The 57671-nt window shown below is 40.3% G+C and carries 54 protein-coding genes, 4 pseudogenes and 3 riboswitches (2 of these 61 cut by a window edge); of the genes and pseudogenes, 15 read left to right on the top strand and 43 right to left on the bottom strand.

Features of this window, described 5'->3' with window-relative positions:
• From LZD48_RS11590 to LZD48_RS11605, 4 genes are all read right to left on the bottom strand, one after another.
• Positions 1-261, bottom strand: partial view of an Msr family ABC-F type ribosomal protection protein gene (locus LZD48_RS11590; protein WP_235762914.1) — the 5' end (the start) only. It extends 1203 nt beyond the left edge of the window; the window shows 261 of its 1464 coding nt (coding positions 1-261); its start codon is at positions 259-261; its stop codon lies off the left edge, out of view.
• A gap of 386 nt (positions 262-647) precedes the next feature.
• Positions 648-1751 (bottom strand): 5-methyltetrahydropteroyltriglutamate--homocysteine S-methyltransferase, encoded by a 1104-nt coding sequence (locus LZD48_RS11595; RefSeq protein WP_235762915.1) that lies wholly within the window; start codon positions 1749-1751, stop codon positions 648-650.
• Positions 1752-1840: 89 nt separating this feature from the next.
• A riboswitch (SAM riboswitch) is annotated at positions 1841-1944 on the bottom strand.
• Between the two features lie 58 nt (positions 1945-2002).
• Positions 2003-3472, bottom strand: a complete 1470-nt coding sequence (locus LZD48_RS11600) for an MDR family MFS transporter (RefSeq protein WP_235762916.1) — start codon at positions 3470-3472, stop codon at positions 2003-2005.
• A 447-nt stretch (positions 3473-3919) separates the two neighbouring features.
• Positions 3920-4192, bottom strand: coding sequence for a hypothetical protein (locus tag LZD48_RS11605; RefSeq protein ID WP_235762917.1), 273 nt, complete (start codon positions 4190-4192; stop codon positions 3920-3922).
• 466 nt (positions 4193-4658) lie between these two features.
• On the opposite strand from LZD48_RS11605, the gene LZD48_RS11610 reads away from it, so the two are divergent.
• Positions 4659-4943: a DUF3784 domain-containing protein gene (locus LZD48_RS11610; RefSeq protein WP_235762918.1), complete on the top strand. Its 285-nt coding sequence runs from the start codon at positions 4659-4661 to the stop codon at positions 4941-4943.
• Between the two features lie 86 nt (positions 4944-5029).
• Here the strand turns inward: LZD48_RS11610 and panC are convergent, their stop codons facing one another.
• From panC to LZD48_RS11640, 6 genes are all read right to left on the bottom strand, one after another.
• Positions 5030-5872, bottom strand: a complete 843-nt coding sequence (gene panC, locus LZD48_RS11615; RefSeq protein ID WP_235762919.1) for a pantoate--beta-alanine ligase — start codon at positions 5870-5872, stop codon at positions 5030-5032.
• A 27-nt stretch (positions 5873-5899) separates the two neighbouring features.
• Positions 5900-6727, bottom strand: coding sequence for a 3-methyl-2-oxobutanoate hydroxymethyltransferase (gene panB / locus LZD48_RS11620; RefSeq protein ID WP_235762920.1), 828 nt, complete (start codon positions 6725-6727; stop codon positions 5900-5902).
• On the bottom strand, positions 6724-7566 hold the full coding sequence (locus LZD48_RS11625; protein WP_235762921.1) for a Rossmann-like and DUF2520 domain-containing protein: 843 nt from the start codon (positions 7564-7566) through the stop codon (positions 6724-6726). Before LZD48_RS11625 ends, panB begins: the two co-directional genes overlap by 4 nt.
• Positions 7567-7872: 306 nt before the next feature.
• Complete coding sequence (locus LZD48_RS11630; protein WP_235762922.1) at positions 7873-8385, bottom strand: DUF6141 family protein; 513 nt, start codon at positions 8383-8385, stop codon at positions 7873-7875.
• Between the two features lie 368 nt (positions 8386-8753).
• Entirely contained in the window at positions 8754-8909 is a 156-nt protein-coding gene (locus tag LZD48_RS11635) for a hypothetical protein (RefSeq protein ID WP_235762923.1), read from the bottom strand.
• Positions 8910-9125: 216 nt separating this feature from the next.
• On the bottom strand, positions 9126-9863 hold the full coding sequence (locus LZD48_RS11640; protein WP_235762924.1) for a MurR/RpiR family transcriptional regulator: 738 nt from the start codon (positions 9861-9863) through the stop codon (positions 9126-9128).
• 182 nt (positions 9864-10045) lie between these two features.
• Between LZD48_RS11640 and LZD48_RS11645 the strand changes: the two genes are divergently transcribed.
• Positions 10046-11389 carry a 6-phospho-beta-glucosidase gene (locus LZD48_RS11645; protein WP_235762925.1) on the top strand — a complete coding sequence of 448 codons (1344 nt, stop codon included), beginning with the start codon at positions 10046-10048 and terminating at the stop codon, positions 11387-11389.
• Positions 11390-11460: 71 nt separating this feature from the next.
• Here LZD48_RS11645 and LZD48_RS11650 read toward each other — a convergent pair whose 3' ends face one another.
• Positions 11461-12003 (bottom strand): NADPH-dependent FMN reductase, encoded by a 543-nt coding sequence (locus LZD48_RS11650; protein ID WP_235762926.1) that lies wholly within the window; start codon positions 12001-12003, stop codon positions 11461-11463.
• A 168-nt stretch (positions 12004-12171) separates the two neighbouring features.
• Complete coding sequence (locus LZD48_RS11655) at positions 12172-12915, bottom strand: GTP pyrophosphokinase (RefSeq protein ID WP_235762927.1); 744 nt, start codon at positions 12913-12915, stop codon at positions 12172-12174.
• 540 nt (positions 12916-13455) lie between these two features.
• Here LZD48_RS11655 and LZD48_RS11660 point away from each other — a divergent pair.
• Positions 13456-14391: an AEC family transporter gene (locus LZD48_RS11660; protein WP_235762928.1), complete on the top strand. Its 936-nt coding sequence runs from the start codon at positions 13456-13458 to the stop codon at positions 14389-14391.
• Here the strand turns inward: LZD48_RS11660 and LZD48_RS11665 are convergent.
• From LZD48_RS11665 to LZD48_RS11675, 3 genes and pseudogenes are all read right to left on the bottom strand, one after another.
• Positions 14386-14823 (bottom strand): annotated as a pseudogene (locus LZD48_RS11665) (YitT family protein); the annotation flags it as partial. The gene LZD48_RS11660 and the pseudogene LZD48_RS11665 overlap by 6 nt on opposite strands.
• A gap of 107 nt (positions 14824-14930) precedes the next feature.
• Entirely contained in the window at positions 14931-15356 is a 426-nt protein-coding gene (locus tag LZD48_RS11670; protein ID WP_235762929.1) for a MaoC family dehydratase, read from the bottom strand.
• A gap of 15 nt (positions 15357-15371) precedes the next feature.
• Entirely contained in the window at positions 15372-17645 is a 2274-nt protein-coding gene (locus LZD48_RS11675) for an ATP-binding cassette domain-containing protein (RefSeq protein ID WP_235762930.1), read from the bottom strand.
• A 1068-nt stretch (positions 17646-18713) separates the two neighbouring features.
• A riboswitch (cobalamin riboswitch) is annotated at positions 18714-18898 on the top strand.
• A 147-nt stretch (positions 18899-19045) separates the two neighbouring features.
• On the opposite strand from LZD48_RS11675, the gene LZD48_RS11685 reads away from it, so the two are divergent.
• The 5 genes from LZD48_RS11685 to LZD48_RS11705 all read left to right on the top strand — a co-directional run bounded on the left by LZD48_RS11685 (position 19046) and on the right by LZD48_RS11705 (position 25643).
• Entirely contained in the window at positions 19046-21535 is a 2490-nt protein-coding gene (locus LZD48_RS11685) for a DUF4430 domain-containing protein (protein ID WP_235762931.1), read from the top strand.
• Positions 21536-21602: 67 nt separating this feature from the next.
• Entirely contained in the window at positions 21603-22454 is an 852-nt protein-coding gene (locus LZD48_RS11690) for a DUF4430 domain-containing protein (protein WP_235762932.1), read from the top strand.
• A 14-nt stretch (positions 22455-22468) separates the two neighbouring features.
• On the top strand, positions 22469-23356 hold the full coding sequence (locus tag LZD48_RS11695; RefSeq protein ID WP_235762933.1) for an energy-coupling factor transporter transmembrane component T: 888 nt from the start codon (positions 22469-22471) through the stop codon (positions 23354-23356).
• Complete coding sequence (locus tag LZD48_RS11700; protein WP_235762934.1) at positions 23329-24981, top strand: ABC transporter ATP-binding protein; 1653 nt, start codon at positions 23329-23331, stop codon at positions 24979-24981. Before LZD48_RS11695 ends, LZD48_RS11700 begins: the two co-directional genes overlap by 28 nt.
• Positions 24972-25643, top strand: a complete 672-nt coding sequence (locus tag LZD48_RS11705; protein ID WP_235762971.1) for an ECF transporter S component — start codon at positions 24972-24974, stop codon at positions 25641-25643. Before LZD48_RS11700 ends, LZD48_RS11705 begins: the two co-directional genes overlap by 10 nt.
• A gap of 58 nt (positions 25644-25701) precedes the next feature.
• Here the strand turns inward: LZD48_RS11705 and LZD48_RS11710 are convergent, their stop codons facing one another.
• Together LZD48_RS11710 and LZD48_RS11715 are read right to left on the bottom strand one after the other, a co-directional pair.
• Positions 25702-26115, bottom strand: a complete 414-nt coding sequence (locus LZD48_RS11710; protein WP_235762935.1) for a hypothetical protein — start codon at positions 26113-26115, stop codon at positions 25702-25704.
• A gap of 343 nt (positions 26116-26458) precedes the next feature.
• Entirely contained in the window at positions 26459-26728 is a 270-nt protein-coding gene (locus LZD48_RS11715) for a hotdog domain-containing protein (RefSeq protein WP_310739824.1), read from the bottom strand.
• Positions 26729-26730: 2 nt separating this feature from the next.
• On the opposite strand from LZD48_RS11715, the pseudogene LZD48_RS11720 reads away from it, so the two are divergent.
• Positions 26731-27486, top strand: a pseudogene (locus LZD48_RS11720) (aminotransferase class I/II-fold pyridoxal phosphate-dependent enzyme); the annotation flags it as partial.
• 209 nt (positions 27487-27695) lie between these two features.
• Here the strand turns inward: LZD48_RS11720 and LZD48_RS11725 are convergent.
• The gene (locus LZD48_RS11725) at positions 27696-27944 is read right to left on the bottom strand and encodes a hypothetical protein (protein WP_235762936.1); all 249 of its coding nucleotides are present in this window, start codon (positions 27942-27944) and stop codon (positions 27696-27698) included.
• A 523-nt stretch (positions 27945-28467) separates the two neighbouring features.
• Between LZD48_RS11725 and LZD48_RS11730 the strand changes: the two genes are divergently transcribed.
• Positions 28468-28839, top strand: a complete 372-nt coding sequence (locus LZD48_RS11730; RefSeq protein WP_235762937.1) for a hypothetical protein — start codon at positions 28468-28470, stop codon at positions 28837-28839.
• Positions 28840-29239: 400 nt separating this feature from the next.
• Here LZD48_RS11730 and LZD48_RS19055 read toward each other — a convergent pair.
• The 5 genes and pseudogenes from LZD48_RS19055 to LZD48_RS11750 form a co-directional block, all read right to left on the bottom strand.
• A pseudogene (locus tag LZD48_RS19055) lies at positions 29240-29311 on the bottom strand (group II intron maturase-specific domain-containing protein); the annotation flags it as partial.
• Between the two features lie 189 nt (positions 29312-29500).
• Entirely contained in the window at positions 29501-30010 is a 510-nt protein-coding gene (locus tag LZD48_RS11735) for a reverse transcriptase domain-containing protein (RefSeq protein ID WP_235762938.1), read from the bottom strand.
• A gap of 157 nt (positions 30011-30167) precedes the next feature.
• Positions 30168-30956 (bottom strand): YibE/F family protein, encoded by a 789-nt coding sequence (locus LZD48_RS11740; RefSeq protein WP_235762939.1) that lies wholly within the window; start codon positions 30954-30956, stop codon positions 30168-30170.
• Positions 30953-32077: a YibE/F family protein gene (locus LZD48_RS11745; protein WP_235762940.1), complete on the bottom strand. Its 1125-nt coding sequence runs from the start codon at positions 32075-32077 to the stop codon at positions 30953-30955. Before LZD48_RS11745 ends, LZD48_RS11740 begins: the two co-directional genes overlap by 4 nt.
• Before the next feature lie 549 nt (positions 32078-32626).
• Positions 32627-32962 (bottom strand): type II toxin-antitoxin system RelB/DinJ family antitoxin, encoded by a 336-nt coding sequence (locus LZD48_RS11750; RefSeq protein ID WP_235762941.1) that lies wholly within the window; start codon positions 32960-32962, stop codon positions 32627-32629.
• 186 nt (positions 32963-33148) lie between these two features.
• On the opposite strand from LZD48_RS11750, the pseudogene LZD48_RS11755 reads away from it, so the two are divergent.
• Together LZD48_RS11755 and LZD48_RS11760 are read left to right on the top strand one after the other, a co-directional pair.
• Positions 33149-33349: pseudogene (locus LZD48_RS11755) on the top strand (helix-turn-helix transcriptional regulator).
• Positions 33350-33376: 27 nt separating this feature from the next.
• Positions 33377-33559, top strand: a complete 183-nt coding sequence (locus LZD48_RS11760) for a hypothetical protein (protein WP_235762942.1) — start codon at positions 33377-33379, stop codon at positions 33557-33559.
• Between the two features lie 576 nt (positions 33560-34135).
• On the opposite strand, the gene LZD48_RS11765 is transcribed toward LZD48_RS11760, so the two are convergent.
• The 3 genes from LZD48_RS11765 to LZD48_RS11780 form a co-directional block, all read right to left on the bottom strand.
• Entirely contained in the window at positions 34136-34534 is a 399-nt protein-coding gene (locus LZD48_RS11765; RefSeq protein WP_235762943.1) for a VOC family protein, read from the bottom strand.
• Between the two features lie 40 nt (positions 34535-34574).
• Complete coding sequence (locus LZD48_RS11770; protein ID WP_438822764.1) at positions 34575-34898, bottom strand: GNAT family N-acetyltransferase; 324 nt, start codon at positions 34896-34898, stop codon at positions 34575-34577.
• A 352-nt stretch (positions 34899-35250) separates the two neighbouring features.
• Complete coding sequence (locus tag LZD48_RS11780) at positions 35251-36207, bottom strand: tRNA dihydrouridine synthase (RefSeq protein ID WP_235762944.1); 957 nt, start codon at positions 36205-36207, stop codon at positions 35251-35253.
• Positions 36208-36744: 537 nt separating this feature from the next.
• Between LZD48_RS11780 and LZD48_RS11785 the strand changes: the two genes are divergently transcribed.
• Positions 36745-37164, top strand: coding sequence for a hypothetical protein (locus LZD48_RS11785; RefSeq protein WP_235762945.1), 420 nt, complete (start codon positions 36745-36747; stop codon positions 37162-37164).
• Between the two features lie 137 nt (positions 37165-37301).
• On the opposite strand, the gene LZD48_RS11790 is transcribed toward LZD48_RS11785, so the two are convergent.
• The 4 genes from LZD48_RS11790 to LZD48_RS18920 form a co-directional block, all read right to left on the bottom strand.
• On the bottom strand, positions 37302-38714 hold the full coding sequence (locus LZD48_RS11790) for an MDR family MFS transporter (RefSeq protein ID WP_235762946.1): 1413 nt from the start codon (positions 38712-38714) through the stop codon (positions 37302-37304).
• Positions 38715-38996: 282 nt separating this feature from the next.
• Positions 38997-39776 carry a Cof-type HAD-IIB family hydrolase gene (locus LZD48_RS11795; protein ID WP_235762947.1) on the bottom strand — a complete coding sequence of 260 codons (780 nt, stop codon included), beginning with the start codon at positions 39774-39776 and terminating at the stop codon, positions 38997-38999.
• A 47-nt stretch (positions 39777-39823) separates the two neighbouring features.
• Positions 39824-40231 (bottom strand): substrate-binding domain-containing protein, encoded by a 408-nt coding sequence (locus tag LZD48_RS18915; protein ID WP_310739821.1) that lies wholly within the window; start codon positions 40229-40231, stop codon positions 39824-39826.
• A 28-nt stretch (positions 40232-40259) separates the two neighbouring features.
• Positions 40260-40553 carry a LacI family DNA-binding transcriptional regulator gene (locus LZD48_RS18920; RefSeq protein WP_310739822.1) on the bottom strand — a complete coding sequence of 98 codons (294 nt, stop codon included), beginning with the start codon at positions 40551-40553 and terminating at the stop codon, positions 40260-40262.
• A gap of 446 nt (positions 40554-40999) precedes the next feature.
• On the opposite strand from LZD48_RS18920, the gene LZD48_RS11805 reads away from it, so the two are divergent.
• The gene (locus LZD48_RS11805) at positions 41000-42205 is read left to right on the top strand and encodes an MFS transporter (RefSeq protein WP_235762948.1); all 1206 of its coding nucleotides are present in this window, start codon (positions 41000-41002) and stop codon (positions 42203-42205) included.
• Between the two features lie 44 nt (positions 42206-42249).
• Here LZD48_RS11805 and LZD48_RS11810 read toward each other — a convergent pair whose 3' ends face one another.
• From LZD48_RS11810 to sigW, 11 genes are all read right to left on the bottom strand, one after another.
• The gene (locus LZD48_RS11810) at positions 42250-43899 is read right to left on the bottom strand and encodes an SLC13 family permease (protein ID WP_235762949.1); all 1650 of its coding nucleotides are present in this window, start codon (positions 43897-43899) and stop codon (positions 42250-42252) included.
• Between the two features lie 535 nt (positions 43900-44434).
• The gene (trpB, locus tag LZD48_RS11815) at positions 44435-45598 is read right to left on the bottom strand and encodes a tryptophan synthase subunit beta (protein WP_235762950.1); all 1164 of its coding nucleotides are present in this window, start codon (positions 45596-45598) and stop codon (positions 44435-44437) included.
• 82 nt (positions 45599-45680) lie between these two features.
• The gene (locus tag LZD48_RS11820; RefSeq protein ID WP_156856589.1) at positions 45681-46268 is read right to left on the bottom strand and encodes a cob(I)yrinic acid a,c-diamide adenosyltransferase; all 588 of its coding nucleotides are present in this window, start codon (positions 46266-46268) and stop codon (positions 45681-45683) included.
• Positions 46269-46316: 48 nt separating this feature from the next.
• Positions 46317-47801: an adenosylcobinamide amidohydrolase gene (locus LZD48_RS11825; RefSeq protein WP_235762951.1), complete on the bottom strand. Its 1485-nt coding sequence runs from the start codon at positions 47799-47801 to the stop codon at positions 46317-46319.
• Positions 47802-47811: 10 nt separating this feature from the next.
• A complete protein-coding gene (locus tag LZD48_RS11830) occupies positions 47812-48837 on the bottom strand; it encodes a FecCD family ABC transporter permease (protein WP_235762952.1) in 1026 nt (341 codons plus the stop codon).
• Complete coding sequence (locus LZD48_RS11835; protein WP_235762953.1) at positions 48827-49819, bottom strand: ABC transporter substrate-binding protein; 993 nt, start codon at positions 49817-49819, stop codon at positions 48827-48829. Before LZD48_RS11835 ends, LZD48_RS11830 begins: the two co-directional genes overlap by 11 nt.
• Before the next feature lie 322 nt (positions 49820-50141).
• Positions 50142-50328, bottom strand: a riboswitch (cobalamin riboswitch).
• A gap of 121 nt (positions 50329-50449) precedes the next feature.
• Positions 50450-51793: a phosphoglucosamine mutase gene (gene glmM / locus LZD48_RS11840; protein ID WP_235762954.1), complete on the bottom strand. Its 1344-nt coding sequence runs from the start codon at positions 51791-51793 to the stop codon at positions 50450-50452.
• Between the two features lie 48 nt (positions 51794-51841).
• Positions 51842-53068, bottom strand: coding sequence for a CdaR family protein (locus LZD48_RS11845; protein ID WP_235762955.1), 1227 nt, complete (start codon positions 53066-53068; stop codon positions 51842-51844).
• Positions 53061-53876, bottom strand: coding sequence for a diadenylate cyclase CdaA (gene cdaA, locus LZD48_RS11850; RefSeq protein ID WP_235762956.1), 816 nt, complete (start codon positions 53874-53876; stop codon positions 53061-53063). Before cdaA ends, LZD48_RS11845 begins: the two co-directional genes overlap by 8 nt.
• 306 nt (positions 53877-54182) lie before the next feature.
• A complete protein-coding gene (gene rsiW, locus LZD48_RS11855; RefSeq protein ID WP_235762957.1) occupies positions 54183-54821 on the bottom strand; it encodes an anti-sigma-W factor RsiW in 639 nt (212 codons plus the stop codon).
• 15 nt (positions 54822-54836) lie between these two features.
• A complete protein-coding gene (sigW, locus tag LZD48_RS11860; protein WP_235762958.1) occupies positions 54837-55400 on the bottom strand; it encodes an RNA polymerase sigma factor SigW in 564 nt (187 codons plus the stop codon).
• A gap of 192 nt (positions 55401-55592) precedes the next feature.
• On the opposite strand from sigW, the gene LZD48_RS11865 reads away from it, so the two are divergent.
• Positions 55593-55763: an aspartyl-phosphate phosphatase Spo0E family protein gene (locus tag LZD48_RS11865; protein WP_235762959.1), complete on the top strand. Its 171-nt coding sequence runs from the start codon at positions 55593-55595 to the stop codon at positions 55761-55763.
• 177 nt (positions 55764-55940) lie between these two features.
• Here LZD48_RS11865 and LZD48_RS11870 read toward each other — a convergent pair whose 3' ends face one another.
• Together LZD48_RS11870 and mvaD are read right to left on the bottom strand one after the other, a co-directional pair.
• Complete coding sequence (locus LZD48_RS11870) at positions 55941-57044, bottom strand: phosphomevalonate kinase (RefSeq protein WP_235762960.1); 1104 nt, start codon at positions 57042-57044, stop codon at positions 55941-55943.
• A 12-nt stretch (positions 57045-57056) separates the two neighbouring features.
• Positions 57057-57671, bottom strand: the 3' portion of a protein-coding gene (mvaD, locus tag LZD48_RS11875; RefSeq protein ID WP_235762961.1) for a diphosphomevalonate decarboxylase. It continues 360 nt past the right edge of the window; 615 of the gene's 975 nt are visible here — the last part of the coding sequence; its start codon lies off the right edge, out of view; it ends in the stop codon at positions 57057-57059.

Raw genomic sequence — 57671 nt, forward strand, 5'->3', positions numbered from 1 at the left:
GATCAATTCATAATCAACTTCACTTTGCTCCGGTTCCGACAATTGGTCAAAATAGGCAAAGTCTGCATGACGATGCACCTTGCCACGTGCTGGCTGAATCATTCCAGCAAGCAACTTCAATAACGTACTCTTTCCTGCACCATTTTTCCCGACGATTCCAATCCGATCAAACTGGTGGATTGCTAAACGTTCAATTTCTACTATCGTTTGGTCAAAATAAGTTAACGCTATATTTTCTAATTCAAAACATATTTTTTCCATCTTTGCTACCTCCCGAAATTATTCTATTTCGTATCGATAGCTAGGATCGATACGAGCTCAAGTTTAGTGCGAGCTCGTATTAAAAGAATAATAACATTTGCATATAATTTTCCTCCTGTACTCCATCTTTCAGTAAAAAACGCACAAAAAAAGAAGGCAGAATAAGCCGCCTTCCTCTTGATAACAAATAACATATAAAAATGAAGATTAATGAAAAGGACAGACTAATCCCATTTACTCTGCTTAAATAAGCAAAGTCTTTGAACGTATTTAGTTACCGGTTCAAAGTTTGGAATCGTAGTCTCATTTTCATTCATTCTCCTTGACATTTAAGATTTATAGTTCCTATAATACATATTTCTATTAGAAAAATCAAATTCCCTTTATTAATCTTCCCAGATTTCCTTGGATAACTCAACGATAAAACGTAATTTCTCCCACTGCTGCTCTTCCGTTAATTTATTCCCGTGGTGGGTTGATGAGAACCCGCATTGGGGACTTAAACAAATCTGCTCCTTTGGAATATATTGTGTTGCTTCTTTAATCCGTGCTTTCAGCTCTTCCTTATCTTCAAGTTCACCTGATTTCGAAGTAACCAAGCCAAGCACCACTTGCGGCCCACCTTTAGGGATATGAGCGAGTGCTTTGAAATCCCCGGAACGCTCGTCATCATATTCCAGGAAGAATCCGTCCACTTTTTCTTTTGCGAGCAAGGTTGGTGCGATTAAATCATAACTACCACCGAACATGTATGTAGACTGGTAATTCCCACGGCATAAGTGCGTTGTAACGGTTAAATCCGCCGGTTTTTCATCTAACACTCCATTAATTACGCGGAGAGCTAAGTCAATGTATTGTTCTCTCGAGTAGCCTTCTTCTGGGAATTCCTTTTCCGGAGAAGAAAGCCCTGCAATATATACGTCATCCAATTGCAAGTAGCGGACTCCCGCATCGTAAAACGCTTGAATCGCATCCCGGTACGCTTGAATAACATCTTTTGCATAATCTTCAATATCAGAGTAAACCGTCTCATCGATCATACCAGGGTGGAACAACTGATTCGGGCTCGGAATTGTTTGTTTTGCGACTGCACGCCCATCGACGATTTGATTAAACACTTTAAAGTCCTCGATAAACGGATGGTTCGGGTTGAATGACACTTTTCCATTATTCCGAATCGTGTACTTTTCCGTTTCTACCCCTTTAAATTTATAACCATGCTCAGGAACATAACCTTCCACGCCATTTAAATGCTCAAGGAAATCAGTGTGCCAGAATCTGCGACGGAATTCTCCATCCGTTACAACCTCTAAACCAACTTCAATCTGCTTATCAACAATTCCGGTAATTTCCTCCGTTTCAATCGCATATAATTCCTCTGCTGAAATCTTGTTATTTTGAAAATCTGCCCTTGCTTGTTTAATCCGTTCTGGTCTTAATAAACTTCCAACATGATCTGCTCTGAATGGCGCTTTCGTAAGTGTTGTCATCGTACTGCCCCTTTTCGTTATATTTTTTAACTAAATAAGAAAATCCCCTTCTTTAAAATAAGAAGAGGATTCTAGTATCGTGTCTACTCTTCTTATCTTCAAGCTTATAATGCTACTGGAATTAGCACAGTACATATAAATGTCTGTTGCTGAAGCTTCACAGGGCCAGTCCCTCCACTTCTCTCGATAAGAAAATTTGCTTATTAAGTTATTAGCTATACTCTACATAGCTTTTAGATAATTGTCAACCTTTATTTAATATTCGTTTCCTCAATCGGACGTGCCCGGTAAACAATAAAGGACAAGACGACAGCAACAAGCGTAATGATAAAGATAATAAAGTAGACATGTTCTACCGCAACAACCATCGCTTGACTTAGCGATTGGGCTGACGTTGGGTCCGCAACTCCTGCCAGATAACTTGCCTGTCTGGAGTTCAGAATACTAATAAATACGGAGACTCCAATTGCACCGCTTAATGGCTGCAGCGTAGACATAACAGCCGTACCGTGTGGATATAACCGCTTCGGCAGCTGGTTTAATCCATTCGTTTCAGCAGGCATCATCGTTGCAGATACGCTAAGCATAATGAGCATAAATCCAACGATTATTACCCAAGGCGGCGTATCAGCTGTCATTCGGCTGAACATAAACATCGTCCCGGCAAGCACAATTGTCGCAGGTATCATCATCACCCGAGGACCAACTTTATCGAATAAAGCGCCCATAAATGGGCTCATAATCCCGTTTAAAATACTTCCCGGGAGCAGCAGCATTCCAGCCATTGCTGGTGCAAGAGCCATTGGTCCCTGCATGAACACCGGTAAGATAAGTTCTGAGGCAAACATCGTCATCACAATAATAATGAACATGATTACTGCATGCGTGAACATCGGCAATTTGAACACGCGCAAGTCCATCAACGGTTCTTCCAGCTTAAATTGTCTGATGGCAAAGAGAATGATTCCAATCACCCCAATGATAATTGCAGTTAAAACATCACGTGTTAAAAACCCTGCCTCACTCTCTCCAACCGAGCTGAATCCGTATATTGTTGCACCAAAACCTACCGTTGAAAAGACAATGGAGAGCCAATCGATCTTCGGTTTCGTCACTTCCGATACATTCACCAAATATTTCAAGGCAAAAAGAATCGAAAATACAGCAAATGGGAGGACAGAGATAAATAAAAATCTCCAACCCAAGTAATCAACGATAACTCCTGAAAGTGTTGGTCCGATTGCAGGTGCAAACATAATAACTAACCCAACAATTCCCATGATTTTCCCTCTTTTATGTGGAGGATACACAAGTAAAAAGACGTTGAATATAATCGGCATCAACATTCCAGTACCGACTGCCTGAATCAACCGGCCAGTAAGCAATACGGAAAATGTCGGCGCGATTGCCGCTATCGTTGTACCAATTGTAAAGACCGTCATCGTCCCAATGAAAAGCTGCCTTGTCGTAAACCATTGCATAAATAATGGAGATACTGGTATAACAATCCCCATCATTAACATAAATCCTGTTGCAACCCACTGGACAGTTGGTAGCGTAATATCGAACTCTGCCATTAATGTCGTGAGCGCAATATTCAACAGTGTCTCATTCAATATCGCGAAAAACGCCCCAATAATCAACGCCGCCATAAGCGGCAAAGTTTTGACATTTGGATCTTCTGATAGAAATTCATAATTTTTTTCTTTTGATTTGCTCATTATTTTTACCTCTAATTTTATTTTAATGTATCGTATATCTATGTTTTTCAGTTACTTTTTCACATCAAAAGAATAATAAAATCTGCAAAAAAATTCCTCCTTCAATCGTTTGTTCAAAATAAAAAATCACAAGCAGCTGCCTGTGGTTGAAAGTAAGGGATACATCTTAAATACATGGGGGCCACTAAAACTAAAAAGGAAAGACAGAACAAAGCCGCCTTTCCACCAATGCATCGAATTATCCGTAGGGTTCATTATAAAGTATATAACTATTCCATAACTTGATATAAAATTATGAATAAAGGACAGACGTATCCCAATTACTCCGCAGCACAAACAGAGTCTTTGACCATATTCAATTATTGGTTCAAAGTTAGGAATTGTTGTCTCATTTTTTCAGTAATGCTCCTTCTTCTTGTAAAAATCATTCTTATTATAATCGGTCATTCAGAATGTGTCAAGGTAGAATTCCTGCACTTTCTCAAGATCATCGACAAGCAGGTTTATTTCTTCCCGACTCAATCGGATAGGCAGTTGATCATACAGCGTAATGACGTGGCCTTCTGTATCATCTTGATGTTTTTTCAGATAATGATAAAGACTCTTTAACTGTCTTTCATTTATCGTTGTTTGTGTCCTTAGATGTTTTACCTTCTGGATCGAAAACTCATTCGCATTGCCATCAAATTCTCCAAATATAATCTCTCCTGACAGTAACATATAATCACCTCAGAGTCATTTGATCAAGCTAGTATTAATACTAGCTTAACCAAAGGGTTCGATTGTTATTAACTCAACCCCCAACACCTGATAATAAAAAAGAGAATTAGTAATTGCTTTCATTCAGCGTGAGTGTTTTGTTTTAGGATCCGCAGTCCAGACACCCCTCGCTTTCTAGAGCAGCTGATGAGTTTCCTCGGAAGAAGTTCGTCATTCAGGGATGGTGCGCAATTTTTAGTTAGCGTGCAAGGCTGTCCGGGGGCGGTGCGCAATTTTCGGTTAGCGTGCGAGGCTGTCCGGGGACGGTGCGCAATTTTCGGTTAGCGTGCGAAGCTGTCCAGGGGCGGTGCGCAATTTTCGGTTAGCGTGCGAGGCTGTCCAGGGGCGGTGCGCAATTTTCGGTTGGCGTGCGAAGAGGGATACTATTTGGTATTCTAACTAGTGCACTATTCGAGCAGGCTGAAGGATGAACTACGGATTATTCATGATTCGTATAGCCCTTTTACTTATTTCTTACCTGGTGGCTGTAAAAAAACAAACATGGCTATTAGCTGGATTTAATGAAAAAAACATTAAGAATAAATTTTTATTAGGGAAAATCACAGGCGGACTATTCTTTCTGCTTTTAGGTTTTTCAGTAATGATTCATAGCTTTATTGATTATCCACACGAAGCAACTGTTCTTGTAGTTGCGATGCTGGTTCTATTATCCATTACCTATCTAGTTATTAATAGAAAGTTGCTCGACTAATTAACGACTAGGTTAGTTGAAAGGGAACATAACGATTAATCATCTATAATACGCTATGCCCCTTCTTTTCAATTTAGGTCTTTTACTTACCGAACACTGAAATTATCAATCAGTCTTGTCTTTCCAATATGTACCGCTACAGCAACTAAAGTTTGGGTTTGAATCGTTGAAGTTGGTTGCAAGGTTTCACCATCCACTACTTTCACATATTCAATCTCTGCTTTCGGTTCAGTTTTGAGATGCGCTTTCATTGCAGCAATCAATTTCTCTGCATCTGTTTCTCCCTCTTTTACCAAGTTTGCGCCAAAAGAAATAGTATTACTTACAATCAAAGCCGCCTCCCTATCTTCAGGAGAAAGATATGTATTACGGGAACTCTTTGCCAAGCCATCTTCCTCCCGGACCGTCGGACAACCGATGACCTCCACATTCATGCATAAGTCTTTAACCATTTGCTTGATAATCGCCAGTTGCTGCGCATCTTTCTCACCGAAATACGCACGGTCCGGCTGTGTAATATTAAACAATTTGTTCACGACTGTACAGACCCCACGGAAGTGACCCTCGCGGTTTAATCCGCAGAGTTCTTCCGTCAATACAGACATATCAACATACGTAAAAAAAGCTTCCGGATACATCTCTTCTGGTGTCGGATGGAAAATAAGATCCGCTCCTAGGTTCTCGCAAATCTTACTATCCCTGTCTAAGTCATGGGGATAACTATCAAAATCCTCATTTGGCCCAAACTGCATGGGATTGACAAAAATACTAACAATCACCTTTTCATTCGCTTCCCTTGCAGCAGTAATCAGACTTCCATGTCCCTCGTGCAAAAATCCCATTGTCGGTACGAAGCCAATGGTATAGCCTTCTTCTTTCCACTTTTTCACCACATCTTTAACTTCCTTGATGGTTGATGCAATTTGCATGATACATAGCTCCTTTAATTTTCTTCCTTAATATAATTTATCAATGACCTCATCGGAAACAGTATAAATATGCTCTTCACCGGGAAAAGCTCCTTCTTTGACTTCGGTTATATAATCCTGGAATGCTTGTTGTATGATGTCCCCTACTTGTGCAAACTGTTTGACAAACTTTGGGGTGAAGTCTGAAAATATTGCCAGCATATCTTGATATACGAGCACTTGTCCGTCACAACCCGGGCCTGCACCTATTCCGATCGTCGGAATATTTATTTCCTTGGACACGATTTCCGCCAGTTTTGCAGGCACACCTTCCAATACAATCATAAATGCCCCCGCCGCCTCAACCGCTTTCGCATCCTCGATTAACTGTCTAGCTGCAGCTTCTGTTTTCCCTTGTACCTTAAATCCGCCGAATTCATTAACAGATTGCGGAGTTAAACCGATATGGCCACACACTGGAATAGATGCTTCTACAATGGCTTTAATCTGTGGGCAAACCTTTGTGCCGCCTTCTAATTTCACCCCATGCGCTCTGCCCTCTTTTATTAATCTGCCAGCATTCTGTACGGCATCATGAACGGAAATCTGATACGACATAAATGGTAAATCCGCTAAAACAAAAGCTTTGCTTGCTCCTCTAGCGACAGCTTTTGTATGGTGGATCATATCATCCATCGTAACTGGCAGTGTATCTTCATATCCAAGCATGACTTGTCCAAGGGAATCTCCGACGAGTAACATATTAATTTCAGCTTGATCCATTAACTTTGCCATCGAGTAGTCGTAGCACGTCAGCATCGTAATTTTATCACCTGCATTTTTTTGTTGCTGGAGTGATGTCACCGTATTTTTCATTCTTTGATAACCCCTTTGATTTTTTTATAGTTCCTGTCTTTATGCTTCTCCTCGGCTACTTCTAGCACCAGCCTTGATAGAGCTTTATAAACTTCCTTTTCCTCTGGTTGTAAGACTTCTAAATGATTTAAAATAGTACCAAGATCATTTCTCTCAATTGGTCCGGTCAGTGCATCCGTTGTCCCGCAGGAAAGGATATTTTCCGTATTTCCTTGAATGAGCGGCGCCAGTGCCCGGTGCGCTTTGTCTGGTGTAAAACCACAGTCAACAAGCATTTTCTCACCCAAAGCAACGAGTCCGACATATAGATTACTGACCATTGCTGCAGATGCATGGTAACGCGTTTTGTCTGCAGCCTGAATCACGGTTACCTCATTCCTGAAACGTTCAAATAAACCGGTCAGATCGTTCAGGTATTTCGCATGCCCTTCAATTGTAAAAACAGCTTTCGACAGCCCTTTGTAAGAGTGATACTTATCATGAATCGCAAAAAGCGGATGGATCGAATAACCGAACGCTTCATACCGGCTACTATCCGAAAAAACCTCCGAACTTAAAGAACCACTAAAATGACTAATGATCTTACCTTTGATTGGAAGCACTTTCAAGTTATCCCATACCTTGGTTATAGCTCCATCTGGTACAGTTATAAAAATGGCATCACTATCCTCAACGAGAAATCCAATTTCTTCATACGCTCTTGTATTGGTAAAGTTGGCTGCTTCTATTGATGATTCGAGCGTTCTGCTGTAATATCCTGTCACATTTACTTTGTGCTCGGTTAAATATTTTCCGAGGGACACTCCAACCTTCCCCGCTCCTATAAAGCCAATTTTCATAAGCACCCCCCCCAGCAAAATTTAGTCTTACGTGGTATTTCTTTTATGATAGCGAATAGTAACCTAAATAAGCAACTATCAAGCGGCAGAAATATTGAAATACTTAGATTTTATAACAACCAATAATTAAAGAAGAGAAATTTTCAACGGACATCCTTTCTTTCTAATAGCCTTGAAAAAAAAACGAGGCTCTGTCAAATCCCAATATTTTATTAATCAGAAATATGGTACTTCCAATTTTACAGAACTCTATTTTTATTTTACTCAAGCCAGAGCCCCTTATAGGGATAGTTGTAGACCCTTGTTTTAACCTTTCCTTGTTAACAAATCAATCGCTTTAATAATTTCATTAGGCTTCTGTGTGCCTATCACTACAGTTTCATTCTTTAAAAATAACTTTATCCCTTGTTTTCCGTACATAGTATATGCTTTTTCTCCCTTTAAGTTTATACGAACTCCCCAGCCTCCAAAATTGGATAAATCATAATCAATCGACTCGTAATCTTCTATATCCTTGTATAAAAAATTTCTATAATGAAAATGGAATGGCATAAATAGGACATAAATTCCATCTTTGCGAACTTCAGTTATTAACTTTATAAATCCTATCATTACCGCCGGAAAAATCACCCCGAATAAGGACCAAGCAATAATTAGAATGACATCGGGAGCTGGTTTGCTCCCAATTGGAATTCCAAATAAAATTTGCTGTATAAAGATATACCAGAATAGCAAAGCAATAAGCATGACCAATACCCATGCCCAAATTTGACGAGGTTTTTGAATTTCACGATAGATAACATGGTTTTGTTTCCTCATTCCATCCCCTTCCTTCTACGTTTTTTTGAAAACAATATTATTAAGCAATTCCGTCAAATGAATAGGAAATATTGTCTATATTTTGAATTTAGATAACATTAATGTATCACAGTCTTCGGGGTTTTGTATTAGGCTTGTTCCAAGAATGGTGATTTTTTTTTGAATTTTGATTGCTAACGATTTCTTATATTGCACCGTCTCTTCAAATGTAAAATGTTCACTACGAATATTGCTAAATCCCCCTTAAGCCTGTTTTGTCCATTTTACTTTCACTATAATTCACCTTGCTCAATCATTTCTAAAACTTCGTCTGCAGAGTATACTTCGTTATATAATATATCTTTTCTTGTTTTTCGCAGTTTCAGTTCTCACCCAGAATCTATTTCAATATCTTCTTTAACCGTGGTAGTCGATTCCTCCAAAGAAATAACCTGATATCTTTTACCGTCTAATTCAAAAGCAGAATTTTCTTCTCGGATAATATCTTTTATGACTTCTGCTGCATAACCTTCCAGTCTTTTCAAGTAATGCCACCTCCAATTTTGATTATTGCTTCTATTTAATTATATAGTATTTATCACGCCAAACCAAAGCAATTTCAGCCTTTAAGCAACAGAAGCCATTTTTTTATACAGCCTACAAGTCTTAAAAGAATATTCACTTTCTTGAATCTTTGTATTCCTTTTTTTAAACTATTTCAATACGCACCGTTTTGTTATTTTGATGAGTTGATAAAATCATCATATATGTTCATCTTTATTTCTCATCTCATAAACCTTCCTCGCGATTTCCTCCAAAATATAAATCGCCGGGATTTGTGTCGTGATATTCATATCGCCAACGGTTTCTTCTGTTATATAGTAAGAAATATTCCGATCGGATAATTTCGCAATGGTAGACTGTTCATTGTTCGTTATACTGAATATCTTACTTTTTTTCTCCTTTAATTTTTGAATATGGGAAATGGTGATTGCATTCTCTCCTGAAACAGAAAGAGCAATCGTAATACTCTTATTCAAATCAGCATTTATCGGCATAAACCAGTCTTTTAAATACATCGTGAATGTGCCTAAACTGGAAAAATACCTAGAGCCGTACTCTGCAAGCGTTCCCGAGCTTCCCATTCCAATAAAAATGACAATCTCTTTTTCCGCAATGATTCGTGCTGCGTCTTCCAGTTTAGCAAGGAATTTCTTATTTTGCGTACGCTCGAAGAACTCGGTAAGCACATACTGGCTACTTTTAATCGACTGATTCGGCTCTTCGTCGACCAACAGCTTCAACCTTACTTTAAACTCCGCAAAACCGGAGCAGCCTACTTTTCTACAGAATCGCATAATCGTTGAAGTGGACACATGCGTCTCATCCGCAAGATCCCGTATCCGCATATAAACGACCTTTTCTTTATTCTTCATGACATAGTTGTAGATGGACATTTCCAATTCATTGAACGATGAAATGATTTCATTTGTAAACAATCGGCTTTCTCCCTTCACAATTTGGTCCTCACGTTCATTATACCTTCTTATGAAACACAGTGTTACTTTTATGAAACAATTATCTTTCAGCGGTAAACAAGTCTAAAGCCTTTAACCCTCTATCTTTTTCGCTATTTCCCACCTAAACTAGAGTTGTACGTATTTTACGAGGAGGATAAATAATGAGTAAAGGACTAAAAATCGCTACAATTGGCGGAGGTTCAAGTTATACTCCAGAATTGATTGAAGGTTTTATTAAACGATATGATGAACTTCCTATTGAGGAATTATGGTTAGTAGATATTGAAGCAGGTAAAGAAAAGTTGGAGATTGTAGGAAATTTTGCAAAGCGAATGATTGAAAAAGCCGGTGTTCCGATCAAAGTTCATTTAACTTTTGATAGAAAAGCAGCATTAAAAGATGCTGACTTCGTTACAACCCAATTTCGCGTCGGATTGCTTGATGCACGTGCAAAGGACGAACGAATTCCTTTAAGTCACGGCGTACTTGGACAAGAAACGAATGGTCCTGGTGGGCTTTTCAAAGGACTACGCACCATTCCTATTATTTTAGAAATTGTGGAAGAGATGAAAGAACTCTGCCCAGACGCTTGGTTGATCAACTTTACAAACCCGGCTGGGATGGTGACAGAAGCGGTTCTGCGTTATACTAATCACAAAAAAGTTGTTGGACTATGTAACGTTCCAATCGGAATTGAAATGGGAGTTGCCGAATTACTGGATGTTGACAAGTCCCGAATCCGCATCGACTTTGCGGGATTAAACCATATGGTATATGGGATGGAAGTTTATCTCGATGGTGTCAGTGTGAAGGAGAAAGTATTGGAGTTATTAGCAGATCCAGAAAACAGTGCCTTCGTTAAAAACGTGCAAAATCATGGCTGGGAGCCGGAGTTTTTACGTGCGCTGGGTGCAATCCCATGTCCGTACCACAACTATTATTATAAGACAGATGACATGCTGCAAGCGGAACTTGAAAACTTTAAACAAGGTACAACAAGAGCTGAAGTCGTCATGAAGCTTGAGGAAGAATTGTTTGAACTATACAAAGATCCTGAGCTGGATATTAAACCGCCACAGCTGGAAGAACGTGGTGGGGCATACTATAGTGATGCCGCCGTTCGTCTTATTTCATCGATTTATAATGATAAACATGACATTCAGCCAGTCAACACGGTGAATCATGGTGCAATTGCCGACATTCCATATGACTCTGCAATTGAAGCAAGCTGTGTTATTACAAAAGAAGGACCGAAGCCGATTGTAAACGGGGAATTACCTGTTGCAGTGAAAGGACTTGTTCAACAAATCAAATCCTTTGAACGGGTAGCAGCTGAAGCGGCAGTAACAGGAAACTATGATACTGCTTTACTTGCGATGACGATTAATCCACTCGTTCCTTCTGATTCCGTTGGTAAAGAGATTTTAGATGAGATGCTTGAAGCGCATAAGGAGCATTTGCCGCAGTTTTTTAGTGAGGAGAAGACAGAAACTGTAAAAGCATAGAAAAAATAATAATTAAAAGCTGGTATGAAGATGGTGGTGAACCATTCATATCAGCTTTTTTCATGTGCTTTTTATCTATTCATAATCCCCCGCTGCAAATAAATCACCTCTTCCGCAAGCTGCCCGATTCGTTCGTAAATCCGATCATCAGTTAGTTCATCACTCTCGATATCATAAGCTTCATTATGAATAAACACATTCCCAGTCGGGACGAGTCCTTTGAAATAAGAAAGAATCGAACCTAAATGATATTCCAAAACAAGAAAATGCCGATTCGTCCAACCGGTCGCAACCATGCCGGTCACTTTATTGCGGAATGCATATTCAGGCAAGTGATCGAGCAAATTCTTTAAAGCACCCGAAAGAGATGCTTGATAAATTGGTGTGCCGAATACGAGAAAATCTGCAGCTTGAATCTTTTTCACCACATTCCACGTATCTTCATTGTATGCAGATAACGGAAGGCCAGCGGCGAATTCAATATCATACTCCCGTAAATCAATTAATTCCGTTTTGATCGTCGAATCATGCACCTTGGCAGCAGCTAATACAGCTTCAACCGCAACAGCTGTCTTCCCACCTGCGAGTGCACCGGAAACTCCTACTAGTTTCATTCTGTACACCTCTTTTCTCTATGATTTAGGAATCGTACTTGTGAGACTGTCTATAAATATGTCTCTAATAATTCAAAAAGATGGGGCTGTGTTGAGATTCTCATCCTCCGAACGAACTAAAAACATTCGCACTCAAGCAATTATCTGCCTCACGCAATCCAAGATCACTTATTTCTCCTCTTCATCATTCTTAATAAAATCCTTCAAAAAATTTATCGGTAAATACAAACGATCTTCATTTAAATTTAAAAAATTAAGATCCTGTTCTTCGCTGTGCTGATCTTTAATATGACTGACTTCGTTATGCAGTTGCTCCATCTTTTCATCTAAATCATTAGCTACCACCGCTGCCTCCGTCAATTCTTTCGTTAATCGCTCGGGTATGACACGATCATATTTATAGTATATCTTATGCTCCAGGCTTGCCCAGAAATCCATGGCGACGGTTCGGATTTGAATTTCTACATAAACATCTTCAATTCGATCCGACATGAATACAGGTACAGAGACGATTAAATGCAAACTTTTATAACCGTTTGGTTTCGCATTTTTAATATAATCCTTCTTCTCAATGACTGTAACGTCTTTTTGGTTTTCGATCATTTCACTGATCCGATAAATATCGGAAATAAAAGAGCAGACAACACGGATGCCGGCAATATCCATAATATTATTCTTAATCGATTCCGTTGATATAGGAATATTCTTCCGATACATCTTCTTCATGATGCTCTCTGGAGATTTAATACGTGTTTTAATATGTTCAATCGGATTGTAGTCATGGATATGTTGGAACTCCTCTTGAAGAATAGTCAGTTTTGTATTCATTTCGGACAGACCGAACTGGTACGTCATCATAAAGCGGGTTAATTCATTTCTCACCTTTTTTAAGGATTCCAGATTATTAATCATATAAAAGTTCCTTTCTTTCCTAGGATGCACTCGAAAATAGAGATGAATATATCTATATTATAGCAGGATTATATGATTTGACCCGATTTAAAGATATTAATAGCAGGAGCGCTAACATCACTCCTGCTTCTACACTTCGACTTTCTGTTTGAACCTCTCATGACTGAAATCACGAGTGTTCTTGGTTTATTTATAAAATGACACGGACAGCATAACAAATACTTAGGATAAATGAATTGGTATCCCCTTTAACTTTAGAACTGAATTGATTAGCTCTTGATCAATTTGTTACGTTTACTTGAACTTTTCTTTATCAACCGAATGAATTTCATAATTACCAAAGTCGGCTTTTCCATCACCATATGTAGTTGGGAACGAACCAACTCAACTACACATGGTGATGGTGAAGCACTAAATACGTATTATGAAATTCATTAAACCTAATAATAATTTTCGTTTTTTATTGACCTTGCAACGATATATCCCCTTCATGCACCTACTCAAGACTTTTTTCATATTTTACTTCCAGGGGTGATAGTGTTGGCGTTAACAGTGTTTTTTCAAGAAATGATTATCTTATATATAATCGGACTAATTGGATTTTTAATTAAGAGAAAAAGGATTATTAATGAACACTCAATTGATGTCGTAACGCAGCTTATTTTATCCCTGACGTTGCCTTGTTTGATTCTTTATTCTATGGACCAGCCTTATCAGATGGGAGAGGCGAGGCAATTATTTTGGTTAATTCCAATCTCTGCTTTTATATTAATCCTTTCCGCTGGGCTCGCTTCAGTCTTAAGGAGAGTCTTAGATTTGCCCAAAGATAAGCAAAGTGTGTTTGAAGGTCTTATTATATTCGGTAATCAAGGTTTTATCGGTTTCGCGTTAATATCCAATCTTTTTCCAGACAAAGGTGCATTGTATGTCACCCTCTTTAATTTGCCATATCTGATCTTAATTTGGACATACGGAATTTATCTCTTTGTAGGGAAAGAACAATCGATTCAATGGAAAAAGATTTTTCTCAATCCTGGGATCTTTTCCACGCTCATTGGGCTTTTGATCTTTATGCTCCCTGTACATTGGCCGGTTGTACTATCGAATGTTTTTAAAAGTGTTGGGAGTACGACCATTCCGCTTTCCATGCTTCTGATAGGAGCGTTGATTGCAAATATGAACCTCGATCATTTTTCTTTTTTAAAAGATAAAACGTTGTGGCTCGTTACTGGTGTGAAATTGCTGTTCATCCCATTATTGTTATTTCCCATTACCATCTTTACCCTACCCTTTCCAATGCTGGCAACCGCTGTCCTTGTTTCAGGTATGCCTGCAGCTCCAACGATTGCCTTGTATGCACAAAAATTCGGAGGCGATAGGAATTACGCGGCTATGGGCACGTTGCTGACGACTTTACTGTCCGTTGTGACCATACCAATTTTATACATCCTATTGTATTTTCTATATACCTACTAATGCTAACATATCAATTCCATCTAACGCTCCGCCATTTCGTAATGCCAATCCGATACCGAACCCGATGATAATACCACCGACAACGGTTATTAGTAATGTATCCCCTTGAACAATGATTGGAATATGATGCATAATACTTGTCCCGTAGGCGAGAGAGGCAATACCGATTACCGAATAGATAGCAAAGCTTTTTCCTATCTGCTTATATCCTAAATAAATGAATGGAATATTTAATACGGCGAGCAAAACGCCTAGAGGCAAACCAAATAATTGAGAACCAACGATACTCAAACCTGTCACCCCTCCATCAGACACGTTGTTAGGGATGAGAACCGACTCCAGTCCATATGCCGTGATAAAAGCTCCAATAACAACTGCCACTGCCCGAGATATCTTTTTCACAAGTATTTTGTGTTTTGCTATCGTACTCATTTCTTTTCCCCATTCCGCAGATAGATGTTTAATTCTATTTTGTTCGTTTGTCTATCCTTTATCCAAGGTAAGAAAGAGTAACTGAAATCATAAATAAGAACTGGTATTCATCTCTTTATTAATGCGGTTATGTCACCCTCAAAAACTTTTTCTTCTTTATCATTGAAAGTAGACAGCGATACCGTAAGGAGCCCTGTTTCCTTCTTTATTACTTTTTTATCAAGAACCTCAACAAGAAGATGTAATTCATCATCAGGATACACCGGCTTTAAAAATTTAATATGATTCATTCCTGTTCCGGCAATAACATCTGCACCATACTTCTCTTCTTCCACCCATAATTTAAATGAAATGGCCAATGTATGAATTCCAGAAGCAATGATGCCTTTAAATCTGCTCTGATTTGCCTTTTCCTCATCTAAGTGCATATATTGGGGGTCAAATTCACCTGCAAACCTCAAAATATCCTCTTTTGTTATTTTGTATGATTTCGTTTCGAACACATCTCCAATTGTAAATTCATCTAACTTCACAATAACACCTCTATATTAGTAGTTAACACTAGTTACCTGCAGCCATTTTGCTGTCACCGTCTCGGTCGTCAACATTTCTTCCGGTGTTCCTTCGAAGATAACGTGGCCGCCTTCTTTTCCTCCGCCTGGCCCCAGTTCAATTACCCAATCACTTGCCGCGATAAAGTCTAGATTGTGTTCAATGATAATAACCGAATTTCCACGGTTTACAAGCCTCTGAAATACATCAAGAAGTTTATGGTTATCTCTCGTGTGCAGTCCTAAAGAGGGTTCATCCATTAAATAAATTTGTCCCTCTTTTTGTAAATGACTTGCCAGTTTCAATCGCTGGACTTCCCCTCCACTAAGTGAACTCGTCGTTTGTCCTAAGGTTAGATACCCTAACCCGACATCCTTTAATGTATTCACTCGCTTAATGATCTTTGCCATTCGAAAGTAGTCGAGTGCCTCCTCAATCGTTAACGCTAATATTTCCACAATAGTGGCACCTTGATAGCGGTAAGATAAAGCTTCATCTGAATATCTCGTCCCACCACATGCTTCACAAGTAATAGTTACTGGATCCGCGAATGCCACGTCAGGCATAACAACCCCTTTTCCCTTACAGACTGGGCAGGCACCTAACGAGTTAAAACTAAACAATCCTGCCGGCTGCCCCGTTTCCTTTGCAAATATGGCACGGATATCATCCATGATTCCCATATAAGTTGCTAAGGTTGAACGGCTGGAAATACCAATACTCCCTTGTCCAACCGTAATCGTTTCAGGGTACTGTTCTGTAAATGCTTCCGTCATCAAAGAACTTTTACCAGAGCCAGATACGCCACAAATGGACACTAGCGTATGCTTCGGAAGGCTTACACTTACGTTTTGCAAATTATTGTTCGTCGCTTTGTTTATGACGAAAAAATCATTTCGTTCTCTGGGATTTTGATTGATTTTTATTTTTTCATGGAGACTTGTTGCCGCTTCTGAACTTTCCAGCCCTTCCAGCTTACCTTGATAAACGATTTCTCCACCATGAACTCCAGCTCCCGGGCCCATCTCAATAATTTCATCTGCTGCCTTGATTACCGATAAATCATGTTCGATAACGATAACGGTATTATGCTGGGCTTTAATATGGTGTAGCATGTTAATCAACAGGTCCACTTCTTCCGGGTGAAGTCCTGCACTTGGTTCATCAAAAATATAGGTGATATTGTTGAGACTGCTTCCTAAATGCCTGGCAATTTTTACCCTTTGCGCTTCTCCGCCAGACAAGGTACCCATTTTCCTTGATAGACTCAAATAGCCTAGCCCCATTTCAACGAGCTGGGTTACATGAGGGATGGCCTGCTCGGCGATTGATTCTCCGAGCGGATCATTTATTTTCTGTAATTCTTTTAGAACGTCCGTCAGCTCCAATTGGTCATACTCTGCGATATTCAAACCATTAACCCGGCTTTCCAACACTTTTGGATTCAGTCCTGATCCTTGACAGGTTGGACAGAGGGAACGTGTCGACATCGCGAGAACATCATCTTGGGTGATTCCCTTCAATTTGGAAATATCCCTGTTGATGTAAAGCCGTGTAAACCGGGGCAGGATTCCGTCCCAGTCATGGGGTTGCGGTCCGTGTTTCGTATGGAAAGGAGCATTCACTTTCTCACCTGCTGGAGGGCCATATAATAACAGACAACGCTTGTCTTCCGGATAATCTTTGATTGGTTTATCCGGATCAAATAAGCCGCAAGTCATCATCCACCTGCCTTGCCAGCCAGAAGGAGATAACGGCTTAAATTTTACTGCATATTCCCTTAATGACTTTTCTTCATCCACAATTTTTCCCAAGTCTGGTGCAATAACCTCGCCAAAGCCGCTGCATTCCGGACAACTGCCGAACGCACTTTGACTAGAAAAATCTGTCGCGGAGCCAATTGCCGGCTTACCAATCCTAGAGAACAATAAGCGAATCAAGGGATGGATATCCATATACGTGCCGACCGTAGAACGGGAATTCCCCCCTGCCTGCCGCTGTTCTACGACAACAACCGGGCTTAAGTTTTGCATGAGGTCAGCCTGGGGACGCTCAAACTTCGGCATTTGATTTCGGATATAATGAGGATAGTTCAATGTCATCTGTCTTCTGCTTTCTGTTGCTAAAGTGTCAAAAACGACTGAGCTTTTCCCTGAACCGGAAAGGCCGGTAAAAACGATGATTTTTTCTTTTGGCAGATTCAAATCGATATGTTTCAAGTTATTTTCTTTTAATCCTTTTAGAATGATTTCATCTTTATTTGCTGACATGTTATCACCCTGCTCCTTTACCGTTAACCAATGCTACTATCCTTAGCTTATCACACTCTTCCCCGTATAAATAAAAAATAAATGTACAAAAAATCATAACTGATTTTAAAATAAGTAAGTAATGGTATATTCTCAATTTTTCAATAAAATTTAGGATTTTTATATACTTAATGCTCATATTAGATGAATGAATTTCATAATTACCAAAGTCGGCTTTTCCATCACCATATGTAGTTGGGAACGAACCAACTCAACTACATATGGTGATGGTGAAGCATTAAATACGTATTATGAAATTCATTAAGATGATAATAAATAGAGATGTTTATTAATAAATTGGGGATAATAAGAATGAAGTCTGCCATCAGCTTCAGGAAAGCAATCATAGATGACTTGAAGAGTATCGTCGATTTGCTAGCAGATGATGTACTTGGTGCTGCGCAAGAAAGGTAGAAAGCCCGCTCCCGAATAGTTATCGGGAAACATCTTATGCCATTTATTCAGATCCCAATAATGAATTAATTGTAGCTTGTATAGGAGATAAGATCATCGGCGTTTCTATGAACAGTTAGGATTCAGAGCAACACATGAGGGCATGAAATTGAAACTATCGTTCAAATCAAACATTTGATTGAAATAAAGTCTAGAACGGGTATGCGTGCGAATTTTCTTTGATGTCGTGCGTAAGTCCCCGTGGATCGTGCACATTTGATTTGGGATGGTGCGCAATACACGAGAATGGGTACGAAGGTGAAGGGTTCTAGTAGGCACTCTATAGAAGATAGACGGATTCGCACAGAACTAGCTTTAATTCACACCACACCTGAGATTTGCGCACCAACCTTGGGCGAAAACGCACCACAATCGAAAATTACGCACCAGCTTTGAGCAAAGTTGCACCATAACCGGAAATCACGCACCATCTTACATATCACTAATTCTATTTAATTTATCTAGTAATTCAATATGAAGTGATACCCCTCCCATAGACAAACTCATTATATTTGCTATACTTAAGTCATAGTCAATACATAGTACCTGGGGAAGCTTTTTCTCCCCTACTACAACTAAATATGCGAAAAAATAGGTTGATTTTTATTTAAAAATCATGAAAAGGGAAGTCGGTGTAAATCCGGCGCGGTCCCGCCACTGTAAATGGGAGTTTTCCATTCGTAAGCCACTGTTTTCATACGGGAAGGTGATGGAAAGCGATGAACATGAGCCAGGAGACCTGCCTATTTTAGCGCCAATTTATAAACCTACGAGGATAGGAGGTGTGGCTGATAGTAGTTATGTATCATAAGGGAAGACCCATGGTCGATAACGCTTGCTTTGTTATACATCTCTTAAGGTAGAGATGTTTTTTTATTGTAAAAAATATGTAAGCTGGGGGTATACAAATGGTTCGAAATAGTAGATTACAGCAACTGTTTATGATTGTGATAGCCGCTATTCTATTTTTCTCACAATCTGGATTGTTCGGCCTGCAAACCGTAAACGCAGCAAGCTTGGACAATGCTGTCACCGTCTCTGCTGTTGATGAAGACGGTTCTGCAGTATTAGACACGATAGCAGTGGAAATATCCGATGGGGATACGGCCTTTGATGCGATTAAAGAGGCGGATGAACAACTGGAATGGGACACGTATGACTTTGGTGAAATGATTACAGGTATAGGCGGAGTAGCTGCTGACCCTGACTCGAACTTCTGGTCCTTTTATGTGAATGGTTTATTCCAGGACATGGGTGCAAGCTCAACTGAAGTAACAAATGGGGATAATATCCAATTTATCCTTACCGACTTCACAGCAGAACCGCAAATGATTGATGTCACTGTTTCTGCAGTGAATGCAAATGGAGAAGCTGTTCTTACAGATACTGCGGTAGCCATGCCGCAATATACGACCGCCTATGACGCCCTGCTTAAGGTTGCGGCGAGTCAAGGTGTAAAAGTGGATGTGAGTGTCGACTCCGAATACTTAACATTTCTGAATTACTTAGGTGAACCTTTAGAAAGAGAATGTGAATACTGGTCGACCTATATGAATGGCGATATGATGCAGGTTGGATTACTCGGGCACACGGTTAAAGATGGCGATGTGCTAGAACTTGTCGTCGATGACTGGTGTGAACCAGAAGACCCAATTGACGAAGAAGACGAGAAATCAGAAGAGCCACCTGTAAATGAAGAAGATGAGGAAGAAGACGAAGAACAAGAAGTTGCGGATAAAGATTATGCAGAAGCCCTGCAAGCCGTAATCGCTTATCTCGAGTCCAATCCAGCTGAAATGGACTGGTACGGCTTCTCTGCCCTTCACTCTGCCGGTGCGAATGTTTCCAATGATATGGCGGAAGATGTAGCCTCATCGATCAATGATGAATACGCAGGAAATGCTACAGATATTGCAAAAAATATTATTATCTTAACTTCTGCGGGCTATGATGCAACAGATATAAACGGCATCAACTTGATTGAAATGTTACTGAATGAAGACATGCAGCTAAGTAACCAGCTCGTCTATAGTTTGCTTGCGATTGACAGTTTGAATTATCCAATCCCGGAAGATACCGTTTGGACACGGGACAGTATAATTGAAGCGTTTCTTGATATGGAGCTGGAAGTTGGCGGCTGGTCCTTCTTTGGTGACAGGCCAAGTCCAGATATTACAGGTATGGGAATTCTTGCCTTAAGCGCTTATGCGGATGATGCAGACGTGAAGGCTTCACTTAACCGAGCGATCAACGTTATGAGTGAACAGCAAGGAGATAGAGGCGGATACGATGAAGAATTTAATGGCGGATATTCCGCGGAATCCGCTGCAATGGTCATTACCGGCCTGTCTGCTGCCGGAGTTGACGCAACAAGCGATGCCTTTACAAAATCTGGCGGAAACTTACTGGAACATCTCATCAGCTTCCAAATGGAAGATGGCAGCTTTAAACATTTGCCGGAAGATGATGTTTCAAGTGTATTCGCAATCAACCAAGGGGCATTAGCATTAGTTGCCTATGATCAACTCCAGAATGGTACCGGTCCAGTGTTTAAGTTTGATAAAAAAGAAGACCCAAAAAACCCGGAAGAGCCTGGTGAAAAGCCGGATGATGGAGACGAGGATAACGGGGATAAAGATAAGAACAAAGACAAGAATGATCCAACTGATGACCCAAATAAAGTTATTGTGACAAAAGAAAACCTGCACCAGTATGAAACAGACCATGCGGCCGTAGTAACACCAAATCATGCAGACAAATTAGCCAACTTTTCAGTTGCTGTAGAGCCTGAAGCTGCCGACTATCTCGTTCAGGAAAACAAGCCGCTCGTCATTGATAACGGTAATACGATCATTACGATTCCGGTTCCTGTCGTGAAGCAGTTACGCGAACTTGGAGAAATAATGGAAGTCAATCTCGCCGAACAAGATGTTGCTGAAGCAATCGGGGCTGTCTATGACTTTACTTTAACAGTTGACGGAACACTTGTTTCCGAGTTTGTTAGTGATATTATTATTGATTTGGCAGCCGATGCAGACGAAGTGCAAGAGCCGGATGCCAACCAAGTAAAAGCCTTCCATTTCAATGAAGAAACGGAAAAATGGGACGTTTTAGCAGACAGCACTTATGATCCAGCAGCAGGATTTGTCACCCTAACAACCGATCACTTCAGCACATTTGGTGTATTTAAACACGATCCTGAACAGAAAGATCCTGCTGACGATGATAAAGACGGAGCAACCCCGCCATCAGTGGATAAAGATAAAGACAAAGATAAAAAAGGTAAAAAGCTACCTAAAACAGCAACAAATATGTTTAATCTCTTAGCATTAGGATTCGTCTTAATCGCAGCCGGTGCACTCTTGTATATCAAGCGCAAAAATAAAGTTACAGCGTAATGCTAAATGGATAATCTGCTGACTCCAAGCGGATTATCCTACCCTTTTTTACGAAAGGATGTTTATTATGAAGCAGCTATTTCGTTTAGCCGTTATCACCTTTTCCTTGATTCTACTTGTTGCATGTGGCGGCCAGCACGCCATCCAAGTGGAAAAGATATCGGTTATTCCGACATCGGCAAACTCAACGGAAACAAAAGAATTAATCAAAGTTAGTTCGAACGTCGAGATAGATGATGAAGATGCAGCGGAAAGTGAAGCATCAGAGGAAAATAACAAGGAAGAAGAGAAAGAAACTGCAGTTGCCGATGCATCGGAGGATACAGACGACGAAACAACTAAACCTGAGACGGACGCGAACCAATCAACAAATGAATCGACAAATTCAGATCAGTCAACGTCTAATACCAATCAGCAAAAGAATAATACCAACGATTCAGAAGGAAACTCCAATAATCAGACTGCAAATACGGATACATCTAAATCGAAAGACAGCAAAAACACAAATACACCTAGTCAGCATAAGAATGAACAACCTAGTTCCAAACCGAAGCAGAAAGAAACAGCAAAGCCTGCTCCCGCGCCAAAAACAACAGCATTCGTATCAGTTGAAAGTCCGAGTGATCTAAACGGGCCAAATCTGGCACCGACCGAGGTTGAAATAACAGAAGGAGAAACAGCGCTTGCCGCTACATTACGAGCATTGAACAGCAAAGGGATCAGTATCGATTATACCGGTTCTGGGGCTACCGGCTACGTAAAGAGCATCGGCGGTCTCGGTGAATTTGATGCAGGTCCGCTTAGTGGTTGGAATGTTTTCGTTGAAGGAGTCATGATCCCGCGTAGTGCTGATGCCTATGAGATTTTTAACGGGTATAAAGTGCACTGGAGATACACAAAGAATTATTTGGAAGACTAAGGAATTGATGATATATGCTTAGAGGATTCCGCTCCTTTCACCCATTAGTCTTATTGCTCTACTACATCGCAGTTATTGCCGGTTTGATGCTGAATCAGCATCCGATTTTTTTGACCGCAGCTTTCCTTTCCATTATTTTTGTAAATCTTATTCTCGATAAAGGGATTGAGCTGAATAAATGGAAATATATGATTATCTTTTTAGATCTGTTTGTATTTGTGTTCACACCTGTTTTTAACCAGCAAGGAAATATTGTTCTCTTTGAACTCTTTTCGCGGGCCTTTTACTTGGAAGCGGTCATTCAAGGTGCCATGATCGCTCTTACTTTGTCAGGGATCTTAGCTTTATTCACAACCTTTAATATTGTCATGACGCCCGATAAGTTTCTCTATCTATTTTCCAAATTCTTTCCGAAATGGGCGTTGATACTCATGCTTGCTCTCCGCTTTATGCCGCTATTTCGTAAACGATTGGCGGATATTCAAGACGTGCAGGAAATGAAGGGCGTTTCCATGAAAGATGGGAAACTGCGAGATAAGGCCCAAAATGGCATGCTATTTCTCCAAATTCTCTTAACCTACTCACTGGAAGAGGCTATGCAAACCGCCGACTCTATGTCTGCGCGCGGTTATGGGTTACAGAAAAGAAGTCAATATAAAGCTTACCGCTGGAAGTCCCGGGATTGGTCAATGCTCATTCTTCTTTTTTTCCTCAGCCTGTCGACATTGATCGGCTGGCAGAGCAATAAAACGATACTCACGCTGACACCAGAATTAGAATCGATCCTATTACAAGGATACAGCTGGTTCTATCTTCTTGGTTGGTTTTTACTGATCAGTTTACCGATTTGGACGGAAGGCAAGGAGGTCATCAAATGGAACTTCTATCAACGAGAAATTTAAACTTTACATACCCTAATTCCTCCGAGCAAGCTTTAACAGATATTAATTTCACCGTTCATGAAGGTGATTTTGTTGTAATATGCGGGCCTTCCGGGAGCGGAAAATCAACACTCATCCGCCTTATGAAACAGGAGCTGAATCTTCATGGCACACGGAGCGGAGAGATTTATTATCAAGAGACTCCGCTCGAGGAACATAATCCAATCACACTTGCAAAAGATATCGGGATGGTCTTTCAGGACCCGGAGAATCAGATTGTCATGAGCAACGTAATGGACGAATTGCTGTTTGGCATGGAGAATCTAGGTTTTTCAACCAATGAAATGCGCAAGAAAACAGCAGAAATCGTCCATTACTTTGGCTTTAATCATTTACTGCAGCAAGACACGAGCGAGCTGTCCGGCGGAGAAAAACAACAAATCAACCTTGCTTCCGTTCTTTTGCTTGATCCGAAAATATTAATCCTGGATGAACCGACTGCACAACTCGACCCGATTGCAGCGAAAGACTTTATGTACTTATTAAAGCAGTTAAATGATGAATTGGGCATTACAATTATTATTGTCGAACATCGATTAAATGAATTATTTTCCCTTGCTAATCAAATTGTCATGCTGGAGCAAGGCCGAATTAAATTTTCCCAAAACCCGCGGAAAGCTCTTTCGTTATTAGCGGAAAATATGACCACCTATTTACCTGAAGCTTCTCAGTTGTATCTAACATTTACAAGCAGTCCGGAAATCTCAGACATCCCCTCTAATGTAAAGGAAGCAAAACATTGGTTGAACGGATTGGATATTACATCGAATCAAACGCAGCAGGAAGAACAGGTAAAGCCGGAGAAGCCTTTACTCGAGCTAAAAGAAATCGACTTCAGCTATTCTAAGCATACGAAGCCGGTATTAAATAATTTATCTCTAACCGTTCAAGACAGTGAATGGTTAGCCATCTTAGGCGGAAACGGTACCGGAAAGTCGACCCTGCTTAAAATTATCGCCGGCCTTCTTACGGCCCAACATGGAAAAATCCGGTATAAAGGTAAGAAAGTAAAACAAATGAACCGGAAATTCATTGGTTATTTACCACAGAATCCAAAACTTTATTTTTTACATGAGACATTGAAAGATGAATATGATGCTCTAGCAGAGAAACATGGAAAATCGGAAACAGAAGTCCAAACCCTAGTAAAGGAATTTCAGTTGGAGGCTTTAATCGACAGGCATCCATATGACCTAAGTGGTGGTGAATTGCAGCGGGCTGCACTTGTCGGCATTTTGATTGGAAATCCACAAATTTTATTATTGGACGAGCCAACGAAAGGAATGGACCCGGCTTTCAAAGAGGAGTTTGCTTCGATAATTCAAACGGTCAAGCATACAGGTGTCACGATTATTATGGTCACCCATGATGTTGAATTCGCGGCGAAACATGTAACGAGGTGCAGTATGCTGTTTCAAGGTGAGGTAATCGTAACAGAGGATACGAACGCCTTTTTTAAAGATAATGATTATTACACGACTATGATCAATCGGATTACAAAGGATAGCCATGTTCCAGCGGTTGTTACAGTGGAGGAGGCAAAGATGAGTTGGCAAATGAAAAAGGTATTACCGTCATCGGTGTAGCAATTTTCTTTTTACTATTAATCTTTTTCCCGAAATTTATTATTCAGCATTATTTACTAATTAGTATTCTCTTTATCATCGCAATCCTGCTTCCATCCATCATTCGATTCTCAAGGAAAAACATGACGAGCAGAGAAATGGTCATGCTCGCAGTCTTAGCGGCGATTGCGGGTGTATCGCGGATTCCTTTCGCCCCGCTGCCGAGTGTCCAGCCGACGACCTTTGTCATCATAGCCTCTGCGATTGCGCTTGGACCTCAAAGCGGCTTAGTCATCGGAGCTTCAGCAGCACTTATTTCCAACATGGTACTCGGCCAAGGTCCCTGGACCCCGTGGCAGATGGTCTGTTGGGGAATGGCCGGATTTATTGCCGGCTTACTGGCGAAAACATTCTTTATGAAACGCATGACTTGGCGCTTAATCTACGGCTTCATCATTGGATTCATATTTGGCTGGGTCATGAATATGTGGATTCTCTTCAGTGGATTTGGGGATCTGACACTAGAGACATTTATTTTATTGAACACACAGAGCTTCTATTTCGATCTAGCCCACGCTTTATCTAACGTTTTTTTCCTTTTCTTGTTCAGTACGATTTGGATCAAGATTTTGAACCGGTTTAAGGAGAAGTATGGGATGTTTCAGGAAAATAGGAAAGAATGAAGTAAAAAGTGAGAGGTTGTTACCAGAGCTGCCAACAGTGACAACCTCACTCTGTATTCTACTCTATTAAGATCTCAATCTCATCTAGATTATCCTCATACAAATCATCCAGCAGCTGATTTCCTTGCTCCGTATATGCTTCCGGGTTATCCTCAAGTTCTCCAATCATTTCACTGATATATGCGATAACATAATGACTCATTTCCTGCGTCCGCTTTACGTATTCTTCAAAATATTCCTCTGGCTCCATGTTGAATTTCTTTGTCTGTGCTTCCGCAAAATCACGCGTTCCATTGGCAATTTCCGTATTACTATCTTCCGCCGGATATACATCCTGCACATGTACAGTAGACTCTTCTGTTATATCAAGCTGCATGGCTTTTGCTTCTTGCATCGCCAGCTTTCCTTTAATTGTTCCTTCCAAATTCTCATGGATTTGCTCATCAGGGTATAAAAAGCGCAACTCACCCACCGTTAGCTCCTCTCTCCTTATAATTGCCGCAACATCTTCATCATCATAATCGATGAACTTCTTGGTTCTTTCCGTAATTTATTTTCAGTAAGACCATATAAACCGCTGAATATGACCAGAAAAAAGAACCTTTGCAAAAATGCAAAAGTCCTTTTACTTTTATTATGATCACAATATATACAAAAGGCTAACATTACAAAGTCGTATTGTTTGTGTTAGATAAATCCATAGGGAATATAAGCAGAATCGGATTTCATTTTCTTCTCTCTGAGATTTGTGATTGCAATAAACAATTGGACTGACATCTGTATTTGTTACGCTTTTTACATAACTTTCAATAACTTTACTGTGTACTGTCATTGCTATCAATAAAATAATGACTCTTCCGATAAGCCAATGCTTCCATTGTTACGATCAAATTCTCCCCATGAAAAACTTCAACCCGATAAAAGCCGGTACGGAAATTCCTTTTCACCTCTGTCGCACGGGCTATTAACTTGTCCCCTGGCTTTGCAGACTCCATAAATTGGATGGAAGTATTTACACCTAGCGAAGTTTTCCCATATGCATTACAAGCCGCAGAAAAGGCGTGATCCGCTAAAGCATAAATAATCGCTCCAGCTAGTTCCTATCGTTGGAGACGAAAACGGGATGCTACCGGACGAGCTTGATAAACAGTGCAGCCAAATAAATATTCACGGCATTTTCCTTATGCCTTCTTGCTGTAATCCTACAACTGTCATGATTCCAGAGTTCAGGAAAAAGGAATTAGCGGACATCATCCGAAAACATCGTTTAATCTTAATTGAGGATGATATGCATGCCTATTTGACAGCTGGTATTTTAGCTAGTTATGAAGGTCCGATGTATCGATTGATTCCTGAACAGACCGTTTATATTTGCGGTACTTCCAAATCGATTTGCTCGGGGTTGAGGGTGGCTTATATGGTATTTGGAGAGGCATTACGTGAAAGAATTTTACGCGCGATTTTTAATATTAATGTCAAAACATCTTCATTAGAAGCTGAAATTATTACAGAGCTTATTTTATCCGGAAAAGCCCGGGAGATCGTCAAGCAAAAGGAGCAACTCGCGCAGACGACGAACGCAATTTATTCGAAGATTTTTCCTGCAAACGGGAATACCGGACATCCACTTAGCTTCTATCGTTGGCTGCCGATTTCATCAGACGTCCACGAAGAGAAGTTAGAGAAGGAATTGGAAATGCGTGGAATTAGGGCCTTTCATTCTAATCGTTTTGTAAGTGGACAGACTACGCCGGAAAATTATTTACGTATTGCCCTTTCATCAACAAATACGGTTGAAGAATTAGACACAGGTTTGAATATATTAAAACAATTTGTTGATTAATCTTTTTTAAGAAAAACCCTGCACTCGAAGCTGGTTAACCTTCGCCTTATTGTACCCATTACACTTGTCTAACGTAGCTGCATCTAACGCTGGAATTGCAACTATCATCAAGGTTAGAGCGGTCGGGCTTTTGCCGAAAATTTTAGCGATAGCTGACTTCACTCCTCAAACCACCGTTCCAGGCAGCATCTTTAACAATCTGATTCACTTCATAATTCGTTAAGTAATATTTTTTGACCTACGGGACTGTACCAAGCAGCAGAAACCATCGAGTCATTAGTTTCGGAAAACTCATCACTACTATGAGCCGTGTTTAGAAATGATAGCACCTCTTCTTTAGTAACCTCGCCGTCCCCTTCTACGTTGTTGATTTCATTTTTGTACAGTTTGTAAAATTGTTGAGCTTCGGGACTTAGTTTTTCTATGTCACTCGCTTTATGTTCTGATAAATTATCCATATCCGAACTTCGCTTGTCCAAGCAACTGACGCTGCTGAATCTCCTCCCTTATATTTGTCTTTCCTTTTGATTTAATAATCTTAAGCTATTTCCTAGGTTCTCTGATTTTCTCCTTTTCATATATATAGTTGAATACTATTTCCTGATTTTTCTTTATATAGTATTATAAGCACTTCAATAGCATATATAACTCAGATAAAAATAATAGGTTGATTTTACCCCTAAAAAGGACCACTTTTTCTTCAAAGAGGAAAACATGGTCCTTTTTAGGGGTAAAATCAGCGTAAAATGGCTTAAAAAAACTTAATTTCCCAATTGATTCCAGTCAAGTTTCTTGCTACCCTTGAGATAGAACAAACTATAAAAGTAGGCTTAGGTTTCAAAATAATTTTATTAATCTATTAATGTTAAGGTCATTTCCTTTAGTCTTCTAATTTCTGTTTTTGCTCCATCATTGGTAGGTGCACAAGACTCAATTTCTTACGATCAAGAAGTTAATGAATTAGCAGATGCTTTGGAGTACATGTTTGATGAAGTCGCAAACATAGATCAAACAGGAAATCTTATCAGTATTGATATTGATAAAATTGAATCTATGTTTGCAGATGATCCAGAAATGCAAAAAGTATTTGCAGAAGCAAGACTTGAGTGTGAAAATGATGATATGCAATTACAAGGTCCAGCTTTAGACAATTGCCTCATGAAAAAAATAAAAAATGGTTGGAAAGAAGCAATTGGAATTGCTGCAATCACCTCTGCAATTGATTATTTAACTCAAGGTAAACATATAGCTGCAGCAAAAAAATTAATTTCAGCAGGTGTTCGAGGTAATGCGATTGCTGTAGCTGGAACACTATTATACTGGCTTGGTGCATGTTATATTGAAATAAGTTAATCTAAAAAGAATAACTTGTATAAACTTAACAAATAATATATGATCAGTAAAAAACAGGCAGAATGTGATGGTGATAACATGACTCGCAAATTAACTTTTAAACAGAAAAATTACATATCTGCAATATTATTAATCCTCATTTTCTCATGGATAACTTTTATTAATTACACGGAAACAAGTAATTTAACAATAGAAATGAATCTTTTAAAAGCATTATTTTATGTAGTTTTTATAAGATTTGCATATTGGCTTATAGAAAAATTGAAAAAATAAGTAAAGAATCTTGACTTGTAGAGTAGATGGAGGGTTTTTACCCTCCGACCTCTCGTCAAACCGTACGTGCGGTTTTCCCGCATACGTATCCATTCATCAAGCCTCCGGAATTTGCTATGGACATTCCCTATTCTATTTTGAAATAGTTGGAAAATCCGCGGATAACTTCATTGAGTTTCTGAATCATTTCTTCAAGGCTTTTCCCTTGTTGTCTCCCGGGATAAGTGCCTTATTCTATCCTTGTATTTCCTGATCCTATCCTCTGGGAGAACCATATACTTCCTCCAGAAATCAAATCCTAGGAATCGAAATCCCTCATCAAAATGAACGATTTTTGTCTTTTCAGGGTGCATCGTTAGCTTAAGGTCTTGTTCTAGAATCTTTTCAGCTACTTTATATCATCTGTATAACGAACGACCGGAAACCCTTGTTTTATCATTCCCCAATCAAATGTGTTCAGATAGATATTCGCAAGTAGCGGCGAAATCACACCGCCTTGCGGTGATCCTTGATAGGTGTCATGCAACTGATCATCTTCCATGACTCCTGCCTTTAACCACATTTCGATGAGGTCAAGTATTCGCCCTTCAGCGATTTTCAGCTTGACTTTTTCCATCAATAAATCATGTGGAATATTATCAAAATAGGATTGTATATCTAGGTCTACCACATACACATACCCGCTTTCTCTAGCTCGTTTTACTACATCTAATGCTTGGTGTTGGGAATGTCCCTTCCTGAATCCATAGCTATGCTGATAGAAATTCCTGTCAAACAATGGCTCAATCACTTGTCTGACTGCTTGTTGGACAACTCTATCACGTACAGTTGGTATTCCTAAAGGCCTTTTTGACCCATCACTTTTCCGGATAATGGCGTAGTACTGGTTGTGCCTCATATCGATTCTCTTTAAGCAATCGAAATATATTTATCCTTTTTTTACATTATCAGAAGTATTTAAATGGTTATAGAGAATCTTCTTTTCTGCAGGTCTCATAAATTTCATAATACCTAATGGCTCCACTTCTAGTGAAGAAAATATTTTCCATCCGTATTTATTCCCCCTGTTTTTGCAACGCATCCTGTTCCCTCTTCTTCACTAAATAATAAGAATTAATCCAGGAAGCAATCGGAATAATCATCGCTATACCAATACCGGCACTCAAGATGATGAGCAGCTCCGAGGTGAAGATTTTCGAATTGGCAATTTCACCAATCGAGTATTCCATGTCTTTCACCCATAACAACAACGCCAAATAACCACCAAAGAAGGCGAAAAACAATGTATTTGTATTCGATCCTAAAATATCCCTGCCAATCCGTATACCGGAAATGAATAAATCTTTCTTTGTAATATCAGGATTTTGATCAAATATTTCCTGCATTGGGGAAGTTATCGAAATAGCGACATCCGTAATTGCGCCGATTGTACTTACGATAATCATTGCCGCTGCTATCTTAACGAAATCCAGCCCGATATAGAGAGAGAATAACGTACTTAACTCCTCCACCTCTTCTTCCGTAAAGCCTTGTATCATTAATTTATTCGTCATGATATAGATGAGCAGAACTAAGAAAATAATCGTTATTACCGTCGACAGGAAAGCTGTCTTTGTCTTGCTATTTACTTCATTAATGTAAAACAGATTGATACAGCTGATGATCGCACAGGCGATTAAAATTAAGATGATTGGATTCATCGCTGGGTCCAGCAGGAAAAATACAGTCAATATTAAGACCCCAAAGTTTAAAAACAGCGAAATAAAAGATCGTATCCCTTTCCTGCCGCCTATCAGCACCATCAATATAAACAAAATAATGGCCAGCACTACTAATACATTCATACGCGTCCCCTCTTCCGGTTAACAAAAAAGATGGAAATATACAGACCGATTGGAATAGCCAGCACAATCCCAATACCACCTGCTAATGCCCTTGCTAATTCTAGGGACAAATTCAGTGAAAGTGTAAAGCCCCATAATGATTCATTTTTCAAAAACAAAAGGAGCATAGGAATCGAGCCGCTTATATAGGCAAAAAACAAAATATTGGTCATCGTCCCCATGATATCTCTCCCAATATGTAAACCAGATTGCTTCAATGTCTTATTATCAATCGCATGATTATTCTCATACATTTCAAAAACAGATGACGACATCGTAATCGCAACATCCATGACAGCCCCAAGTGACCCAATTAATAATCCTGCCAAGAAAACCGGTTTAAACGGGCGTGAGAGAAAATCGATTGCTTCATAACGGAGACCATTTTCGCCTGTCATCCACAGAACAGCATACGTAATGAAAAAGGAGATAAATGTCCCTAACAGTGTTGCGATAATCGCGGCATATGTTTTTTCGTTAAAGCCATTAATCAGCAATAGAGAAGTAATCGTAAATAATACCACTGTAACACCACAAATAATCAGTAAACCGATATCGGAGTTCTCTACATAAATATCCAGTGCGTAAGATAAAATAGCTGCATTAAGAAGCAGACTAATAATAGAGAAGAATCCCTGCCTCTTCCCAATCAAATGCAAGATAAAGATAAAAATCCAGACGATTGGGAGAATATGCTTATCCCGCTTTACATCTTGAATCGTACCTGTTAATTCTTCATCTTTTCCAGCTTCCTCATCTATCCAGACAAATAATTCGTCGCCTTCTTTATATGCTTGATCAAAGGCTCCGGACGACGAGTATTCATTGATTAAATGGATGTTCCGGTTCTTTACTGCGCCATTTTTCATTTCGGCTTCAATGGATTGGGTAAATAATCGGTCTTCGTTTCCGTAAGCATCGACTACATCGGTCGCCTCTTCCAAATCCGCCTCCAGCACTTTTGCAATTGGCCGATCGTAAAATGAATGATTATTGTTCACAAATAAAAGCGATCCGATTACAAGAACGGCCAGACTCATATAAAAAACAATTTGTTTATAGGTTATATTTTTAAGGTTCATTTAAACCCCTCCAGAATGAAACTAAGTATATCAAATTCGATTTATATGTGGCAATGTTTCATTAAAGAAAAAAGGAGCATTTATATTCTGGGGACACATTCGAGTCGATAAGTTCATGCTTGTTTTTCACAGTCTGTCAAAACGATAATTGTCCTTTTATTTACTGCTTCAAAAAAGCATACTCAGATTAATAGGTACGTTATTTTATGCATAACCTTACCCATTAATCTTAGTATGCTTTTAGATTTTTCATACAACTATTGGTTGGTCCTATTCAACTGTTCTTCTGTATTACGTACTCCATACATAACCCGAATAATAGTAACTGTTGCGTTCTCGATTTCAGAAATGAAAAATATTAGAAAATTATCCGCTGGGAACCAGCGTAGCCCTCTGCTATACCACGGTTCCTTTTCAAAGATTCAAAATCGCATCGGTTTTTCATTAAGTTTTAGTATCGCCCTTTCAATTCTTTCCACTTGCTTTGTCGCAACCTCAGGCTCTAGCAGCGTAAATGCTATATATTCATAAATACTTCTTAAATCAAACTCACTTTGTTCCGTTAATACAACTTTTTATTTCATAAGTCGTACTCTTTACAGATCTTCGCAAAACTTCTGCAGCAGATTTTGTATTTCCTTGTATATAATCTGTATATCCTTTTTCCAATTCTGCATCCATCTCTTTTTCCGTTAAGCTCGATACATCAACTGGTTCCATGACAGGAATCTTTACATCAAATGGGATTCCTTTCTGCATGACAACCTGTTTCAAAAATATATTAACTGTATTAGATAATGGGATTCCCAATTGCCCTAGGATATCCTCAGCTTGTTCTTTCAGTTCTGGTTCCAGCCTCACATAGATATTTGTTGTTTTGGCCATTATCAATCCACTTCTTCTTATATACACATTATGCTTTTGTATATACAAAAGCAATACATTTGTTTTTGTTGCATTTAACAATCATTATTAAATTCGTTACTTGAATCGTAATAACCCTAATGTAAAGTTCGCTTGACGTAAAGTTTATTTTACGTTGGACTTTGATTGAAAGCAGGTGGTTCTAATTTGAAAAATAAATTAGTTGAATATAGACAAGAGTTCGGGTACTCATAGAAAAAGCTTGCAGAGGCTCTCGAGGTCTCCAGGCAGACTATCATCTCCATTGAGAAAGGGAAATACAATCCCTCCCTGCCACTTGCTTTAAAGATGGCAAAAATATTTAAGACGAATATGGAAATTATTTTTAGCTTGGAAGAAGATGGCTAATATAGAAAATTTAAAGGAGGAAGCAAGATGGAGAATAAAGATTATATGCCAAAGACTTATTTCATTTTAGGGATATTAAGTTTACTCTTATTTGGCTTCACCGCATTCATAGCATTCATGGCAAAAGCTGCTCCGCCTCATATGACGTATTTATTGTTTGCTTTTACAGTTATTTCGCTTTGTTGTTTTATTATTTCATCCTTGTATTGATTATAGAATTTGATATTTTACCTTTAACTGCCATCGATGTTCTTCATATCTTGATTGTGCTGACAATAGGTACAGTGTTTATCTCTTGGGTTCTTTTAGCAAAAAGAAATTAATAAAGTGAAACTTCAATCAATGGGGGGTTTTTCTTCAAGCCCCAATGGATTGTTAGTTGAACGAACCTTAGGTGTTAGCTCACGTTTCTTCCCACCACCTCAACTTTCTCGAAGAACCTAAAGTTTTGAAGTGGGAGTTTTACGGACGGTTACAACGGGATAAAAGGGGTGAGTATGATTATACAATGGGAGATTATCGCAGGGTTTCTTGCCATTTGGGGAATATCTTATCTTTTATTTTGTAAGTATTATGATAAGAAAAAGGGGATTATCCAAGAAAGGATTTATTCTATTTTTCACTGCTATATTTGTGTTATTCGTGATTATTGGTATAGTAGGATTTCTAGCTGGCAGGAATAGCTGAAAAATAAATAACCCGCTTAAGAACTGTTTTTCCCATCTTAAGCGGATTTCTTCTGTTTTCATTACCAAAATGTCCATTTATAATGACCAGGCTTTCTCGTTATGGTAGATTAATTTGCCAAGAAACTCCAAACCGGTCATTAATCCAACCAAACTTCCTACTGAAACCATAATTATCAAGCGGCATCAGCGCTTGTCCACCTTCTAGCAGTTTTTCATAAAGGTTGGTAAGCTCTTCTTCCGTATCACAATCAACAAAAATGGAGAACGAAGGCGTAAAGGAAAACTGATGCTCAATATTACTGTCAATACACATGAATTCCTGGCCTTTTAAAGTGAAGTTCGCCTGCATGACCGTTCCTTCATCCCCGTCAGATTCATTCGCCCCGTATCGGGTAATACTTGTAATTTCGGAATCCTTGATTAGCGATGTATAGAAATTCATCGCTTCTTCTGCCTTGCCATCCTGAAACATGAGAAATGGTGTAACCTTCGTCATTTATAATCGACTCCTTGAATTTTTTGCTGGCTTGCTCTAATTATTCCAAGAACACATTCGGATATTCAACCGTTCCAGAAAACCGCTGGGGTGCCTTCTCCTGTAATTCAATGGCCATAAATGCTTCATCTGGAACGTCAAAAGGGGCGTTTATTCCTAATTCAGATGCCTTCCTGAATTCGAATTTCGGATAGTATTCCGGATGACCCAAGACAATAACCGACTGATATTCAAGTTCTTTCGCTCGCTTCAACGCTTCAAGAATCAATTGTCTGCCTAGGCCTCTGTTTTGATAATCGGGTAAGACGGAAACAGGCGCAAGCGCAAGGGATTCTATATGTTGATCGCTATTTTTAATTTTTATTTTGGATTAATGAATTTCATAATACGTATTTAATGCTTTTCCATCACCATATGTAGTTGAGTTGGTTCGTTCCCAACTACATATGGTGATGGAAAAGCCGACTTTGGTAATTATGAAATTCATTCGGATAATAAAATTTGTCCTACGATTATTTCATTTTCATCTACAGCAACTAGCGATAATTCGGGAATAAATGTATTGTCTTTCCTAATTCTGGAAACCAGCTTATGTTCCTTTTTATCACTATATTCTGCATCAACAAATGCACGCTGCACAACTTTCTCTATTCGTAATCCTCAGCTTCTTCCTGCCTTATTATAAAATTCATCATTTACACTCCAATTTTCCCGTATCAATTTAATGGAAAGCGATCCAGTAACGTGCGCACTTCATCCGTTGTTTCCGTGCTCATCAATTCATGTCTTAATTCACTCGATCCCCGGAATTCCCGGACATAGATTTTAAAGAAGCGACGGAGCGGTTTAAAGTTGCGTGGCTCTATCGCAGAGTACTTATCAAAGAGATCGAGATGCAATCTTAGCAGGTCAAGCAATTCCTTTGGACTATGATCTTTCGCTTCCTTTTCAAAAGCGAACGGATTTTTGAAAATCCCGCGCCCAATCATGACCCCGTCCACCCCGTACCGTTCTACAAGCTCCAAGCCAGTTTGGCGATCAGGGATATCACCATTGATGGTGAGTAGTGTATCTGGAGCAATTTCATCACGAAGCTTTTTGATCTCCGGAATCATCTCCCAATGCGCGTCAACTTTGCTCATTTCTTTTCTAGTCCGTAAGTGAATGGACAAGTTCGCAATATCCTGCTCGAAGATATGTGTCAGCCAGTCGCGCCACTCTTCAACTTCCGTATAACCGAGCCTCGTCTTCACACTGACGGGTAGGCCTCCTGCTTTCGCTGCTTGAATTACTTCTGCAGCAACTTCAGGATGACGAATCAAGCCCGCTCCCTTCCCATTTGCTGCCACGTTCGGCACCGGACAGCCCATGTTGATATCAATTCCACGGAAACCCGCTTCGCTCATGCCAATACTCATTTCGCGGAAGTGCTCCGGCTTATTTCCCCATATATGAGCGACAATCGGCTGTTCATCTTCTGTAAATGTCAAACGCCCACGCACACTTTGCTTCCCTTCTGGGTGACAATAGCTTTCCGTGTTCGTAAACTCCGTGAAAAACACGTCAGGCCGTGCTGCTTCACTCACCACATGACGGAATACAACATCCGTCACATCTTCCATCGGTGCCAATATAAAAAACGGCTTCGGTAATTCATGCCAAAAATTATTCATTGTATTAAAATCCTTTCATCATCGGCTTCGGGAAAACCCTTCCCTAATCCGTAAAAAAGTCAAAAATATCTTCATTACCTTTACACTTATACCATGTTTAAGCCTCTATTTTCAACTAGAGTAAATCGAGTTGTTTATTTATACCTTAAAAGCCCTCACTCTTCCCAGTATGATAAACTATAGATATTGAACACTTATATAAAGTATAATTCACTATTGTTTATTTCTCTTCTTGTAGGATGGGATTCAACTATTACATATTTAGATTCTATTTTTTCTGATAGAAGCATTTATGAGACAGTCTCGTGGGAGTTAGAGTCAATTTTGTCTGATAGAACGCTTCTATGAGACAGATTCCTTCACTTAGTGACAATTATGTCTAATAGCATACATTTATAAGACAATTTCACAGATTCAAAGCCTATTTTATCTCATAAGGGCCTCCTGCCAACTCGTAATTGCTAGGACAACTTTTAATGAAATATTTAGTGCAACTTATATAATACAAATATACCTAAGAGAGATGGAGTCAAAACAATGAATCCAATTCCTCATCAACCTAAACAAAATCAGCCAAAAATCCGGTTTAATTTAAAGGCGAAAATGATAGCCTTAATCAGCATTTTGATTATCAGTATCTTTATTGTCTTTGCGTTCTTTCTCCATACCTTTATCTCTAATACAACTGAGGATCAAGTAGGAAAGCGGGCACTCCATGTTGCGAAGACGGTCTCAACTATTCCCGAATTAAGAAAAACTTTTCAATCGGAGAATCCTGCGGCGATGATTCAAGAAATTGTAGTGCCAATTCAAGAAGAAAAAGAAGCAGAATTTATCGTTATTGGTAATACGGAAAGTGTCCGCTACTTCCATCCCGATCGTCTTCCCCCTATTCTTTCAAATAGGTTACCGTATGACTTCCTATATAATCAACTGTTCTTTATTTCTCGCAGCTAAGACGATTGAATCTACATTTGGTCTGTCACGTAACCATGCAAGAACGACTTGTGTATTGCAACGCCTTGCCTTTCATAATCTCTCGTCAAATAACTGAAATTTACCTTCTTGCCGCTATTTTTACGCGCCCGATTTTTTTACGCGCCCGATTCGCCTGTTTCCTCAGGTGGGTAGGTTTTTTTGATAAAAAAGGACAAAATGAGCCCAACAATGGAAAGCATTGTGATCACGATAAAGGCAACATTCACACCATGAATCATTGGGTTTACAATCGACGGATCCTGCCTCGCTTCCTCCCCCGTTGTGGTCATGATCGTCACAAGAATTGCCGTTCCAATTGAAGCAGAGACCTGGCGCATGGTATTATTCATCGCGGTCCCATGTGCGATTAACCGATTAGGTAATTGGTTCAATCCAGCTGTTGTCACAGGCATCATCACCATCGAAAGTCCAAACATACGAATAGCATAATAGATTGTGAGATAAGCAAACGAAGTAGAAGATGTAAGGATTACAAAAGGGAATGTCGTAAGTGTCATGATGATTAATCCCGTTACTGCCAGCCACTTGGCTCCAATTCTATCAAAAATACGTCCCGTAATCGGTGACATCAAACCCATAACGAGCGCCCCGGGTAAAATCGCTAGTCCTGACTCCATCGCTGTAAAGCCACGCATATTTTGCATATAAAGCGGGATTAATGTTTCAATCCCAATTAGACCTACAAATGCGAGCGCCCCAATACCGGTCGTCAATGTAAAAACAGGGTATTTAAATACTCTAAATTCCAGCATCGGATGAGTTAGTCGCAGTTGCCGCACGATAAACAGAACCAAAGCAATCACACCTAGACTTAAGGTGCTAATGGTTATAATATGTCCCCAGCCGAAATTTCCTGCACTGGTGAAGCCATAAAGCAATCCTCCAAAACCAAATGAGGATAGGATAATAGATAAAATATCTACTTTTGGCCGGGTCAGTTCTGTAACATTTTTCATAGCACGCGTACCAATGCCAATAAGCAAAAGGGCAATAGGTAAAATGACAAAGAACATAACACGCCAGGAATAAGCACTAATTAGCCAACCGGACAAAACAGGACCGATGGCCGGAGCAAATTGGATAACCAAGCCCACGAGCCCCATCGCTGCACCGCGCTTATGAATCGGATAAATTAATAAAAAGACCGTTTGCATCAGTGGCATCATAATTCCGGCACCCGCTGACTGAATAATCCGGCCAAGTATAAGAACGCTAAAGCCTGGCGCGATTCCTGCTATCAGTGTTCCAAAGGCAAAAATGCTCATTGCAGAAATAAAGAGCTGCCGTGTTGAAAAGCGTTCAATCAAGAAGGCTGTAACGGGAATCATCACACCATTGACGAGCATAAAAACGGTTGTTAACCACTGGGCTGTATTTGCACTGACATGCATTTCTGCCATAATCGGAGGAATTGCTGTAATCATCGTTGTCTGATTTAGTATTGAAATAAATGCCCCAGCCAATAACAAGGCAACAATTGGCTTTCTATTATAAGTTTGGGATATCATTCTATATCTACCTCATTCTATCTATAAGTGCAGATCCAAAAAGCAGGATAAAAGGCATTATAAATTACTTTTATTATGACAATTATCTATCATATCCTATTTCCCACCTATTTGAAAGGTAAGAAGCATCATTTCTAGCAATCTCGCTTCAAGGGAAGCCGAGGAAGACTTTGACTCAAAATATAAAATTTCATTCCATACGAATAGCCCGCAACTTACCTTTTAAGTTGCGGGCTCATTTTTTATGCAAGGAACAAACCCCCTTGCATTTTCAATAACCTATTACAGCAAACCCACCATCTTCAGACCATGAACGATTCCGTCATCATCAACAGAACGGGTAACATACTTTGCAGCTGATTTTATCACTTCTTCTGCATTTCCCATCGCCACTCCATTTTCAATCGAACTTAACATTTCCAAATCGTTCAATCCATCACCAAAGGCATATTGTCTTTCGCGCGGGATCCCAAGTTTTTCAACCATCTTTTCAATTCCTATGGCCTTCGATCCGCCCTTTGGAACGACGTCTACCGATACAGGATGCCATCTTACAAAATCAAAGTCTTTAAATTCCCTTTCATACTGTTTTTCCTCTCCTTCTGCACAAAATAGCAATGTTTGGTACAGCGCACGATCTTTATAATAATGAGGGTCATGTGTTGGGAATTGCTTAATTTTTAAACTGGCAATACTTTCATTAATATACGGATGTTCTGGGACATTTGCCCGCATATCTTCATGATCCATATACACAACGGGATGATCATGATGTAGGGCTGCTTCTGTAAAGTTTAACAGAGAATACTTGTTTAAAGGATTAGTATAAATCACTTCCCCTTCTAAAACAACGTATTGTCCGTTATAACTCACGTAGGAATCAATCCCCAATTCTTCCCGCAAATCAGCATACATAAATGGAGCCCGTCCTGTAGCGATTGCGATTACATGCCCTTTTTCCTTCAGTTGAAATATCGCTTCTTTTGCTGTAGATGGCAACTCTTTGTTATGATCAAGCAATGTACCATCTATATCAAAGAAAATTACGCTTTTTTCTATCATTCTCTTGTCTTCCTTTCACCTTGCATATTTATTTAAGACCAATTATTTCATACTGTCCCTCTTTCAATCAACTTCTCCTTAAACTCCTGATGGGATACCTTTTCATCTAACACTTGCCGAAAAAGGGTTTTCCCCATTTCCGTTAATGGAATTTCAATGGTCGTTATATCCATTATCCCAGCAATCGGCTCGTTATTAAAGCCAATAATAGCTAAATCCGCTGGGATGGATAGTTCATTCCGCTGACTACTTATAATCATACCTGCCGCAACTTGGTCACTTGTTACCAACATGGCAGTCGGCGGTTTTTCTATTCTTTGTATTTGGTCGATAATCTTACTTCGAACATCTTCGCATAAAATAATTGGACCATACGGTGTATGCTTTTCTATAATGGACAACTCACTTGCCCTTGAACAAATAATCAATGCATCAATTTGCTTTTGCTTTAACAATTGCAATGCTTCTATCTCTCTTTCCTTTTTAAAACCCCGTTTGGAACAATACGATTTTATAATTCTCTCTCATTGCCTGATTTGTTATCAATATCAGAGAAAAATAGGAATGGTCGAAAAAGGGGAGAACCACACCAATCAACATTGTTTTACCTCTGCTTAAATGAACCGCATTTATATTCTTTTGGTAATTCGTTGCTTTAATCGCTTCTTCAACAGCTTTTCTTTTCCCAGCGCTAACATAGGGGTGATTATTTAACACCCGAGAAACAGTTGTGACGGATACCCCTGCCATTTCGGCCAAATCTTTAATATTTGCCATTTACTCACCCTGCCCCATAAGTACTTGCAACGAAAGAATTAATTCTAGTATAAGCTATGAAACGCATTTCATGTCAATCTGTTACCACTATTTTGAACCTCTCAGAACTGAAATCACGAGCGTTCTTGGTTTATGGATAAATAATCCTTGCTCTGAAAAGCGTTTCATGAGATAAGGTTTAGTCAGAAGGAGACTTATTCGTCTCTTTTGACAAAAGCTGATAGAATATCGGCGTGACATTCTTTTAGGCGTAACGGTGTGTATCAGCTATTGTTCCTTTAAACAGATTCGTTGATTGCCAATAATAGTAACTAAAAACTCCAGCTCCTAAAGCGAAGTCTTCGATCAGATTTCATTTTTTATTCTTTCAATAAATATTTGTTTCAATATGCGCTATAATAGATAACAAGACAACCATGTTGACCTACATAAGGAAGTGCATCATAATGAAACTCAAAAAACACACCATAAAAGATAGCTCTTTTTGGCGGATTACAATTAGCCTCGCGCTTGCTTCATTCTTTGTCTTTGCGAGCCTCTATGCCGTCCAGCCACTCCTGCCTTTATTTGTCAGGGAATTTAATGTAACAGTATCCGAAGCAACCTTAACATTTTCTTTGCCGGTCATCGGTCTGATTATTGGACTCATTGTAATCGGTTTTTTATCCGACAGATTGGGCAGGGTCGCTTTTATCAAGTATTCATTGATTATAGCTATCATCCCCTTTTTCTTCATTCCACTGTTGGATGCCTTTTCACTTATCGTCATACTAAGATTCATTCAAGGGTTTACGTTAGCAGGGCTCCCAGCAGCTGCTTTGGCATATATTAATGAAGAAATTGACCGGTCCCACATTGGAGTTGCCACGGCATTATATATAGCGAGTAACGCACTCGGCGGGATGGTTGGAAGAGTGATGGCAGGTTACTTGTCCGATCGTTTTACCTGGGAAGTCGCTTTTTACAGTTTTGCTGGGTTGGGTTTGATTGTCGTGTTACTCGTTTTCATATTCCTGCCTAAATCACGCTTTTTTCAACCAAGTGATCTCTCTTTCCGTAGAGACATTGAAGGAATGCTCGTTCACTTTAAAAATCCAAAGCTGCTAACCGTTATTGGGATGGGAGTCATTTTGCAGCTAGCCTTCACTTCTGTGTGGACATTTTTACCATTCCATCTGGAAGCGGAGCCCTATTCATTATCTGTGAAAACAATTTCCTTTATGTTTTTTGCCTATGGATTTGGTGTCTTCGGAGCACCGTTTGCTGGTTGGTTAGCTGGAATATTCGGTCTGAGGCCTGTGCGGATAGCAGGAATCTTGGTGTTGTCCTTTGGAATATCCTTTACACTAAGTCCCCCGCTACCAATTATCATTGTCGGATTATGTGTAATGTGTTTAGGGTTCTTCACTGCACACTCGTTAACAGCAAGTACCGTTGCAGAACAGGCTACGCATCATAAAGGAAGTGCCGCGAGTCTTTATTTAGTTGCTTATTATATTGGTGTCAGTATGGGAAGTACCGCAGTCGGACCGCTTTGGAATCTTGCTGGCTGGGATGCAATTATAATCTTTGCTGGAATCTTACCAACAGCGTACTTGGGATTGGTTATGATCTATCAGAAGCGAACTGAAAATAGAAGTATGCAAGGTTGATAGTAAAAAAGAGATGGATTTGTTTATCCGTCTCTTTTTTATTATTATTTAAAGCTGTCCGGGAAAACGGTAATATCAATACCCAGTGCTATTGGAAGAATGTAATAACTAATTAAAGTAATTAAAACAATTGACGCGACATTCAAGAAGAATCCAGCTTTTGCCATATCAGCAATCCGCATGTAACCTGTCCCAAAGACAACTGCGTTCGGCGGTGTAGCAACTGGCAGCATGAATGCGCAAGATGCAGAAAGTCCTGCTGCAACCATTAACACGAGTGGATGGACATCCACTGCAAGAGCAAGTGCCGCCATAATCGGATACATCATTGTTGCAGTTGCTGTGTTGGATGTAACTTCAGTAAGTGCGTTAACAAGAGCCGTTACAGCTAAAATAATTAATATGATCTGAACGCCCTGAAGACCGTTCAACTGAGACCCAATCCATTCTGATAATCCGGAAGTTGTGAAGCCTGCTGCAATCGATAGACCTCCACCAAAAAGAAGCAGGACGCCCCAAGGTAGTTTCACTGCACTAGACCAATCCATAATATGACTTGCTTTTGAACTCTTCGCTGGAATCAAGAATAGGACAACAGCAGCAAGAATTGCAATTACTGTATCATCAATATTCGGATTGATTTTTTCCAGAACGAAAGTACGGGTAATCCAAGAAAGCGCTGTTAGAACAAAAACGATGAAAACAGCTTTCTCCTCATAGGAAGCTTTCCCAAGCTTCTCTTTCTCTTGATCGAATATTGCTTTCCCACCCGGCAAATCTTTTAACACTGTAGGGAATGCCATTTTCGTTAAATAAAACCAAGCGAAGAATAGTAAACTCCAAGCAAATGGAACCCCAAATAGCATCCAGCTCGCAAAGGAAATTTCATAACCGAATAGTTCACGAAGCGTGCCAGCTAAGATTGCGTTTGGCGGCGTTCCAATAAGAGTCGCCATCCCACCAATTGAAGCGGAATAACCAATCCCAAGCATAATTGCTTTTCCAAAGGAGAAATTCCCTTTTGACGTATCGACTTTCGGATTATCTTTCAAAGCATCTTGTACTTGATACGTAATTGCCAGCCCAATAGGAATCATCATCATCGCTGTTGCGGTATTGGAAATCCACATGGAAAGAAAACCGGTAGCTACCATAAACCCTAGCACAATCCGGTCTGGTCTCGTCCCCATAACAGATATGATATTGATTGCAATTCTTCGGTGCAAATTCCATCTTTCCATCGCTAATGCTAAAACAAACCCGCCAAGAAATAAGAAGATCGTATCATTTCCATAAGCTGACGTCGTGGCTTTCATATCCAGCCCACCTGCCAATGGGAATAAGATGATCGGGAGCAAGGATGTTGCTGGTATCGGAATGGCTTCGGTAACCCACCATGTTGCAATCCAAGCGGTACTTGCAAGAATTGCTTGTCCCTCACTAGATAATCCGTCAAAGGTTAAGATGAATTTAAGAAGAATAAATAATAGCGGTCCTAGAATCAGACCAGTTATCTGGGCATTCGTATACGGTCGCTTTCCGCCATTTCCTTTTCCCCCGTAGCCACTCTTTGTTACGTCTGGTTTTTTCACTTTATTTTTCTCTATTGCGTCTCCCGGCTTCACGAAAAAACGAAACATGTCTTTCACTTGATCATGCTTTTCCCAAAGCCAACCCCAAGTTGCTGAGATCATGATGCTCCTCCTTTTATATAAAAATATAAATCTAGTTTAAATGTATTTTTTATAAAAAGCAAGTTGTTGTATATCAGCCGGTAATCAAGTCTCGCACACACTCCGTTGATTGTTTTATAACATTTATATTGATATATAACAGAATGATTTTATTAGAAAATAGCGATCTATGGTATGTGAATCTACTGAAAAACATGGATTATACAAAGCTCAAGAAATTAGAATGGTTGTAAACGACAGGAGCTAGAGAGTCACTGCTTCTTCAGGTGATTTGAGGACTTGTAAACAACCGAGAGATGGGGTACGCTGCTTATTCGGTAGATTAAAGCACTTATAAACAACCGGAAAATAAGAGACGCCGTTCATTCGGTAGATTAGAGCACCTATAAACGACCGAGGAAATAGAGACACTGCTCATCCCGGCGTTTACAGCACTTATAAACAGCCAAAGCCCCATCCTTCATTGCTAATATGAGCGTAAAAACAAAAAAGAGCACAGAACGATATCCATGCTCTTTTCTCCCAATCCACTATTCTATTTCAACATCTCAAATACTTGCTCCACGTCTTTATCACCCCGGCCAGAAAGATTCACGATAATCACATCATCCTGCCCGAGCTCTTTCGCAAGCTGAATCGCATGACTTACTGCATGGGAGCTTTCAAGTGCAGGGATGATTCCTTCTGTTTTCGATAACTCTTGAAAAGCTTCCAATGCTTCTTCGCCGGTCACACTCACATACTCCCCGCGGCCGATAGCATGCAGATGACTATGCTCTGGACCGACACCTTGGTAATCGAGCCCAGCTGCAATCGAGTCGGTTGGCAATGCTTCACCATCCTCATCTAATAACGTTAAGGAACGATAACCATGGAATACTGCTGGCTTCCCTTTCGAAATGGAAGCTGCCTCAGCAGGTTCCACACCAATCAGTCGTACAGAGTCTTCATCAATGTAATGAGCGAAAGCACCGATTGCATTACTTCCGCCACCAACACAAGCGACGACAGCTGCAGGGAGTTTACCTTCCTTCGCCAGAATCTGACGTTTCGATTCTTCGCTGATGATAGATTGGAAATATTTTACCATCTCGGGATATGGATATGGCCCTACTGCCGAACCGATTAAATAAAAGGTCGTTTCGTGATTAGCGACAAGATCAGCAAATGCTTCATCCACCGCTTCCTTCAGACGTCCCCACCCTTTATCGACAGCTACGACTTCAGCCCCGAGGAGTTCCATCCGGAATACATTCAAGCGTTGTCTTTCAGTATCTTTTTTACCCATATAAATCGTGCACGGCAGTCCGACCATCGCACAAGCAGTCGCTGTCGCAACACCATGCTGACCTGCTCCAGTTTCCGCTATAATCCGCTCTGCACCGGTTCTCTTCGCTAAAAGAATCTGTCCGAGCACATTATTAATTTTATGGGCCCCTGTATGATTCAAGTCTTCACGCTTCAAATAAATTTTAGCCCCACCAACTTTTTCAGTCAGATTTTTCGCAAGGGTTAGTGGATTCTCGCGTCCAACATACTCTTTCAAATAATACCGGTATTCCTCAAGAAATTCAGGATCATCCTTATATTTCTCAAAAGCTACACCAATTCCGTCTAAAATATCCTTCAAATCTTCTGGGACAAAGCTTCCTCCGAAATCACCAAAGTAACCTTTCTCTGCTACATTCTCTTTACTCAACTCTACTCATCTCCTACATGAAATTTCAAGATTCTCTTCATTATAAATGAAAAATGAAATAATTCAAGATTGTATTATAACTTCACTTTTTCTTATTACTGCCACGAAAAACCCTTGCACTGCGGGCATACTCCACATCTGCAACTTGCAGGCGAGAATTAACTACACGGGCTGCTGCAAAGAAATAATCAGATAATCGATTCATATACTTTAACGGAATTGGATCTAAATCTTCTTCCCGCTGATAAAGTTTTACAATCTGTCTTTCCGCTCTTCTTGCCACTGTTCTCGCAACGTGTAAATATGCAGCGGCCTCCGTTCCGCCTGGGAGAATAAATCGTTCAAGCTCTGGTGCCTCGTCTATTAAGACATCCATTCTCTCTTCCAAATACGTAATCATATCTTCAGAAAGCTCGTGAGGACGTTCTTTTTTCGATACATTAGAAAGCTCAGTTCCGCAGTCAAATAATTCATGCTGAATTTTTTTCAAATCAGCAATGAGGTCTTTGAACGGTTCTTTATTCTTATTGAGCCCAGCTACCGCAAGACCTACAAAAGAATTCGTTTCATCAATTGATCCGTAAGCTTCCACCCGAATATCATCCTTCGTCGTCATTCCACCTATTAACGCGGTCTTTCCTTTGTCGCCAGCCCTTGTATACAGTCTCAAATGAATCGCTCCTTTTTTTGTTTTTATACTCTCAAGCAAACGTTTGATTTACCCCTGTTCAGCTGCTTTTTTCCTATTTAATGTTTTGGAAATGGCCTGCTTCATTTCTTGATAAACAGCATTTCCTATTAGAGCACCTAACTCTGTCGCGGTTCCAGCGTAATCTAATTCCTTCCCTTGTTGGGTTGCGGCAATTAAAATACTGTCTGTAGGAGTTCCTGTTGCGACCGTACCTGTCTTCCGGTCTTGAATAGCGAGGTCTCTTAACACTTGAGCCTTTGCCTCCGTTGCCGTGATCGTTGCCTGGATAAAGGCTTCTTCCGTTAAACTGCCATTTACAAAAACCCATGTATTAATCGTTCCCGGAGCAACTGGACCAACAAGCGGCTTTGCTCGTGAGCTGTCCACCGCATTTCCAACACTCGCTGTCACAACAACTAAGATTGAAAAACCATTACCCTCATAAATACCATAACTGTAATCTTCCAAGACAATTGCCGTCATCATTCCAACCGTCTGAGCCGGCGGGAAACCTCGCCCTTTTAAATAAGTTCGCATTTCCTTCCGGTGATCATTACAATAATAATTCTCATCGACATGCCGATTGACAAAGTATTTATACCAGCCAATCCCTGCGCCAACGATACCAGAGGATATCGTTTTCACCGGCAGATCTGAATGGAGTACGATTTGCTCTGTACTAAAAGAAAGGTTTGTTTCATCAATTGACCACAGTTTTTTTGCCTGCCACGTCTTCTTGCTTGGCATTAAATGCAGCTGTGGCTTGGCAATTTTAGAGTGGGCCTGCTTAATGACCTCTGTATCGAACACCGAGTTAATCAGTTCTTCAGAAAGCACTTCATCTGGATTTTCCAACGCTTTTGCTTCGCCCTCGTCCATTAAAAGCAGGCGATCACAATAAAGGCTCGCAAGGTTTAAGTCATGCAAAATCGCCACGACTGTGAGGCCCTTTTCTTTTGCACTTTTTCTGAGCAAATCAAGCAATTCTTTTTGATAAGCTAAATCAAGATGGTTAGTTGGTTCGTCCAAGAGAAGAACTTTCGGTTGCTGCACGAGAGCTTGGGCCAGGAATATTCTCTGCTGTTCTCCTCCAGAATGTTCCATCACCGAGGTGTCCGCAAATTCGAGGATGTTCGTTTGCCGCATGACACGCTGAACGATTTCCTCATCTTCTTTTGTCCATGATCGGAACAACCCGCTATGATGCGCATAACGACCAAGTGACACCATTTCTTTTACCGTATAAGGAAAAACTTGGGGAGTGAGTTGGGGTAAGACGGCGATTTTCCTAGCTAATTCTTTCTTAGAGTAATCGGCAATGTTTCTCCCCGCTACTTCAATTTTTCCCTGTTGCAGATCGAGCAGTCCACTAATCATATTGATTAAAGTTGTCTTCCCACTGCCATTCGGTCCTAGAATTCCAAAAAACTCCCCTTCATTTACGGAAAAACTAATGTTTTTTACAATCTCCTCGCCATCATAGCCACCCGAGGCATTTTTAATTAAAAGCATGGTTCACCTCTCAACTTCTTCTCCGTTGTTTAATTAATATTATCGCAAATACCGGTGCACCTACTAAAGCTGTAATCACTCCGACAGGCAATACTTGAGGTGAGATAATCGTCCGCGATAACAAATCCGTCAAGATAAGAAACCCCGCCCCAGTAATCATGGAGAGTGGCAGCAAATGGACATGGTCGGGGCCCCACAGCTTTCTAGTTAAGTGCGGAATAACGAGCCCGACAAAACCAATCGTTCCAGATACCGCAACCGCTGCTCCAGTGAGGATAGAACCCGCAATAAGAATTAGCAACTTCCGCTTGCCGACATCAACGCCTAAATGCTGTGCCCTCTCTTCGCCAAGCGACATTGCATTCAGTTCTTTTGCATTCATTAATAAAATGAAGGAGCCAAGAATAAAGAAAGGAAGAATGATTCCAACATAGCGAAAGCCCCGCATCGATACACTGCCAAGCATCCAGCCGATAATCTGCTGCAATTCATCGCCTGTCAACGCGATAATTAATGAAATAATCGAACCTAAAAACGCGCTGAAAATAATTCCCGTAAGAATAATCGTTTCTACCCGCATCGTCCGGTCAATTTTACGTGCAAAGTAAAGTACAATTAAAATGGTTGTTAAGGCTGTGATAATGCTCAAAAATGGCAAAGTATACATCCCGATAACCGGTAGCGAGATTCCGAAAAACAATGTCGCAACAGCACCAACTGATGCTCCTGAAGATACTCCAAGGATATAGGGCTCCGCGAGCGGATTTCTTAATAAGCCTTGGAAGGCCGCTCCCGCAATCGCAAGCGATGCCCCCACAAGTCCCGCCAACAGTACCCTTGGCAAGCGAATCTCATATACAATACTTACATACATCGGATCAACATCATCACCAACCGGCAACCGAAAAGCCTCGCTGCCAATCACTTTGACAATATCAAGGATCGGGACAGATACACTCCCAATCGAAATGGCAAATAGCATTGCACCAATGAGAAGCGCACAAGAAATACCATATTTTATTGCATTACTCTTCATCAAACAGCTCCGGATAAACAGCTTCAGCTAGTTCCCTTGCACCTTCCGTGAGTCTCGGACCAGAACGTGTAATTAAATCAGCATCAATGTCGTAAACTCTTTCATTTGCAACGGCTTCTACTACATCAAAGCCACTTCTCGAAAGCACTTCTTCTTCCGGATTTTCAATATATGCGCCGTAAGAAGTGATGATTACATCGGGATTCAATTCAATGATTTCCTCTGGATCAAGCGCCAGCCAGCCTTCATGTTCGGCTGCAGCATTTTCAGCATGAATCATTTCTAACAGTTCGTGGATAAACGTATGCTGTCCTGCTGTGTAAATGTCCGGTGCAGGAGAATTTTCAAAGAAAACTGTCTGTACATCTTCCTCAGATATCTCGGATGTAAGCTCTCGAATTTCTTCAAATTCTGCTTCCATTTCTGTCATTAATTCTTCTGCTTCCTGATCAGTTCCAATAACTTGTCCAACGATTTCAATCGTTTCGTATGTGCTCGCAATATCCTGTGCATCTTGAACAACAAAAACTTGGACACCCGCAGCTTCAAGTTGTTCGAATGCCTCCTGGGCACTGCTCACTCCCAATTCATGCGCAAGGACAATATCCGGGTCAAGACTAATGATCCGCTCCACATTCAATTCCATGCCACCGATTTTTTCAATATCTTGTACTTCTTCCGGGTAATTATCATGATCCGACACACCGACCACCTTTTCCCCTTGTCCTAAAGCAAACGCGATTTCGGTATTGCTCGGAATCAATGAAACAATCCGTTCTGGTTCTTCCTCAAGTGTTATTTCATTGTCTATAGCATCTGTGAGTGTCAGCGGATAATGATTATCGTTCGTTGACTCTTCTTCAGTCGCTTCCTCTTTATCTGTATTTCCAGTTGCATCCTCATTGTCTGTCGCACCTTGTCCGCAAGCAACTAGCAGACTAAGTAAGAACGCGAGCAGCAAACCTTGCCATAATCTCTTCATTTCCATTCCTCCAATAATAAATTCATGAACAAAGGCGCAAGCGCCCGTTTAGCAACGTACAAACTGGAGCACTCCGGAATGAGATAAAGGAAACATGGCGACGTAAGGAGCCGATGTTGACTTATCGATTGGAGGAGTGTGAAGTTTGTCAGTTGCTGGGCGCTGGAGCCGGACGTGGCTATCGCCGGGAATTCAAGTTATCCACAGCATTTTTGCTTTATAGTTTCCTATTCATATAAAAAAGCACCTCACACAGTGTGAAGATGCTTCAGTAAATAGGTTATACATCCATATAGACCCATCACCTGACTATCCTCGTAGTGCTGGCGTTACAGAATAGGCAGGTCTCCTGGCTCATGCTCATCACTCTGCTGCACCTTCCCATGCATCTATCGCAAAGTGGTATTTACAGCTCATTCGCACTTACAGTGGCGGGACCGCGTTGGACTTACACCAACTTCCCTTTTAAGAATTCAGCAATCGAATCCACCTATTCTTTGCATATCATTTTCAATTGAATCTATCTCATATCGTACACTTTTTTTATGTGAAAGTCATCTTTTTATCTAATTATAAGGCAAGATGACAATACAAAAAACTGCTTCCATAACAGAAAGCAGTTTTAATCCATTATTGTAAACCAAGTAAATCCTCAATTAAAGTGACAACACGGTCAGCATATTTATTACATGCTTCCTCTGTTTCTGCCTCGACCATTACCCGGACGAGTGGCTCCGTTCCGGATGGACGCACGAGTACACGGCCATATTCACCGAGCTCTTTTTCCACGGCGTCGATTTCTTCTAATATAAGTGGATTGGTCAATGCCTCATTCTTATCTGTTACTTTAACGTTTTTCAGGACTTGCGGGAATACTTGCATCTCTCCAGCTAGTTCAGATAAAGGTTTTCCTGTATCTTTCATGACGTTCACAAGTTGCAATGCCGATAGCATTCCGTCACCTGTCGTGATGAAGTCAAGGAAAATAATATGGCCGGATTGTTCTCCGCCAAGGTTAAATCCGCCTCTGCGCATCTCTTCCATGACGTAACGGTCACCAACATTTGTTTTATCACTATGCATGCCATTTTCTTCAAGTGCCTTATAAAATCCGATATTACTCATTACCGTTGAAACAATCGTATCTTCACGAAGCGCACCTTTGGACTTCATATATTTACCGCAAATGTACATAATTTGGTCCCCGTCAACGATTTTACCCTTCTCGTCAACTGCAATTAAACGGTCGCCATCCCCGTCAAATGCTAGTCCAATATCTGCACCCTTTTCCAAAACAAGCTCTCTTACCGCTTCTGGATGGGTCGAGCCTACACCATCGTTAATGTTGAGGCCATTTGGCGAAGCACCAATCGTGTAAATATCTGCTTCGAGATCTGCAAAAAGATGGGTTGCAAGACTGGATGTCGCACCATGCGCACAGTCGATAGCAATTGATAGACCATCAAAGTCGTTATCAATCGTATCTTTCAAGAATGAAATATACTTCTGCCCGCCTTCGAAATAAGCATTCACTGTCCCGATATTCGCTCCAACTGGACGCGGGAGTTCATCCTCTGCGTCAATAAGCTTTTCAATCTCAGCTTCTTGCTCATCCGTCAGTTTAAATCCATCCGGACCGAAGAATTTAATACCATTATCTTCTACTGGGTTATGAGACGCAGAAATCATAATTCCTGCATCCGCGCTCATCGATTTCGTTAAATAAGCTACCCCTGGAGTAGAGATAACGCCGAGACGCATGACTTCTGCCCCGATGGAAAGTAAGCCTGCAAGCAATGCTCCCTCAAGCATATGACCGGAGATACGTGTATCTCTGCCAATGATTACTTTTGGATTTTCCCTTTCCTTCGTCAGTACATATCCGCCGATTCGACCTAATTGATAGGCAAGTTCCGGTGTTAAATCTTTATTCGCTACACCCCTGACACCATCGGTCCCAAAATACTTCTTCATTCATACCTCTCCTTTTAATAAACCATCTAAAAGTCAATTACTTAAAGTTTATTCGATCTCAACTGTAATTTCTTCAAACTCAGGCGTCACGGTTACATCCTCTACCTCATTCCATTCTACTTCCACTGGTACAAGATGTTCCCCCGGCTCGAGCCCTGCCAGGTTGACAAGGACCCGGAAATCATCAGGGCTAAGCTCCCTGAGGAATGTTTCATTTCCTGTTACGGTAATATCCATTTCAGCTTCACTTGGATCGACATATGTTACAGCTTGTCCATTTGCAAGTTCTTCTTCCTCAATCGCCATTGCCTCTAGAACCCGTGCTTCTTCTACTTGAACAGATACTTCAATTGTTTCCAATTCTCCTGTATTTACACCATCCGGGAGGTCAAATCCAACATCAATCGTTCCAGACTCCGTAATTTCCGATAGGTCGATTTTCTCCGTTGGAATGGACTCGATTCGTTCGAGAATATCACTGACTGCAAAAATTTCAGCCTCATCTAGATTAGCAGAAATAGACAGCAAGGAAAAGTCCTCCGGTACATCGCCGGTCGTTTCAATATCAATGGGAACCACTTTGCTCGGACTTATGAAATCAACAGATACGACAACCGACTCCCGGTCCAAGCGGACTTGCAGTTCATTTCCTTGTGTATCATACACATTCACCGGTACTTCCCGGTTTGAAATTGAAGTCTCCTGTCCGGCCACATCGACATAAATTTTAACGACACCAATCTGCTCCATGATTCTTCTGGATGTTGTAATATTTACACTGGATTGGTCTAACTCATAACCGCCGACCTCAACTCCCGGAGGCAACTGATCTGTATTTAAGAATTCCACTGTTATTGGATATTCCTGATTTGCTCTTTCCTCAATCGATACCTCAATTGTTTTCGGCTCAATATAAACGCGAATATCATCGGAAACCGTATGCTGCAATTCTACCGTATGATTTCCCTCTCCCAGTTCCCTTAAGTCCACGTAGACAGAAAAGTTACGATTGAATACAGCCGGCATAATCATCGCAGGAGAACCTTCTAATGTCACTGTTGCATATTCCGGAACTCCGCTTACGACATAATCATCCGAATTAATATCGATATCTACAGGAACATCATCAATTGTTTGCGTTTGTGAATTCCTTCCTGGAATGGAGGATTCAGAGCTGGATGAATTGGATTCCACATTCACGAATATAAATAACGTAATGGCAAAACCAAGCGCCAGTATACGAATAAACCATTTACTTTGAAACCAATTATCCATTTTCTTTCCCCCTCCGTTTCTTCGTCTTCTCAGGGGCTACGGGAAGCAAGGATAAATGTTCATTTAATAATTCCGTTAATGCCTCTTCGGATAAATCACGATGCAGCTTTCCATTTATCGTACAAGATATTGCACCCGTTTCCTCTGAAACAACAATCGTCAGGGCATCCGTTACTTCACTGATCCCCATTGCAGCCCTGTGTCTTGTTCCCAGTTCCTTAGAAATGAATGGACTCTCCGATAGCGGTAAATAACAAGCAGCTGCAATAATTTTATCCCTTTTTATAATAACAGCACCGTCATGAAGCGGAGTATTCGGTGTGAATATATTTGTCAGCAACTGGTGAGTCACTTCCCCATTAATGGGAATCCCCGTCTCAGCATATTCACCAATCCCCGTCTCCTTTTCAATGGAAATAAGTGCTCCAATCCGACGCTTCGCCATATAAGTAGAGGACTGGACGATTGCTTCAATTTGCACTTCCATATCTTCTTTCGACTTAGTACTTCTTGTGAGAAAACTCCCTCTTCCAAGCTGCTCCAAGGCTCTTCTCAGCTCAGGCTGGAATAAAATAATAATTACGATAATCCCCCACTGGATAAATTGGTTCGAGAAATACCGAACCGTCTGGAGGTTAAATGCAATACTCAATAGCCAAATTGCCAAGATGACGGCAATTCCTTTAAGTAATTGTACAGCTTTCGTACCGCGGACCAGCATCATCAGTTTATACAGCACATACCAGATGAGAGCTATGTCCACGGTTATTCTAAGTATCGTTAACAGGTCGAATCCCCCATCGAGCATGGTCACACGTCCTTTAGTCATGAATTAGCAATTGTATAATTAATTTTTTAGAAAACTTGGTTGTCACCAAGCCTTTCGGTGACAACATTAGTTGCACTTATACAGTAAGAAAGGATTTATATTTATCTTTCCGCCAAAAATATCATATAAAAATTCCATTTTAATGAATTACATGACCATTATTATACCATAAATACAAAGGTTCATGTGAACTTAATAGCAGCGTAACCATTTTAAAATTAGCCTTCGTAATAAAGAAAGCTTGCATACCGGAAATATAGAGCATGCAAGCATATAATCATCATATTATTCAAAAGAGAATACTTTTTTAGCAAAGTCTTTCAGTTTGTACCATATCCAGTCAAATGCTTGATCGACGGATTCGAATTCTCCATTTATTTCACCGACGGAAGCCATCAGACCACTGTTGTCCAGTGGATCATCATCAATTAGTTCCCCATTCACCAATGTCACATTCCCATCAACCGTACCATGAATGATCAGATTGCCATTTTTAACGAGTAAATCACCTTCAACCACTTCGCCTTCCGGTACAATCACGGTATCTCCTTCAATAATTAAATTCTCTTGTTTTGAGACAACGAGCTGATTGTCTTGATCCCATGCAAAGAAAACACCGGTGAACATAAGAATAAAGAAAATCGCTGCAGCCGTAAGCATCGGATGCATCTTAAACCAGCGTGAGTATTTAACCCGTTTTTTCTCGGTTGGAAGATTCTTCATGACATTCGCTGTGAAATTCACCGGTGCTTCAAATCGTTCAGCACTTTGAATAAGCGTAACGGTCCGCTTCAATTCACGGAAATGACCCTGACAGGCTTCACAGTCTTCCAAATGATATTTTAATTTCTGTTCCTCTTCCGTAGTTATATCGCCATCCAAATATTTATGCATTAGCCCAACGGTTTCTGCATTACATTTCAATGGGACCACACTCCTTTACACATGACGAAGCCTCTTTCGTAAAGCTTCTCTGCCCCGGTGAATCCTTGTTTTCACCGTTCCGATTGGGATGTCCAGTATTTCACTTATTTCTTTCAAGGAAAATTCTTCTAAATACCTCAGAATAATAATACTGCGATATTTCGGTGGAAGTTCGGAAATTTCTGTGTGGATATATCTTTGTAATTCATTACTCTCCACCTCTTCCACTAGAGAAGCGCCCTCACTTTGAAGCTGGGAATACATATCCAGTCCATCCGTTCCTTTAACCTCTGCATCCAAAAAGTAGTCCGGTTTTCGTTTGCGAAGTCTGTCAATTGATAAGTTCGTGGCAATGCGGTACAACCAGCTTGAGAATTTTCGTTTCTCATCAAAGGAATGAATGTTTACATATGCCCGTATGAAAGCTTCTTGTGCGATGTCTTCTGCCTCATGTGCATTACCAAGCATCCGGTAGCAATGCTGGTATATTTTATTTTGGTAAAATGAGACCAGATCTTCGAAGGCAGATTGATCCCCTTTTTTTACTAATATTATTTTCTCCCTAATTATTTGTTCCATACTTTACCTCCGCCTACAATGCGGTACTTTTATTACGAACGAGCAACTCAAAAGGTTTCATTTTTTTCCGCTTTAACATTTTTTCCTGCATTAATTAATATCCTATCAATTTTTCTAACATTTTCATAGGTTTATTCTTGCTATTACTCGGGTATTTTCTTATTATAGTATACTAGATAGGAGGAAGCTTTTGTGAGTAAAGCACTGTTGCTTGAAAAAATTGAAACATGTCGGCAGGAATTAGTTGCCCTTAGTTACCATCATGAACTTACTTCACAGGCTGTTATTGAATCTAGTATGAAATTGGACACACTCATTAATAAATATCAAAACTATGATAACTATGAATTAGCCTCCAGATAAAGACTTCCAATAAACTTGTGTGATAACGGTCATCCCGTTCCACACCTTAATATTATCGGTATTTGATTTTTAAAGAAAGAGTATACGAATTTCAGCTAGTTGCTGGGCACTGGAGCTAGACGTAAGAAAAAGACATAAATCTCGTGATTTTAGAGATTTATGTCTTTTTTATATTTTTTAAGACGCTTCTATTGCAGCACCTTCGGGATGTGAGGTAAGCGCTAATGGCTTAATTCCTGCCTTTTCCCAAGAAGCAAAGAGCTGTTCCGCTTGCCTCTTACTCGGCATAAAGGCAATACCGCAATCTCCTCCGCCAGCTCCGGAAGGCTTACCCGCACCGCCTAACGCATCAGCAAGGTCACATAATGTGCCGAGTAAAGCCGTTTCAATTGAGACGTCCGCTTTATTTCCAACTGTAGCAAGGGCTTCTCTGTTTGCTTTTACCCCTTTAAAAAGAAGTTCTTGATTCTCTTCTTCCATTCCGGTAAGCAATGTATGTACGGCCTGCTCGCTTTTCAACAGAAATGCTTCAAACGCTCGCGGATTATCATCCTTCAATTCCAAAATACGGCTGACAAGCTGTGTCGTTGATGCAGGCTTCCCTGTCCAACCGACACAAAAAGAAACAGTTGCCGGCAGTGTCAATCGCTTAATCGAAAGATAGACCCAATCCATTTCCAATAATTCATGGATAGAAGAAACATTTTTAGACGCTTGAAGTAACCATTCCGCCTGGAAAGATGAATATTGTAAAATACCACCATAAACAGATGCCGCTATATCGGCACCAGAACCACTACCTTGAATGTTCACATGAGCTAAGGCGGCTAATTTAAAAATGATATCCTTATCCGGCTCATCCTTTGTAAAGCGGACCATAATTGCCGTAACGATCGCTACAACCACCGCCGCACTAGATCCTAATCCATATTTCACGCCGGACGCATCATCCAGTTCACTGCGGACAGCCAAGTTGAAATCGTCAATCTCTACACCCGCTTCCGCAAGATACGTACAGGTTACTTCCATCGCTTCTTTTACAAATGAAAGACGTTCGTCAGCTGATTGAATAGTCACTTCTCCGTTCGCGTAATCCCACGATAGATTATTCAGCTGATAATCTTCTAACGTAAGTTTTCTGTGACCGGAATCTTCAATAGTAGCATAAACAAACCGGTTTACAGCAGTGACCGCAAGATGGTGATTGGGGATAAGCACCGCAAATTCACCGGCAACCATCAATTTACCTGGTACTTTTATCGTCCATTTATTCGCCTGCAACTTATTCCACTCCTAAAGATAGCTTACTCCAGGGCCTGGCTTACTAAGGATGACATCTGTCACACCAGGGACTTTCCGAAGTATCCGTTCAACCTGTGACTCATGTTCCGGTAAATAAAGTACTTTCACATTTGGCCCAGCATCAATTGTAAAATATGCTGGTATCCCTTGTTCTCGCATTTCCTGCACTTGGTGCATCACGCGAATGGTGGAATCCAGCCAATATGTAAATGGCGGTTTCGCACCTAGCGAGGTTGCATGCATCTTCAAGCAGTTCGCTTCTGCAATTTCTCCAACACGAATAAAATCTTTTTCTTGAATAGCTTCTTTAATTCCTGAAAGATCTTCCGGAATACTCTTCAGCCAGCCTTCATAGAATGGTGAAGTTTCAACTGTCCGGCGCATCCCTGCCCGACTTGATATCTTTTTCATTTCCGATGTCAGTACAACCCCTGCCATCCGGATGTCCCAGTGGTTCTCATCTGCAATAGAGACGGCATAGGAATCAGAACCATCTTCTTTTTCCCCCATTTGCCATTCTGCAAAGCCGCCGTAAATCGAACGGCTGGATGATCCTGAACCGCGTCTTGTTAAGCGTGAGAGTTCTTTAGGATCTAAATCTAAACC

Source organism: Oceanobacillus alkalisoli, assembly GCF_021556485.1.
In the GTDB taxonomy this organism is placed as follows: Bacteria; Bacillota; Bacilli; order Bacillales; family Amphibacillaceae; genus Oceanobacillus; species Oceanobacillus alkalisoli.

Excerpts from the sequence above, each read along its gene's own strand:
- LZD48_RS11780 (WP_235762944.1), bottom strand. The coding sequence starts at position 36,207 with ATGAATAATTTTTGGCATGAATTACCGAAGCCGTTTTTTATATTGGCA.
- LZD48_RS11740 (WP_235762939.1), bottom strand. The coding sequence starts at position 30,956 with ATGAATGTATTAGTAGTGCTGGCCATTATTTTGTTTATATTGATGGTG.
- panB (WP_235762920.1), bottom strand. The coding sequence starts at position 6,727 with ATGAAAAATACGGTGACATCACTCCAGCAACAAAAAAATGCAGGTGAT.
- LZD48_RS18920 (WP_310739822.1), bottom strand. The coding sequence starts at position 40,553 with ATGGCAAATATTAAAGATTTGGCCGAAATGGCAGGGGTATCCGTCACA.
- LZD48_RS11805 (WP_235762948.1), top strand. The coding sequence starts at position 41,000 with ATGAAACTCAAAAAACACACCATAAAAGATAGCTCTTTTTGGCGGATT.
- LZD48_RS11725 (WP_235762936.1), bottom strand. The coding sequence starts at position 27,944 with ATGGATAATTTATCAGAACATAAAGCGAGTGACATAGAAAAACTAAGT.
- LZD48_RS11760 (WP_235762942.1), top strand. The coding sequence starts at position 33,377 with ATGGAGAATAAAGATTATATGCCAAAGACTTATTTCATTTTAGGGATA.
- LZD48_RS11675 (WP_235762930.1), bottom strand. The coding sequence starts at position 17,645 with ATGTCAGCAAATAAAGATGAAATCATTCTAAAAGGATTAAAAGAAAAT.
- LZD48_RS11810 (WP_235762949.1), bottom strand. The coding sequence starts at position 43,899 with ATGATCTCAGCAACTTGGGGTTGGCTTTGGGAAAAGCATGATCAAGTG.
- LZD48_RS11690 (WP_235762932.1), top strand. The coding sequence starts at position 21,603 with ATGAAGCAGCTATTTCGTTTAGCCGTTATCACCTTTTCCTTGATTCTA.
- LZD48_RS11845 (WP_235762955.1), bottom strand. The coding sequence starts at position 53,068 with ATGGATAATTGGTTTCAAAGTAAATGGTTTATTCGTATACTGGCGCTT.
- glmM (WP_235762954.1), bottom strand. The coding sequence starts at position 51,793 with ATGAAGAAGTATTTTGGGACCGATGGTGTCAGGGGTGTAGCGAATAAA.
- LZD48_RS11645 (WP_235762925.1), top strand. The coding sequence starts at position 10,046 with ATGAGTAAAGGACTAAAAATCGCTACAATTGGCGGAGGTTCAAGTTAT.
- LZD48_RS11795 (WP_235762947.1), bottom strand. The coding sequence starts at position 39,776 with ATGATAGAAAAAAGCGTAATTTTCTTTGATATAGATGGTACATTGCTT.
- sigW (WP_235762958.1), bottom strand. The coding sequence starts at position 55,400 with ATGGAACAAATAATTAGGGAGAAAATAATATTAGTAAAAAAAGGGGAT.
- LZD48_RS11825 (WP_235762951.1), bottom strand. The coding sequence starts at position 47,801 with ATGCTTTTAATTAAAAATGCCTCGGGTGGCTATGATGGCGAGGAGATT.
- LZD48_RS11765 (WP_235762943.1), bottom strand. The coding sequence starts at position 34,534 with ATGACGAAGGTTACACCATTTCTCATGTTTCAGGATGGCAAGGCAGAA.
- LZD48_RS11830 (WP_235762952.1), bottom strand. The coding sequence starts at position 48,837 with ATGAAGAGTAATGCAATAAAATATGGTATTTCTTGTGCGCTTCTCATT.
- panC (WP_235762919.1), bottom strand. The coding sequence starts at position 5,872 with ATGCAAATTGCATCAACCATCAAGGAAGTTAAAGATGTGGTGAAAAAG.
- LZD48_RS11605 (WP_235762917.1), bottom strand. The coding sequence starts at position 4,192 with ATGTTACTGTCAGGAGAGATTATATTTGGAGAATTTGATGGCAATGCG.
- LZD48_RS11835 (WP_235762953.1), bottom strand. The coding sequence starts at position 49,819 with ATGAAGAGATTATGGCAAGGTTTGCTGCTCGCGTTCTTACTTAGTCTG.
- LZD48_RS11650 (WP_235762926.1), bottom strand. The coding sequence starts at position 12,003 with ATGAAACTAGTAGGAGTTTCCGGTGCACTCGCAGGTGGGAAGACAGCT.
- cdaA (WP_235762956.1), bottom strand. The coding sequence starts at position 53,876 with ATGCTCGATGGGGGATTCGACCTGTTAACGATACTTAGAATAACCGTG.
- LZD48_RS11695 (WP_235762933.1), top strand. The coding sequence starts at position 22,469 with ATGCTTAGAGGATTCCGCTCCTTTCACCCATTAGTCTTATTGCTCTAC.
- LZD48_RS11625 (WP_235762921.1), bottom strand. The coding sequence starts at position 7,566 with ATGAAAATTGGCTTTATAGGAGCGGGGAAGGTTGGAGTGTCCCTCGGA.
- LZD48_RS11785 (WP_235762945.1), top strand. The coding sequence starts at position 36,745 with ATGAATCCAATTCCTCATCAACCTAAACAAAATCAGCCAAAAATCCGG.
- LZD48_RS11700 (WP_235762934.1), top strand. The coding sequence starts at position 23,329 with ATGGAACTTCTATCAACGAGAAATTTAAACTTTACATACCCTAATTCC.
- LZD48_RS11790 (WP_235762946.1), bottom strand. The coding sequence starts at position 38,714 with ATGATATCCCAAACTTATAATAGAAAGCCAATTGTTGCCTTGTTATTG.
- LZD48_RS11595 (WP_235762915.1), bottom strand. The coding sequence starts at position 1,751 with ATGACAACACTTACGAAAGCGCCATTCAGAGCAGATCATGTTGGAAGT.
- LZD48_RS11750 (WP_235762941.1), bottom strand. The coding sequence starts at position 32,962 with ATGGCCAAAACAACAAATATCTATGTGAGGCTGGAACCAGAACTGAAA.
- LZD48_RS11610 (WP_235762918.1), top strand. The coding sequence starts at position 4,659 with ATGAACTACGGATTATTCATGATTCGTATAGCCCTTTTACTTATTTCT.
- LZD48_RS11730 (WP_235762937.1), top strand. The coding sequence starts at position 28,468 with ATGTTTGATGAAGTCGCAAACATAGATCAAACAGGAAATCTTATCAGT.
- LZD48_RS11735 (WP_235762938.1), bottom strand. The coding sequence starts at position 30,010 with ATGAGGCACAACCAGTACTACGCCATTATCCGGAAAAGTGATGGGTCA.
- LZD48_RS11600 (WP_235762916.1), bottom strand. The coding sequence starts at position 3,472 with ATGAGCAAATCAAAAGAAAAAAATTATGAATTTCTATCAGAAGATCCA.
- LZD48_RS11745 (WP_235762940.1), bottom strand. The coding sequence starts at position 32,077 with ATGAACCTTAAAAATATAACCTATAAACAAATTGTTTTTTATATGAGT.
- LZD48_RS11630 (WP_235762922.1), bottom strand. The coding sequence starts at position 8,385 with ATGAGGAAACAAAACCATGTTATCTATCGTGAAATTCAAAAACCTCGT.
- LZD48_RS11655 (WP_235762927.1), bottom strand. The coding sequence starts at position 12,915 with ATGATTAATAATCTGGAATCCTTAAAAAAGGTGAGAAATGAATTAACC.
- LZD48_RS11685 (WP_235762931.1), top strand. The coding sequence starts at position 19,046 with ATGGTTCGAAATAGTAGATTACAGCAACTGTTTATGATTGTGATAGCC.